50 protein-coding genes and 1 rRNA gene (1 of these 51 running past the window's edge) are annotated in these 57,671 nt (G+C 39.6%); 16 read left to right on the top strand and 35 right to left on the bottom strand.

The annotated features are described in order from the left end of the window. Together WNY98_RS16455 and WNY98_RS16460 are read right to left on the bottom strand one after the other, a co-directional pair. Positions 1 to 65 (bottom strand): 16S ribosomal RNA (locus WNY98_RS16455); the annotation flags it as partial. Positions 66 to 988: 923 nt separating this feature from the next. Beyond that, complete coding sequence (locus tag WNY98_RS16460) at positions 989 to 1,846, bottom strand: tetratricopeptide repeat protein (protein ID WP_182696307.1); 858 nt, start codon at positions 1,844 to 1,846, stop codon at positions 989 to 991. A gap of 111 nt (positions 1,847 to 1,957) precedes the next feature. Here WNY98_RS16460 and WNY98_RS16465 point away from each other — a divergent pair, with 111 nt between their 5' ends. After that, the gene (locus tag WNY98_RS16465) at positions 1,958 to 3,268 is read left to right on the top strand and encodes an amidohydrolase (protein WP_182696308.1); all 1,311 of its coding nucleotides are present in this window, start codon (positions 1,958 to 1,960) and stop codon (positions 3,266 to 3,268) included. Between the two features lie 76 nt (positions 3,269 to 3,344). On the opposite strand, the gene WNY98_RS16470 is transcribed toward WNY98_RS16465, so the two are convergent. The 4 genes from WNY98_RS16470 to pomA all read right to left on the bottom strand — a co-directional run bounded on the left by WNY98_RS16470 (position 3,345) and on the right by pomA (position 7,740). Next, on the bottom strand, positions 3,345 to 5,285 hold the full coding sequence (locus WNY98_RS16470) for a DNA topoisomerase III (RefSeq protein WP_342878426.1): 1,941 nt from the start codon (positions 5,283 to 5,285) through the stop codon (positions 3,345 to 3,347). Between the two features lie 45 nt (positions 5,286 to 5,330). After that, positions 5,331 to 5,837: a hypothetical protein gene (locus WNY98_RS16475; protein WP_024599855.1), complete on the bottom strand. Its 507-nt coding sequence runs from the start codon at positions 5,835 to 5,837 to the stop codon at positions 5,331 to 5,333. A gap of 212 nt (positions 5,838 to 6,049) precedes the next feature. Next, a complete protein-coding gene (locus WNY98_RS16480; RefSeq protein WP_024597196.1) occupies positions 6,050 to 6,970 on the bottom strand; it encodes a flagellar motor protein MotB in 921 nt (306 codons plus the stop codon). Positions 6,971 to 6,972: 2 nt separating this feature from the next. Beyond that, the gene (gene pomA, locus WNY98_RS16485; protein ID WP_024597197.1) at positions 6,973 to 7,740 is read right to left on the bottom strand and encodes a flagellar motor protein PomA; all 768 of its coding nucleotides are present in this window, start codon (positions 7,738 to 7,740) and stop codon (positions 6,973 to 6,975) included. 321 nt (positions 7,741 to 8,061) lie between these two features. Here pomA and WNY98_RS16490 point away from each other — a divergent pair, with 321 nt between their 5' ends. The 4 genes from WNY98_RS16490 to WNY98_RS16505 all read left to right on the top strand — a co-directional run bounded on the left by WNY98_RS16490 (position 8,062) and on the right by WNY98_RS16505 (position 13,474). After that, on the top strand, positions 8,062 to 8,304 hold the full coding sequence (locus WNY98_RS16490; RefSeq protein ID WP_002961738.1) for an exodeoxyribonuclease VII small subunit: 243 nt from the start codon (positions 8,062 to 8,064) through the stop codon (positions 8,302 to 8,304). A 2-nt stretch (positions 8,305 to 8,306) separates the two neighbouring features. After that, complete coding sequence (ispA, locus tag WNY98_RS16495) at positions 8,307 to 9,194, top strand: (2E,6E)-farnesyl diphosphate synthase (protein ID WP_024597198.1); 888 nt, start codon at positions 8,307 to 8,309, stop codon at positions 9,192 to 9,194. Positions 9,195 to 9,299: 105 nt separating this feature from the next. Then, entirely contained in the window at positions 9,300 to 11,162 is a 1,863-nt protein-coding gene (gene dxs, locus WNY98_RS16500; RefSeq protein WP_342878427.1) for a 1-deoxy-D-xylulose-5-phosphate synthase, read from the top strand. 200 nt (positions 11,163 to 11,362) lie between these two features. After that, entirely contained in the window at positions 11,363 to 13,474 is a 2,112-nt protein-coding gene (locus tag WNY98_RS16505) for a hypothetical protein (RefSeq protein WP_154903652.1), read from the top strand. A gap of 41 nt (positions 13,475 to 13,515) precedes the next feature. Here WNY98_RS16505 and WNY98_RS16510 read toward each other — a convergent pair whose 3' ends face one another. From WNY98_RS16510 to WNY98_RS16575, 14 genes are all read right to left on the bottom strand, one after another. Beyond that, positions 13,516 to 16,602 (bottom strand): ligand-binding sensor domain-containing diguanylate cyclase, encoded by a 3,087-nt coding sequence (locus WNY98_RS16510; protein WP_024599859.1) that lies wholly within the window; start codon positions 16,600 to 16,602, stop codon positions 13,516 to 13,518. 38 nt (positions 16,603 to 16,640) lie between these two features. After that, positions 16,641 to 17,126 carry a phosphatidylglycerophosphatase A gene (locus WNY98_RS16515; RefSeq protein WP_024599860.1) on the bottom strand — a complete coding sequence of 162 codons (486 nt, stop codon included), beginning with the start codon at positions 17,124 to 17,126 and terminating at the stop codon, positions 16,641 to 16,643. Further along, positions 17,123 to 18,097: a thiamine-phosphate kinase gene (gene thiL / locus WNY98_RS16520; protein WP_024599861.1), complete on the bottom strand. Its 975-nt coding sequence runs from the start codon at positions 18,095 to 18,097 to the stop codon at positions 17,123 to 17,125. Before thiL ends, WNY98_RS16515 begins: the two co-directional genes overlap by 4 nt. Positions 18,098 to 18,142: 45 nt before the next feature. Next, a complete protein-coding gene (nusB, locus tag WNY98_RS16525; RefSeq protein ID WP_024599862.1) occupies positions 18,143 to 18,553 on the bottom strand; it encodes a transcription antitermination factor NusB in 411 nt (136 codons plus the stop codon). A gap of 15 nt (positions 18,554 to 18,568) precedes the next feature. Further along, positions 18,569 to 19,033 (bottom strand): 6,7-dimethyl-8-ribityllumazine synthase, encoded by a 465-nt coding sequence (gene ribE, locus WNY98_RS16530; RefSeq protein WP_342878428.1) that lies wholly within the window; start codon positions 19,031 to 19,033, stop codon positions 18,569 to 18,571. 101 nt (positions 19,034 to 19,134) lie between these two features. Then, positions 19,135 to 20,247, bottom strand: a complete 1,113-nt coding sequence (ribBA, locus tag WNY98_RS16535) for a bifunctional 3,4-dihydroxy-2-butanone-4-phosphate synthase/GTP cyclohydrolase II (protein ID WP_076925320.1) — start codon at positions 20,245 to 20,247, stop codon at positions 19,135 to 19,137. Positions 20,248 to 20,276: 29 nt separating this feature from the next. Further along, complete coding sequence (locus WNY98_RS16540) at positions 20,277 to 20,930, bottom strand: riboflavin synthase (RefSeq protein WP_024599864.1); 654 nt, start codon at positions 20,928 to 20,930, stop codon at positions 20,277 to 20,279. Between the two features lie 27 nt (positions 20,931 to 20,957). Next, complete coding sequence (gene ribD, locus WNY98_RS16545) at positions 20,958 to 22,082, bottom strand: bifunctional diaminohydroxyphosphoribosylaminopyrimidine deaminase/5-amino-6-(5-phosphoribosylamino)uracil reductase RibD (protein ID WP_342878429.1); 1,125 nt, start codon at positions 22,080 to 22,082, stop codon at positions 20,958 to 20,960. 164 nt (positions 22,083 to 22,246) lie between these two features. Then, the gene (gene nrdR, locus WNY98_RS16550; RefSeq protein WP_002961761.1) at positions 22,247 to 22,696 is read right to left on the bottom strand and encodes a transcriptional regulator NrdR; all 450 of its coding nucleotides are present in this window, start codon (positions 22,694 to 22,696) and stop codon (positions 22,247 to 22,249) included. Between the two features lie 415 nt (positions 22,697 to 23,111). Continuing rightward, entirely contained in the window at positions 23,112 to 24,368 is a 1,257-nt protein-coding gene (gene glyA / locus WNY98_RS16555) for a serine hydroxymethyltransferase (RefSeq protein WP_024599866.1), read from the bottom strand. A gap of 269 nt (positions 24,369 to 24,637) precedes the next feature. Further along, positions 24,638 to 25,921: a threonine synthase gene (thrC, locus tag WNY98_RS16560; protein ID WP_342878430.1), complete on the bottom strand. Its 1,284-nt coding sequence runs from the start codon at positions 25,919 to 25,921 to the stop codon at positions 24,638 to 24,640. An 11-nt stretch (positions 25,922 to 25,932) separates the two neighbouring features. Next, the gene (thrB, locus tag WNY98_RS16565; RefSeq protein WP_342878431.1) at positions 25,933 to 26,868 is read right to left on the bottom strand and encodes a homoserine kinase; all 936 of its coding nucleotides are present in this window, start codon (positions 26,866 to 26,868) and stop codon (positions 25,933 to 25,935) included. Between the two features lie 9 nt (positions 26,869 to 26,877). Beyond that, positions 26,878 to 29,295 (bottom strand): bifunctional aspartate kinase/homoserine dehydrogenase I, encoded by a 2,418-nt coding sequence (gene thrA, locus WNY98_RS16570; protein ID WP_342878432.1) that lies wholly within the window; start codon positions 29,293 to 29,295, stop codon positions 26,878 to 26,880. A gap of 228 nt (positions 29,296 to 29,523) precedes the next feature. Then, positions 29,524 to 29,892, bottom strand: a complete 369-nt coding sequence (locus WNY98_RS16575; protein ID WP_342878433.1) for a response regulator — start codon at positions 29,890 to 29,892, stop codon at positions 29,524 to 29,526. A gap of 363 nt (positions 29,893 to 30,255) precedes the next feature. Between WNY98_RS16575 and WNY98_RS16580 the strand changes: the two genes are divergently transcribed. After that, a complete protein-coding gene (locus WNY98_RS16580) occupies positions 30,256 to 32,025 on the top strand; it encodes an ATP-binding protein (protein ID WP_024599871.1) in 1,770 nt (589 codons plus the stop codon). A 112-nt stretch (positions 32,026 to 32,137) separates the two neighbouring features. Beyond that, a complete protein-coding gene (rdgC, locus tag WNY98_RS16585) occupies positions 32,138 to 33,055 on the top strand; it encodes a recombination-associated protein RdgC (RefSeq protein WP_024599872.1) in 918 nt (305 codons plus the stop codon). Positions 33,056 to 33,428: 373 nt separating this feature from the next. Here rdgC and WNY98_RS16590 read toward each other — a convergent pair whose 3' ends face one another. Then, the gene (locus WNY98_RS16590; protein WP_342878434.1) at positions 33,429 to 33,665 is read right to left on the bottom strand and encodes a uroporphyrinogen decarboxylase; all 237 of its coding nucleotides are present in this window, start codon (positions 33,663 to 33,665) and stop codon (positions 33,429 to 33,431) included. A gap of 288 nt (positions 33,666 to 33,953) precedes the next feature. Here WNY98_RS16590 and WNY98_RS16595 point away from each other — a divergent pair, with 288 nt between their 5' ends. Continuing rightward, positions 33,954 to 34,610: a Crp/Fnr family transcriptional regulator gene (locus WNY98_RS16595; protein WP_002962665.1), complete on the top strand. Its 657-nt coding sequence runs from the start codon at positions 33,954 to 33,956 to the stop codon at positions 34,608 to 34,610. Between the two features lie 62 nt (positions 34,611 to 34,672). Here WNY98_RS16595 and WNY98_RS16600 read toward each other — a convergent pair whose 3' ends face one another. Continuing rightward, a complete protein-coding gene (locus tag WNY98_RS16600) occupies positions 34,673 to 35,239 on the bottom strand; it encodes a phosphoribosyltransferase family protein (protein WP_007377478.1) in 567 nt (188 codons plus the stop codon). Between the two features lie 183 nt (positions 35,240 to 35,422). Continuing rightward, complete coding sequence (gene pepB, locus WNY98_RS16605; protein ID WP_024589754.1) at positions 35,423 to 36,718, bottom strand: aminopeptidase PepB; 1,296 nt, start codon at positions 36,716 to 36,718, stop codon at positions 35,423 to 35,425. Positions 36,719 to 36,841: 123 nt separating this feature from the next. On the opposite strand from pepB, the gene sfsA reads away from it, so the two are divergent. The 8 genes from sfsA (at position 36,842) to WNY98_RS16645 (ending at position 43,265) form a co-directional block, all read left to right on the top strand. Continuing rightward, positions 36,842 to 37,561, top strand: a complete 720-nt coding sequence (gene sfsA / locus WNY98_RS16610; RefSeq protein ID WP_342878435.1) for a DNA/RNA nuclease SfsA — start codon at positions 36,842 to 36,844, stop codon at positions 37,559 to 37,561. Between the two features lie 302 nt (positions 37,562 to 37,863). Continuing rightward, on the top strand, positions 37,864 to 38,307 hold the full coding sequence (gene dksA, locus WNY98_RS16615) for an RNA polymerase-binding protein DksA (protein WP_002962671.1): 444 nt from the start codon (positions 37,864 to 37,866) through the stop codon (positions 38,305 to 38,307). 20 nt (positions 38,308 to 38,327) lie between these two features. After that, positions 38,328 to 39,272 carry a tRNA glutamyl-Q(34) synthetase GluQRS gene (gene gluQRS, locus WNY98_RS16620; RefSeq protein ID WP_342878436.1) on the top strand — a complete coding sequence of 315 codons (945 nt, stop codon included), beginning with the start codon at positions 38,328 to 38,330 and terminating at the stop codon, positions 39,270 to 39,272. A gap of 216 nt (positions 39,273 to 39,488) precedes the next feature. Continuing rightward, entirely contained in the window at positions 39,489 to 40,832 is a 1,344-nt protein-coding gene (pcnB, locus tag WNY98_RS16625; protein ID WP_253188823.1) for a polynucleotide adenylyltransferase PcnB, read from the top strand. A gap of 4 nt (positions 40,833 to 40,836) precedes the next feature. Beyond that, the gene (gene folK / locus WNY98_RS16630) at positions 40,837 to 41,322 is read left to right on the top strand and encodes a 2-amino-4-hydroxy-6-hydroxymethyldihydropteridine diphosphokinase (RefSeq protein WP_342878437.1); all 486 of its coding nucleotides are present in this window, start codon (positions 40,837 to 40,839) and stop codon (positions 41,320 to 41,322) included. A 30-nt stretch (positions 41,323 to 41,352) separates the two neighbouring features. Continuing rightward, on the top strand, positions 41,353 to 42,147 hold the full coding sequence (gene panB, locus WNY98_RS16635) for a 3-methyl-2-oxobutanoate hydroxymethyltransferase (protein WP_007587166.1): 795 nt from the start codon (positions 41,353 to 41,355) through the stop codon (positions 42,145 to 42,147). Further along, complete coding sequence (gene panC / locus WNY98_RS16640; protein WP_024603833.1) at positions 42,147 to 42,995, top strand: pantoate--beta-alanine ligase; 849 nt, start codon at positions 42,147 to 42,149, stop codon at positions 42,993 to 42,995. Before panB ends, panC begins: the two co-directional genes overlap by 1 nt. Before the next feature lie 33 nt (positions 42,996 to 43,028). Beyond that, positions 43,029 to 43,265, top strand: a complete 237-nt coding sequence (locus WNY98_RS16645; protein ID WP_024598974.1) for a hypothetical protein — start codon at positions 43,029 to 43,031, stop codon at positions 43,263 to 43,265. Between the two features lie 70 nt (positions 43,266 to 43,335). On the opposite strand, the gene WNY98_RS16650 is transcribed toward WNY98_RS16645, so the two are convergent. The 12 genes from WNY98_RS16650 to WNY98_RS16705 form a co-directional block, all read right to left on the bottom strand. After that, complete coding sequence (locus tag WNY98_RS16650; RefSeq protein WP_024598975.1) at positions 43,336 to 44,304, bottom strand: phosphate ABC transporter substrate-binding protein PstS family protein; 969 nt, start codon at positions 44,302 to 44,304, stop codon at positions 43,336 to 43,338. Between the two features lie 115 nt (positions 44,305 to 44,419). Next, a complete protein-coding gene (gene phoR / locus WNY98_RS16655; RefSeq protein WP_024598976.1) occupies positions 44,420 to 45,727 on the bottom strand; it encodes a phosphate regulon sensor histidine kinase PhoR in 1,308 nt (435 codons plus the stop codon). A gap of 65 nt (positions 45,728 to 45,792) precedes the next feature. Next, positions 45,793 to 46,482, bottom strand: a complete 690-nt coding sequence (gene phoB, locus WNY98_RS16660) for a phosphate regulon transcriptional regulator PhoB (protein WP_006791869.1) — start codon at positions 46,480 to 46,482, stop codon at positions 45,793 to 45,795. Positions 46,483 to 47,201: 719 nt separating this feature from the next. Further along, a complete protein-coding gene (gene fba, locus WNY98_RS16665; RefSeq protein ID WP_007587174.1) occupies positions 47,202 to 48,266 on the bottom strand; it encodes a class II fructose-bisphosphate aldolase in 1,065 nt (354 codons plus the stop codon). 200 nt (positions 48,267 to 48,466) lie between these two features. Then, complete coding sequence (locus tag WNY98_RS16670) at positions 48,467 to 49,642, bottom strand: phosphoglycerate kinase (RefSeq protein ID WP_024598977.1); 1,176 nt, start codon at positions 49,640 to 49,642, stop codon at positions 48,467 to 48,469. A 64-nt stretch (positions 49,643 to 49,706) separates the two neighbouring features. Next, positions 49,707 to 50,723: an erythrose-4-phosphate dehydrogenase gene (epd, locus tag WNY98_RS16675; RefSeq protein ID WP_024598978.1), complete on the bottom strand. Its 1,017-nt coding sequence runs from the start codon at positions 50,721 to 50,723 to the stop codon at positions 49,707 to 49,709. Between the two features lie 177 nt (positions 50,724 to 50,900). Continuing rightward, on the bottom strand, positions 50,901 to 51,563 hold the full coding sequence (locus WNY98_RS16680; RefSeq protein WP_342875833.1) for a peroxiredoxin-like family protein: 663 nt from the start codon (positions 51,561 to 51,563) through the stop codon (positions 50,901 to 50,903). Positions 51,564 to 51,907: 344 nt separating this feature from the next. Then, positions 51,908 to 52,636 (bottom strand): SIMPL domain-containing protein, encoded by a 729-nt coding sequence (locus tag WNY98_RS16685; RefSeq protein ID WP_342878438.1) that lies wholly within the window; start codon positions 52,634 to 52,636, stop codon positions 51,908 to 51,910. A gap of 29 nt (positions 52,637 to 52,665) precedes the next feature. Continuing rightward, a complete protein-coding gene (locus WNY98_RS16690; RefSeq protein ID WP_342878439.1) occupies positions 52,666 to 53,919 on the bottom strand; it encodes a DUF3644 domain-containing protein in 1,254 nt (417 codons plus the stop codon). Between the two features lie 175 nt (positions 53,920 to 54,094). Further along, positions 54,095 to 54,718, bottom strand: coding sequence for a 3'-5' exonuclease (locus WNY98_RS16695; RefSeq protein WP_342878440.1), 624 nt, complete (start codon positions 54,716 to 54,718; stop codon positions 54,095 to 54,097). Between the two features lie 15 nt (positions 54,719 to 54,733). Beyond that, positions 54,734 to 56,572, bottom strand: a complete 1,839-nt coding sequence (locus WNY98_RS16700; protein WP_342878441.1) for a DUF294 nucleotidyltransferase-like domain-containing protein — start codon at positions 56,570 to 56,572, stop codon at positions 54,734 to 54,736. 123 nt (positions 56,573 to 56,695) lie between these two features. Further along, positions 56,696 to 57,671, bottom strand: the 3' portion of a protein-coding gene (locus tag WNY98_RS16705; protein ID WP_076925307.1) for a sodium:solute symporter family protein. It continues 749 nt past the right edge of the window; only the last 976 of its 1,725 coding nucleotides appear in the window; the start codon falls outside the window, past its right edge — the gene reads right to left on this strand; its stop codon occupies positions 56,696 to 56,698.

Genomic DNA, 57,671 nt, shown 5'->3' on the forward strand with positions numbered 1-57,671 from the left:
TCGACTTGCATGTGTTAGGCCTGCCGCCAGCGTTCAATCTGAGCCATGATCAAACTCTTCAATTAAAAAGTTTTATGCCTTTCGACAGCTCAATGAATTCTGAATTTTTGTTTTTGTTGCCAAAAACGAATTGACTGTGCGTTATTATTTTCACTTTTAAAAAAAGTAAAATCAAAACAGCTCAAGGCTGAATCTTTTAATAACATATGGTCACTCAGTTTCAATTGAGACTCTAATTTGTTTGCCTCGCTACCTAAGTAGCTCGGCTGTTAGAACTCAATCTGTACGAGTGCCCACACAGATGATTGCTTTATATTGTTAAAGAACGTTTTGAGTCGCTTTAGCGTCTCAAGGGATGCGAATAATACACCCTTTATTTTTCGAGTCAACACTTTGTTTTAAACTTTCTTTTTAGAAGATTTAAAACCGAAGTTTTATTTAACTCCCTGAGTAGTTGCTGCCTTGCTATGCTTCGGCGTTTCCCGTCTCAGTGGGGTCGCATTATAGGGAGCGGCGGATTTTACGCAAGCGTTATTTGCATAAAATAGTAATTAAAATTAAGCCCCAAGCAAACACACACGATAAACACAAGTTACCCACTAAACCCTGTTGATAACTCTTGTTTTTACATAGCTAAACCATACTAAAGCTATTAATTAAAACCTTAAAAATGCAAAAAGCACCTTATTTAGGTGCTTCTCAAAAGTAATAGTTATTAGAATCTAGGGTCTGTTTATCTTTCAAGGTTAAATTTGCAGCAGCCTGTTTGGTATTCAGGCAAGGCAGAGCCTATGTAGTGTGGTTACTCCCCATAAATAGGCGATAACGTAGCATTAATGCCAAACAGGCGCTGCCCAAAGGGTTCTTCCTAGGGGCTATTTACTCTTTGTTACTCGGTTTTTACTTAGCCCACTAGGTTACAAATCTCGCGCCGCGATTAAACACCCCCTAGTTTGAACAAATTTTAATCCGCAAAGAGCAACAGACCCTAGTATAAAATACTATATAACTTGCGACGATACTTAGCTGCGAGTGCGTCGCCATCAGGTAAAGAGGCAATAATGGCTAAAAAGCTTGGTTTTGCTTCGTTGAAGTTCAGATCTTTTTGTAGAACTGTAAACAGTACATCCAATGCTTCTTCTTTTCTGCCTGCTTCATTAAGTAAAATACTGAGCTCTTCTTTTAATTCTAAGTCATTTGGATACTTTTCTACTTGTTGTTGCTTTTCTTTAATCTCTGGTGAATCTTTTGCTTCAAGCGCGGCTTCGCATTTTGCTTTTATATTATTAAAGTAAGCATCTTGCTCTTGTGCATCTATTGTATTTATAAGCGCTTGCGCTTCATCTACCTTGTGAATTTGAATACATATGTCTGCTAGCACTAACTTGATACGTGCATTACCGCTGTCTATTTCATAAGCTTGCTTTGCATAATTAAATGCAGCATTTAAATCTGACTTTAATAACGCTTGCTTTGCTTGCTCTAATAGTAAGTCTTGTTGCGCAGGTAAATGCTTTGCTAGGGATTCGCGTATTTGTGCTTCGCTTTGAACACCTGCAAGTAAATCTACTGGTGCGGAGTCTTTTAATAATACAAGCGTAGGCAGTGTTTGCAGACCAACTTGTTGCGCAAGTTGAGAAGCGAGTGCTTGTTCTGCATCGCAATCTAAGTTTGCTACTACTATATAGCTTGCATATTCTGCTGCTACTTTATCTAAAATTGCAGCCTGTCCAATGCAGTCAGGACTTTGAGGAGAGAAAAAGTTAAGCAACACCAATTTTTGTTGTGATGTTTCACCGAGTACTTGTTGAAGGTTTTGCGCATTAATACTAACTATGTTGCTCATTGAATTGATTGCCATATTCGTCTATTTAGGTTTTTATATGGTGGTGAACATAATAATTACAAGTCATATACCTAAATCACTCGGTATACATATTCAACAATAAGGGAAAATATGAAATTAACTTACCTAAGTGCAATACTTTTATTAGCAAGCCCATTAGTACAAGCAAATGGACTCGATTTGAATTTAAGCAAAGCCATGCCAGCTATTGAAAAGTTTTACCTCGACTTACACCAATCCCCAGAGCTTTCTTATCACGAACAAAAAACAGGTAAAAAGATAGCAGATAGATTAACTCAGCTGGGTTTTAAAGTAACAAGTAATGTAGGTGGCTTTGGTGTAGTTGGTATTTATAAAAATGGTGAGGGGCCGACAGTAATGATCCGCACTGATACTGATGGCTTACCTATTATTGAGCAAACAGGAAAATCCTATGCCTCAAAAGTCAAAGTAATAGATGAGCACGGTGCAAAAGTAGGTGTAATGCACGGCTGTGGCCACGATATCCACATGAGCTCTTTTATTGGAACTGCAGAGCAGTTAATTGCTCATAAAAAACAGTGGCAAGGTACATTAATGATGGTTGCACAGCCTGCAGAAGAAGTAGGTGGGGGTGCTAAAGCGATGTTAAGCGAAGGACTATTTAGTAAATTTGCAAAACCTGATCATATAATTGCTTTACATGTAAGCGCTAGCGTCCCCGCTGGTAAGGTATCAATGAAAAATGAATACACGATGGCAAGTGTAGATTCTGTCGATATTACAATTAAAGGTAAAGGTGGTCATGGTGCTTATCCGCATACAACTATAGACCCAGTGGTTATAGCTGCACGCACTGTACTTGCTTTGCAAACAATCACAAGCCGAGAGCTTTCACCGCTTGAGCCTTCTGTTATTACAGTGGGGTCTATTCATGGTGGTTCAAAACATAATGTGATTTCGGATGAAGTAAAACTACAACTCACTCTTAGAAGCTATAACCCCGATGTAAGAAGCGCTCAAATAGCTGCTATCAAACGTATTACAGCTGGGATAGCACAAAGCGCTGGATTGGATGAATCAAACTACCCTGTAGTATATGTACATGAAGATGAATCGATTCCATCTACTTATAATAACCCTGCACAAACAGACATTGTTAGAAATTCTATTGCCAGCGCAATTGGCGATACTAATGTACTTGAAACACAAGCTGTAATGGCGGGTGAAGATTTTGGCCTATACGGGCGCACCGATGAAAATATCCCTATCACCCTCTTTTGGCTAGGAGGCGTAAACCAAGCACAATATGCAGATTCAATAAAAACAGCTGAGGTACTCCCTTCTCTACACTCTAGTAAATTTGCACCAGATTATAAAGTTGCTATTCCTACTGGAATAAAAGCAATGAGTAACGCTGCTGTTGCTTTATTTAATAAATAACCTGAATTCTGGATAATAAATCTATCTCAAACAGAGTTCAGGTTAAGTAATATGGTTTAATAAAAAAGCTCTGTTGCTAACTAGCAACAGAGCTTTTTTTATAACTCGACTTTTTAAAGGTCGCTTTTCCACCTCGTTTAGCAAAACGTTTTTTAGGTGAGGTTTTTGGCAACCTTGCAAATGCATTGTTATCACAGTTTGCTGCTAATTGTACAAACCCATTTAGATCAGCCAGTAACGGTTGCAAAAATTGCTGATAACTCATTACTTGCTGCGCAATATCACCTAAACTCGATTCCCACTTTGCGGTTAAATCAGGACTCGCTAAACCTTGCGGTAATACGCTAATAAGTGCAAGCCCTGTTTCGGTCGCTCTAATTGACTTACCTTCACGCTTTAAAAAACGCCGTTTAAATAGCAACTCAATTATTCCCGCACGTGTTGCCTCCGTACCTAAACCATCTGTGTCTTTTAATACTTTTTTAATTTGTGGATCTTTAACGTAACGGCTAATGCCCGTCATCGCAGCCAATAATGTAGCATCGGTAAAATAAGCAGGGGGTGATGTATGCTTTTCGACTACTTCGCCTTGCTCACAAAAAAGAGACATACCTTTTGTTAAAGGAGGTAACGTAGCTTCATCTTTTAATTCAGACTTACCCATTAATACCTTAAAGCCTAAGCTTACATCTTGTTTTGCATTTGCTTTAAATAATCCGCCAGCAATTGTTATCTCTGCTTTAGTTTCGTTATATATATAGTCGGGATAAAACTGAATTAAGTAATGGCGGCTTATTAATTGATATACCTTCGCTTCGTCACCGCTCAAACTCACTGACTTTAACTGTTTAGTCGTTGGCACAATGGCATGATGCGCAGCCACTTTTGAATCGTTAAAACATTTACTACGCTTTTTTACATCAGCCCCATTTACTAATTCACTACTTTGCCCACCATTAGCAATTATTGCCTTAAAAATAGCAGAAGCTTCTTGATGGTGATCTTTGGGTAAATAACGATTATCTGAACGCGGGTAAGTTATTAATTTATGACGTTCGTAAAGTATTTGGCAAATATCCAACACTTTTTGAGCAGGCATACCAAATGCTTTAGCTGCATCTATTTGTAGAGCAGATAAGTTATATGCCAACGGTGCACTCTGCTTTTTTTGTTTTTGCTCAAGTGCCGTAAGCTCAGCATTTTGCTTTGTAATACGTGATGCAACATTTTCTGCAAGTGCTTTATTAAGTATTCGCCCTTCTTCATCTTGGTGTGGCTCACATGCTTTACTAGGGATCCACTTAGCAGCGAAAGGTTGTTTATCTGCAGTAAGCAAATGCGCTAATACATCGTAAAAAGGCTTAGACACAAAGTGTGCTATTTCGTTATCTCTATTAACAACAAGACCTAAAATAGGGGTTTGTACTCGCCCTACCGAAAGTACATTACCAAACCCTGCTTTTTGCCCTGCTAACGTATATGCACGCGTTAAATTCATACCAAATAGCCAATCAGCACGGGAGCGCGCTAAAGCAGATACACTTAACGGAATAAAATCTCGATTAGAACGCATAGTACCCAGTGATTTTTTTACTGCGGACAAATTTAAATCACTAATGAGTAAACGTTGCGTACTCTGCTTTTTAGCCTGACTTATTTTGGCTTCTTCTATTACTTGATCGACTAGTAGCTGGCCTTCACGGTCTGGATCGCCAGCGTGAATAAGTTGCGAGGCCTGTTTAATTAATTTTTTTAAAACAGTGAGCTGTTTGCGAGTTTTGGTTTTGGCTTTTAACTTCCACTGTTCAGGTATTATAGGTAAGTGTTCAAACTGCCATTTTTTAAAGCGCTCATCATAGTCATCGGGTTCTGCTTGTTCTAGCAAATGCCCAATACACCACGATACACAATCGCCATTAGCGACTTCTATATAACCATCATGTTTTTTATGTGGTTTTGGTAAGGCATCAGCAATTGCTCTGCCTAGTGATGGTTTTTCTGCAATGTAGAGTTTCATGGGAGTCGCTCACTCACTGTTTATATAAACAGTAGTTTAGCACAGCTATTTTGAAGGTGGGGAGTTTTCTATTTTTGACCTTACACTACCTTGCTTAGTGAAAAGGATAATTAAAGGTAAATAGCATACAACCACCGTGGCAATATTGATAAATGGCATTAGGGTCTGATAAATAACGGTACTGTAAGCTAAATCCCACAAATGGCGATCAACTAATCGGAATAGTTGTAATATAGGTGCGCCAATAACAACTAGTTGCCCAATAACACATTGCCATAAATAAACTTTATCCTTTATACCCCAGTAAGCTATAAGTGCCATCCAAATAATATCTGTGATCGCCCAAACTAAATAACGATAAATATAAATGTCATCAAACGCTCGTAGGCTTGAAGCAGTTAGGTTACCAAAGAGGAAAAAAGCTGCGGTAAGTAATACAAATCGAAAGGCTAGGCGATCTTTAAATACAAAAAATATAAAAATAGCCGGACTTAGCATTAAAACCCAGCTTTTGCTTAAAATACTAACAATATATAAAAACCATTCAGGCAAAATACTCTGCCCTATTTTGTTTTTTTATCGTCATCACTACCATCACCATTACCCGGCATGTCGCAATATTTATTGATTATTTTCACAGGCACTCCATTACATATGTTAAGGAAATGTACTGTAAGCTAAAATGATGAAATTGCCAAGATACTTAAGGCAATTAAGTACCTTAAATTAAAACAAACATAGTGAAATATAACACAAGCAATAACTTAGCGCACATCAATAGGAGCAGACTCTTTAGCCTTACCTTGCAGGATTGATATTTCTACTCGACGGTTTCTTCGGCGATCTTCATTTGAATCGTTTGGAACAAGTGGACGAGTATCAGCGCGCCCTACTACCATCATCCGATTTTTATCAAACCCTTGCACTGTTTGCAGTTCGCTTGCTACTGCTACAGCACGCTTTGACGATAAGTCCCAATTATTAATATATAACTCATTTGAAACCTGAAAATCGTCGGTATGTCCCGAAACAGTAATTTCACCAGGTACATCCTTTAACAGCACACCAATATCTTGAATAATAGGTTTAAACTTAGGTTGTAAAAACGCACTCCCTGAGGGAAATGAACCATTTTCACGAATACGAATAATAATTTGCTGCCCTAAAGATTCAAGCTCTATTGCACCATCTATAATTTGCTTTTCGAGTTGTTGCGCTATTTTTTTAACTAACTCATTTGTTTGCTCTTGATCGGCCGCTGAAGTTGCTTGCTCTGACGATTGTTCTTGCGATGTGCTACGAGATTCCCCCCCTCTTTTATCTCCTCGCTGCTCTTGCCTACCACCAGCGGAGCTTTCATCACCCGCTTGAAATTCAAGCATTTGCTGGGTCATTTCTACAGTTTGTTGCTGAATGGTTTCTATTGGGGTTGGTTCTGGTTTACCTGGGGTAAACTCCATGGCAATAACAGATGTGCCTTTGGGGATATCTTTTACTTCAATTTTATTCTGTACACCAAAAGCAAACTTCATTGAGCCTGCTATTTGTTTAAATTTAAGTACATCCATTTCTGAAAACGCAAGCAAGAGTACAAAGAAGCACATTAATAATGACATTAAATCGGCAAAAGTTCCCATCCATGCAGGTAAGCCTGGTGGTGGACATTTGCACTCTTGATCAGACATAGTTACTCCTCGGTATCTACTTTGCGCTTAGATTCAGCTAAGTAATTTTTCAAAATACCTTCGATTACTTTTGGATTTTGACCATCTTGAATACCTAAAATAGCATCTAAAATTAAACGTTGATTCATAGCTTCTTCGTCTTTACGCAGTTCAAGTTTTACCTGAATTGGGATTGCTACAACATTAGCTAAAAACGCGCCATATAAAGTTGTTAATAGTGCTACCGCCATTGCCGGGCCAATTGCTTTTGGGTCATCCATGTTAGATAACATTGCAACTAAGCCGATTAGGGTGCCAATCATTCCCATTGCTGGTGCTATATCGGCTAATGACTTAAATAAACCTGCGCCCATTTCATGGCGAGTCGTGGTTAGAGAAATATCTTTTTGAAGTGTAGCGCGAACTACATCTGCATCATGTCCATCAACAAGCATGTCGACGCCTTTGCGCATAAATGGATTTGGGATTTCAGCTTCTTCGAGTGCTAAAAAGCCTCCTTTACGAGCTGAATCAGCAAGCTCTACAGCTTTTTCAATAAGTTCTTCTGGCGTTTCAATTTTAAACATAAACGCTTTAGCAACAACTTTACCTATCCCCAAAAACTGCGACATGGTGAAATTTGATAAAACAATGAAAAGTGAACCACCAAATACAATTACACTAGAAGGAGCATCGGCAAACATAGCCATTTCACCGCTACTACTCATAAACATAGACATGACAATTAAGCCAATTGCGCCTAGGATCCCGATTATGGTTGCTAAATCCACATTTCCTCCAGAAGTTTCATGCTTAATGGCCTTATCATAAACTTTTATTATTAACTGCTTATCGGCAACATATTGAATTGCTTAAGCCATTTTTATAAATAAACATAAAAAGCAGCCTTTAGCACTATTTTAGATCAAGTTATAAGGGCTACCTAATTATCAATTGATTTATTAAACTAACAGACCGCTATTAAGGCTTTATTAATACACTTGAAATATAATTTAACGTTATAAAGGTAAAAAACCAATATCATCCTTTGACCTAGTTTAGCATTCCCCCTAAAATTGACCCCTAAATTTATTATGTAAGCTGAAATAAAGATGGCGACTAAAAAACCTGAAAACTTAAGTTTCGAACAAGCACTAGAAGAATTATCTACAATCGTTAGTGACATGGAACAAGGTGACTTATCGCTTGAGCAATCGTTAAAGCAATTTGAGCGTGGAATTGCATTAGCAAGTGCTTCATCAGGTAAATTACAGCAAGCAGAACAAAAAGTATCAATTTTGATGGGGAATGGCGAAAAGTCAGTTCTTACGAATTTTGATAATGATATGGAATAGCTGTGAGCATAAATAATTATATCGAACGTGCTCAAAAAGATGTAGTAGCGACCTTACAACAGCATTTTAAACAGCCTCTCGATACTGAAGAAACAGTCAAGAACGCCACCCAGTATGGATTATTTAATGGCGGTAAAAGATTACGTCCATTTTTAGTTTATGCCACAGGTAAAATGCTCGGTGCAAACCAGCAAGACTTACATGTACTTGCAGCTGCAATTGAGTGTATCCATAGCTATTCGCTAGTTCATGATGATTTGCCCGCTATGGACGATGACGACTTACGCCGTGGCCGCCCTACTTGCCACATAGAATTTGGCGAGGCAAATGCAATTTTAGCCGGTGATGCCCTACAAACACTCGCCTTTGAGCTTATTGCGAATCACAAATTTACATGCTCGTCGCAAACACAAGTAAAAATGATTGCTACGCTTGCCAACGCATCAGGCCTTGAGGGCATGGTAGGCGGACAAGGTCTTGACATAGCAGCAACAGATAAAGTAATTACCGTACAAGAGCTTGAGCGAATACATAAGCTAAAAACCGGAGCTTTAATTAATTGTGCAATTACACTTGGTGCACTGTGCAGTGAAAAGGCAGATCAACAAACCTTAGAAAATTTAAGCATTTTTGGGTATGCTATAGGGCTGGCGTTTCAAGTACACGACGACATTTTAGATGTTGAAGGCGATACGGTTACTTTAGGTAAACCACAAGGCTCCGATATTGCCGCGAATAAAGCGACATATCCGGCGTTATTAGGTATGCTAGGCGCTAAAGAAAAGGCGCAAAATTTAATACAACAAGCCCATGAAGCGTTGGCAAATATAGATGCTGACACAACACTTCTTGCGTCGCTAGCAAATTACCTAATTGAGCGTGACCACTAATTTTTGCTCATACGTATTGCAATTAGCACTGACATTATTACTCAACATTAATTATTCGTAAAAGCTTTGAATGAATTAATGTTAGCGAAGGATATATATAAAACCATGACACTTGATAGTAGCAAGTATCCATTACTTAATTTGGTTGACGAGCCAGCCCAATTGCGTGACTTAGCGCAAGACAAACTCCCTGCATTTAGCAATGAGCTGCGCGATTATTTACTCAACTCAGTATCGCAAAGTAGCGGTCATCTAGCGTCTGGTTTAGGGACGGTTGAACTAACCGTTGCGCTACATTATGTTTATAACACTCCAGACGATCGCCTAGTTTGGGATGTGGGTCACCAAGCTTATCCACATAAAATCCTTACAGGTCGTCGCGACCAAATGCACACTATTCGCCAAAAAGACGGTTTGCACCCTTTTCCTTTTCGCGATGAAAGCCAATACGATACGTTTAGCGTAGGTCATTCAAGCACCTCTATTTCAGCTGCCTTAGGTATGTCTATTGCCGCCCAAAAAGAAGGCAAAGGTCGAAAATCTGTAGCCATTATTGGTGACGGAGCTATCACCGCAGGCATGGCATTTGAAGCGATGAATCATTTAGGCGATGTAAAATCAGACATGCTTATTATTTTAAATGATAACGAAATGTCGATTTCAGAAAATGTTGGCGCATTAACAAATCACTTTGCCCGAATTTTATCAGGTAGCTTTTATACTAACATTCGTGAAGGCAGTAAAAAGTTACTCTCAGGTGTGCCTCCGGTAAAGCAACTTGCCAGTAAAATGGAAGAGCACATTAAGGGCATGATGATCCCGGGGACCTTCTTTGAAGAATTAGGCCTAAATTACATAGGCCCAATTGATGGTCACGATGTAAACATGCTTGTAGATACATTGCGTAATATGCGTAATTTAAAAGGCCCACAGCTTTTACATATAAAAACGCAAAAAGGTAAGGGCTACAAACCGGCTGAAGCCGATCCTATTGGCTACCATGGTGTACCAAAATTCGATCCGAGCACAACTAGCCTGCCTAAATCTAAACCTAGCGCTGCTACTTTTTCAAAAGTTTTCGGCGATTGGTTATGCGACATGGCAAAGCAAGACAGCAAGTTAATGGCTATTACGCCAGCAATGCGCGAAGGCTCTGGCATGGTACGTTTTTCTAAAGAGTTTCCAGATCAATACTTTGATGTGGCCATTGCAGAGCAGCATGCTGTTACTTTAGCAGCTGGTTTTGCTTGTGAAGGTTTAAAACCTGTTGTTGCTATTTACTCGAGCTTTTTACAACGTGCGTATGACCAATTAATACATGATGTTGCACTGCAAAACTTACCTGTATTATTTGCCATTGACCGCGCTGGTATTGTTGGAGCCGATGGTGAAACTCACCAAGGTGCGTACGATTTAAGCTTTATGCGCTGTATTCCAAATATGGTAATTATGGCACCAAGCGACACCAACGAATGCCGCCAAATGCTATACACCGGTTATAAAGAAAACTGCCCTGTTGCAGTTCGTTACCCTCGAGGTAGCGCAGGTACTGCAGACATTGACAGCACCATGCAACTGCTTGAAATAGGTAAGGCAGATACAATTAAGAAAGGCAGTAAAATTGCCATTTTATCGTTCGGTACATTACTTGAAAACGCCCAGCTTGCAGCTAACGAATTAGATGCAACGCTTGTTAATATGCGTTTTATTAAACCACTTGATACTGCACTTTTAAATGAGCTTGCTACTAGCCACGATACCTTTGTTACGCTTGAAGATAACGCGATTGCTGGCGGTGCCGGCTCTGCAGTTAATGAATACTTGGCAACGCAAAAAGCTGATATTAATATCCTTAACTTAGGTATTCCTGATGAGTTTATTAAACACGGCACGCAAGATGAAATGCACGATGAAATGGGATTAGGCGAGCAAGGAATATTAAACGCTATTAAGGCGTTTATCGCTTAAGCTATTTACTTAGTTTATTAAAAAGGAGCCTCAAGGCTCCCTTTTTTGTTTTTAATTTTAACTTTTTTGCATCCAGTTTCATTTTATAGCCGTTATTGATATGAGGTTAACATGTAAATAATCGGTGCCGCTTAGTCTATGCCTTATGAGCAAGCGCGTTATTTACCTACATTTGATGGAATATTTAAAAGGTAAAAATGATGAATAAAGCTAATTTAACAACTCATTCAACACAAAAAAACACACTTAAACACACGCTTAGTTTTTCAGCTTTAACACTTGCAGTATTAATCGGCATTACAGGCTGTAGCTCAGACGATGGTGAAAACGGCGTAGATGGTATTGCAGGCACCGATGGACAAAACGGTACCGACGGTACAAATGGCAACCCTGGTTTTGCATCAGCCACATTAATTTTGGCAAACAATGGCGAGAGCAATACAGGCACTATCGATTTAATTAACCAAAACGCCTCTAAACTAAAAACCTTTAATACAACAGCTAACGAAGGCGTTGCATTTGATAGCTTAGGTAATTTATTGCAAGCAAGCGACAGCGAAAATGGCAGTATTAAAACTATTTGCCAGCTTGCAAATCGTAGTGACGGCGCAACCTATACAGCTAATACAGATCGCGAAATAACAGGTACTAACACAACACTGGTAAACCCTAAAGGAATAGCTGTAGCACAAAAGAGTGGCCTTGTTTTTATTGCTGACTTTGGCGCTATGCAAGTAACGACTTTTGGCGCTACAGCCGCGGGCGATGCAGCGCCTTTAGGCACAACTATTACAGAAGCGGCGCCGTGGGATGTTGATTATGATGAATCTAACGACCGCCTTTATGTAGCACTAACAAATGGTGATGTAGCCGTTTATGATAATTTTGTTGGTGGTGAATTTGCCGCAATGCCAAGCCGCACAATTACTCCAAGTAATAATGATGGCACGCAAATATCTGTAAATATTCACGGCATTGTTTATGACTCAAATACTAATAAACTTGTTTTGTCTGATGTAGGGAGTGCCTCAGACGCAACCGATGGTTCGTTATTTGTAATTAATAATGCTTCAACTGCAGAGGGCTTAGTAAGCGTTGCACGAAGTATTGCCGGTCCAGCAACAATGCTTGGTAACCCAGTTGATATTAGCCTTGAAGGTAGTGACTTACGTGTAGCTGAAAAATCAAATGATGCTGTTCTTGTGTTCAGCAATATATTTTCAGGTGAGAGCGGCGATATCACTCCTGATTTAGTTACCTCAACAATTAAACCTGAGTCAATTACTAAACTGGGTATACAAAATGAGATGGCTGATATTTCAGATAGTGATACCGCTAATATGGCGCTGCTAGGTGTTGCTGTAAGTAGTAATCCGGGCACTGCAGGTGAAACAACTGGGCAAATTAGTCGATTAAGTTCACAACTTAACACAGAAATTGGCAACTATAATGCAAGTCAAACTATCGAAAGTGTAACTTTTGATAAAGCGGGTAATAGTTATACAACGTTCGATAACAGTACAACCTCAATTGGCGGTATTGTTATTTCAAATAAAGTGGCAATAAACAGAGATGGGCAAACTTATAATACGAACCAAGACAGCATTATTACTGGTTCGAATACAGGCCTTATATCTCCTAAAGGTCTTGATGTGGCTTCTGATAGCGGTATGATTTTAGTTGCAGAAAATAATGCAGATACTCCAAGCATTTCAATATTTTCAACTTGCACCACAGGGGATGCAAGCCCATTAATGACGCTTACGTTTGCAAACGATGCTCGCCCTTGGGATGTTGATTACGATGCAAACACTGATCGAGCTTTTGTAGCACTAACAAATGGAACCGTTGCTGTATTTGACGAAGTTAAAAGCAAACTAATGGCTGGTAGTACTAATATTGCAGTTGAGGATAGGCTTATAACGCCAGCAAATGCAGGTACAGCAGTAGCAGCACCAAGCAACATGCACGGCATCGACTACGACTCGCTAAGTGGCTCGCTAATACTCTCTGATGTTGGTAGCGCAGCAGTTGCTGATGATGGCAAAATATACGTATTGAATAACGTAGCAACTGCATCGGGCTTGGTAAACATAAGTACCACTATTAGCGGTCCAAATACCCTACTGGGTAACCCAGTTGATATTATGTATACCGGAACAGATTTATACGTAGCTGAGAAGTCAAATAATGTGGTTATGCGATTTAATAATATTTTAAGCAGTGCAGGCGGTGATATAAGCGCCGATACCAGTACGGCATTTACAGCCCCTGAGTCGATTGCAATATTACCAGCTTGGCTTAACAAATAGAGTTAACCTCACCATGCCTGACCAATAACCTTGGTCGGGCATTATCGCATCCACACTTTTATATCTGCCAAGCCATTACTTTGTAAAATACCTAATTGCTGATCAACATTAGAGTTTTGTTCAAACTCAAATGCATCGAGCTGATCATCAAACGTAATGTTTGCAACACCATCACCACCGCGTTTTTTTACTTGGTGCAGTGAAATATCCGCTAGGTTAATAGATGTCTCCCAACTAATTACCTGCCCACCTAGAAGTGGTAACGGATAGAATGACCATCCAATTGAAGCTGTAATATTAGTTGTTTTTCCATTTGGTAATTGGAATGAATTAGCCGCGATTACTTTACAAAGATCCGCTGCATAGCTGTCTATTTTATTGCATTTGAAGTCACGTAATAATAGTAAAAACTCATCACCACTCCAACGCGCCACATAGTCAGAGCCCTGCGTACGTGAATTTAATAATGCAGCCATTTGTTGTAAGCAGCTATCACCAGCAATTGGGCCGTAGGCATCGTTAATACGACTGAAGTTATCAAAGTTAATAATTACCAACACGAGTGACTTGCCTTGTGCCTGCAGCGATTGTGAATTACGTTGAAAGTGTTCAATATCTTTAGGGAGTTGATCAAACAAAAAGCGGCGGCTACGTAGCCCTGTTAGCTCATCTGAGTGACTAACTAATTTAAGCTGTGAATTCACTTGGCCTAATTTATCATTAGCTTGACGAAGCTCTAGGGTACGCTCGGTGATCAAGCCCTCTAATGCTTCTTGTTTTCTGCGCTCTTGCGCTCTAAACACCCAAAAAATGAGATAAAAAAGTAAAATAAAGCCACTAGTAATTAAAAGCCTAAAGTAAATGGTTTCATCAAAGCGCTCAGGCACTACAAAACCGTACTCTACCTCTTGTGCTTTAGCCCAGTCTTCACCCTGGCGTTTTGCTTCTAATTGAAACAAAAACGAACCTGGAGGTAAATTAGTATAAATAGCTTCACGTCGAGTATTAGCATAGCGCCAGTCACTATCTAAGCCACTTAGTTTATATCTAAATTCAATACTGTTTGGTGCATAGTAATCAATAGCAGTGTAAGTAAGCGTTATATCACGTTCGTCTGTCTCTAATGAAGGTTTTTTACCAAGTGCAGCGGTGGTTAAATGACGAAGTGGTGTTGTTATTGTTTCTATTGTTGGCTTTAATGCCAGCACGCCAAATAGCTCTACATTTTTAGGGATTTCAACAACACCTTGTAAGCTTGGATACCAAATAGAATTGCCAGTGTCAGCTACTGCATCATGCCCTAGTCCACTACAACATTGATTCGCTTTACCATCGAGTTGGCGGTCAAAAGATGAAATTACTTCTTCAACTTTTAAGCTTTTTATCTCTGTTTTAAATTGCGCTACAGGCATTCTGTAAACACCTTTCATGGTGCTTACCCAAACATGTTTTAACTTTTCATCATATTCTAGGCTGAATATAGAACCATACGGTAAACCATTAGCTGCATCGAGTTGGCGCCACTGCCCTTGTGTACTTCTGTAAAAAAGCCCATCGTTAAGAGAGCCAATTAAAATACCCACGCCATCTATATGTAGCACGCTAGTTACGTATGCACTTTCAAGTGTTGTTTGGTCACCAATTTTTTCAATGCCACGGTCTGTAAAGTAATATGCGCCTTTACTAGTACCAATCACACCAAAATTTGTTTTATCCAATACGTAGGTAATAAACTTACTACCTAAAAAAGCGTTATATGCAAAAGGCGTTAAACCAGCATAATTTAATCGGTATAAACCACGTCCTGTACCAATCCAAAAACCGCCTTTACTAGAGCGACTTATTGCAAATACCGGGTTATCGCGAAGCGCTCGACCAGGGACGGTATAGAGAGTCTTGTTTTCAAAAACAAATAAGCCGCGCCCCGTGGCTATATATAATCGCTCACCGTCAAATTGGAGATCGTGTACTGACGCGTATCCATATTTACTACTTGGAACTAAATTAATAAAACTTTTATCTAAATCGAAATAACCAATGCCACTTTTGTTAGCAACCCACAGTTTTCCATCGGGAGCTTGGCTAATAGCCATAACAGATTCGGTCATATTTGAAACTGCTGAATGCCTTTCTACTCGCCCTTCGTGGGCAAGCCATAAGCCTTCACTAAAACTTGCTAACCAAACGTTATTTTTATCATCTCTAAAAATATCAGCAAACCATATGCTTTGATCAAGTTGGCTTGGCTCTACCCATTGCCACTCACCAGTTTTATCTCTGAACAATAACCGCCCGTAAGTTGAGACCCACAACCCACCATCGGTATCACTCATAAACTTATAAACGGCTGAGTTATTTGCATTAGGTAAAGGAAAAGGTCTTAGTTCGTCATCTAAATCTAAAAAGTATGCACCTAGCTCAGAGGCTATATACAAATTACCATTTAAGAATGATAAATCGTGCACTATGGTTTGCGCTAAGCGCTCTGGTAACGATATTTTAGCGGTAAGTTCTAAACGTAGTTTAGAAAAATCAGATGAATTTTTTGTAAGGCGTAATAAATGACGATCGTTAACCAGCCAAATACCTTCAGGAGAGAGTGCCATTTGGCTAACAGAGCCAACAATTTGGGTAATTACGGTAGCATTTACAATAGGTAGGGGTCCATTTACTTGAGTGCGTAAATCAACTTGCCCTCTATCTACATAGTACAAACCATTGGCTGCAATCCATATGCTGCCTTTAGAGTCCTCAAGAATATCTCTTACTGGACCTTTAATATTAAACTCTTGCGCTGCAAATGTGGCTGGATTAATAACTACTAAACCACTTTTGGTACCCACCCACAACAAACCACTTGAATCGACTAAAAGTTTATTAATACCATTACTAGGCAAGAATGGGCTATTCTGCGTATTGTAGTTTGTAAATGTTGTACCATCAAAACGACTTAAGCCAAACTGAGTACCAAGCCACATATATCCTTGCTGGTCTTGTACTACGCTTTTAAGCGATTGCGAAGGTAAACCATCTTTTATATTCCATTGCTTAACTACGTAATCAGTAATTGAAGCCCAACTTGGTGTCGCGCACAACATCAGTACACAAACCAGTAAAAATCGCATCATATTGCTGCCACCTAGTTAAACAAATCAAATATAAAAAATTAAAAGGGTAGTAAACCCACTTTTATTAACGCCTGTAAGCATATAAGCGAAAAAATGCCCGCTAGTATATCGTCGGCCATAATACCTAAACCACCATGTACTCGCTTGTCTAGCATACGGATTGGGCCCGGTTTAGCTATATCAAAAAAGCGAAATAACAAAAAACCGACGAGTAATGTTTGCCAGCTAAGTGCTGCGCCAATCATTGTAATGTAATAACCCGCCACTTCATCCCATACAATAGCAGGATGGTCATGTACGCCTAAATCATCAGCTGTTTTACCACACGCCCATATACCAAATATACTGATCACTACAGCAAACACAATTTGCAGCCATAGTGGATAATACATAGTCATAAAAATAAATGGTAGTGCAGCAAATGTACCAAATGTACCAGGTGCTTTAGGGGCTAACCCAGTACCAAAGCCCAGACCAAAAAACTGATGTGGACGCTTTAAATTAAACTTTCGGTTTTTGTTCAAACCAGCTCCTTTGCAAAATGCTCAAAACCTTGCTGCTTAAAATCAAACTTTTCACCGTTGTGTAAAAGCTCAATTTGGCCATCGCCACTTTTAATTTGGCCTATGCATGTTGCATCTACGCCATACTGACGCAGTTTTATATCTAACATACTTTTATTACTATCAGGTACAGTAAAAATTAATTCGTAATCATCACCGTAACTGAGAATAAATGGAAGCTGCTGATTAAAATCAAGGCTTGCTTGCATTGCATCTGAGGTCGGAATACTTTCAATGTTCACCACAGCGTTTACTTGCGACATATCTAGTATATGACTTAGATCTGCGATTAAACCGTCCGATACATCAATAGCGGATGATGCAAGGCCTCGTAACACCTGCCCTGCAGCAACTCGTGGTGTTGGAAAGTCAAAGCGTTTATTTAAGTACTTTAAATGCTCTGGTTCAATATTTATACCTTGCTTGCGAGATTCAATTGCAAGTCCAGCATCACCTAGCGGACCCGTAACATAAATCCAATCACCGACTTTTGCACCACTACGGCGAAGTGCTGTCCCTTCTGGAACAGTCCCTTTAGCACAAATAGTAATAGTTAATGGACCTTGTGTGGTATCGCCGCCTATAATTTGCACATTAAAGTACTCAGCAATTTCATGCATGCCTTCAGTAAACTCTTCAATCCACTGTGGGTCAATACTTGGCAAAGTTAACGCAACTGAAACCCATGTTGGCTCAGCGCCCATTGCCGCTAAGTCACTTAAGTTAACAGCAAGCGCTCTGTGACCTAATGCTCGAGGGGAAATATCATCGAAAAAGTGTACGCCAGCAACAAGAGTGTCTGTTGTAACGGCAAGTTGGCAGTTTTGTGGAACGGTTACTAAAGCGCAATCATCCCCTATACCTAGGTTTACATCACGACGGGTGATCCCGCGACCTTTAAAGTAGCGGTTAATTAATTCAAATTCCTTCATACACAAAAAAGCCGGCCTATGCCGGCTCCCCTCTTTAACGGTTACTTACTTGCGTAAATGCTTAACAGCTTTATCAAGTACACCGTTTACAAATTTATGGCTATCTTCAGCGCCAAATATTTTGGCCAGCTCAATACCTTCGTTGATAGCAACCTTGTAAGGTACATCGTCACGGAACTTAAGTTCATAGCTGCTTAAACGTAAAATTGCGCGCTCAACCATATCTAAGTCATTAAACGGACGTGTTAAATGTGGCGATACAGCTTCGTCTAGTTGCTTGTAATTTACAGCAACCCCTGTCGCTAAATCTTTAAAGTATTCAACATCTATTTTAGTAACGTCTGTTTCGATCAACATTTGTTGTTCGATATCGGCAATTAGATTGCCACTTATTTGCCAAGAATAAACGGCTTGGAGTGCTAAGATACGTGCTTTACGTCTTGCTGCTGGTTTCACAAAAATTCCTTAAACTTAAATTTTATCTAACACATTAACCATTTCAAGCGCGCCTAAAGCAGCTTCGCCGCCTTTGTTGCCCATTTTGGTGCCAGCACGCTCAATTGCTTGTTCAATGCTTTCTGTGGTTAATACGCCAAATGCAACCGGGATATCATACTCAAGTGATACTTGCGCAAGACCTTTGTTTGATTCGCCAGCAACTAGGTCAAAGTGTGGTGTCCCACCTCTGATCACTACGCCTAATGCGATGATTGCATCATACTCTTTTTTTGCCGCAACGCGTTTAGCCGCTAAAGGTAATTCTACCGCGCCTGGTACATAAATAACGGTAATGTCGTCATCAGATACGCCACCAGTGCGTTTTAGCTCATCAACAGCACCTGCAAGGAGACTGCCACCAATAAAGTCATTAAAACGAGAAATGACAATGGCAAACTTCTTGCCTGGAGCGTACTTATTACCTTCAATAATTTTCATTTGATAACCCTAAAAATAAGTTCAAGCGGTTGCGATTGCGCAAAAATTGCTGCGCATCATACCATAAAAATAAAATAATAGACTAGTTAAAAGCAGAGCGCTTATTGCGGCTCAACGTAATCAACAACTTCTAAATGAAAGCCCGAAAGTGCATGGTACTTTTTAGGCCGACTCATTAATCGCATTTGTTTAATTCCAAGATCTGCAAGTATTTGCGAGCCTACGCCAACAGTACGCGATGTACCTTTAAATTTACGTGGCGTAACGCTTTCGCCAGCATCAGCTGCTGCGAATGCTTTTACAGTCGCCTCTAATTCTTCAGTGCTTTCTTGTTTACCTAAAATAACTAAAGCACCTTTGTTTTTAGCAATATAAGCCATTGCTTCTGAAAGGCCCCAACTACGGTCAGCACTTCTATCTGAAAGTAGAATATCGTTAAAGGTACTTTGCAAATGTACACGTACATTTGTCGGCTCTTGCTCTTTTATATCGCCTTTAAGCAAAACGTAATGTAATTGGCCGTCAATTGTGTCTTTGTAAGTAACTAAATCAAATTCACCATGAATAGTTGGTAACTTACATTTTGCAACTTGCTCAATTGTTGTTTCGTTTAAGTTACGGTATTCGATTAAATCAGCAATAGTACCAATTTTAATACCGTGCTCTTTCGCAAAAACTTCTAAATCAGGGCGTCGTGCCATGGTGCCATCGGCATTAAGTATTTCAACAATAACAGATGATGCTTCAAGCCCAGCTAAGCGAGCCAAATCACAGCCGGCTTCAGTATGCCCAGCGCGAGTTAACACACCGCCTGGCTGCGCCATAATAGGAAAAATATGACCAGGCTGAACAATATCACTTGGGACTGCGCCTTTAGCTATAGCCGCTTGTACTGTACGCGCTCTATCTGCAGCTGAAATACCGGTTGTAACACCTTTTGATGCTTCTATCGACATTGTAAAGTTAGTCGAAAATGCAGCACCATTGTTTTTAACCATTAACGGTAAATCAAGTTGCTCGCAACGCTCTTGCGTCATGGTTAAACATATTAAACCACGGCCATGAGTGGCCATAAAGTTAATCGCTTCTGCGCTAATATGCTCAGCAGCTATTATTAAATCGCCTTCATTTTCTCTATCTTCATCATCCATTAAAATAACCATTTTACCGGCTTTAATATCATCGATGATTTCTTGCGCGCTGTGTAAATTCATAAATTTGCTCGTGTAAGTTGTCAGTTTCGTTATTTAATAAAACCCGCTTTAGCGAGTAAGCTCATCGAAATATCAGAGCCCGTTGGTTGCTCTGCACCCTTTATAAGGCGCTCTAAATAACGTGCAATTTGATCGACTTCTAAATTAACTTGGGTACCTACTTTAAAATGAGCAATTGTGGTTTGCTCACTCGTGTGTGGGACAATTGTTAATTTGAATTTATTGCCCTCTACAGCGTTTACTGTCAGGCTTATACCATCAATACATACCGAACCTTTGTACGGAATGTATTTCATTAAACTTTCTTCAGTTGTAAGCCAATATTCTGTTGCTCGAGCGTTTGCTGTAATGCTTGTAATAGTTGCTATGCCATCAACATGGCCAGACACTAAATGACCGCCCAAACGCGATACAGGTTGCATGGCTTTTTCAAGATTCACCGTTTGCCCTAAAGCATAGTGAGCAAAACCGGTTAAACCAATCGTCTCGTTAGATAAATCAGCACTAAAACCGTCAATATGTTTATCAACTACGGTTAAGCAAACGCCATTGGTTGCAATGCTGTCGCCTAGCTTTACGTCTTTCATATCAAGATCAGCACTTTGGATACGAATGGCTAAGTCGCCTTGTTTTTTTTGTAATAAAGCAATTTTGCCTGTGGCTTCTATTATCCCAGTAAACATAGCGCTACTCTTTTTTATTAAGTGATTTTAATGAGTTTTTAACGCGGTGATACGTAAATCGTCACCAATGCGCGCACATTCATTAAATGTTAAATCAACGGTGTTTTGCATACTCGTCAATTCAGGAAAATTAACTAAACTTTTTGCATCATGACCCATGAGTTTAGGCGCTAAATAAAAAACAAACTCATCTATTAAATCAAGCTCTGTCATTTTACCAGCAAGTGTTGCCCCAGCTTCAAGCCAAACATTATTAAACTCTAGTTGCCCAAGCTTTTCTAAAACAGCCTGCAAATCAACTTTGCCATTGCTTTCACATACTTCAATATGTTTTACAAAATGCGGCCATTGCAATGATTTATCAACCTTAGTCGTAAATATTATTACATCACTTTGGATTTTAAATAAAGCAAGGTTGGGCGTTAAACGGTTTTGAGAGTCAATTATAACACGCACGGGCTGGCGAAGCGGTAAATTGGTAGGTAGCGTGCAAGGCAACTCGCTTAGTCGCACATTAAGTTTAGCATCGTCTACTAACACGGTATCGGCACCAGTTAAAATAGCGCAACTTTTCGCTCGGTATAATTGTACGTCTTGGCGAGCCGCTGGACTTGTGATCCACTTACTTTGTCCATTTTTAAGCGCTGTTTTACCATCTATACTTGCTGCCATTTTACAGGTCACATAAGGTAAGCCTTGCTCCATTCGCTTAAAAAAGCCAACGTTAAGTGCGCGTGCTTGTGATTCAAGTAATCCATAAGCAACTTCAATACCGGCATCGCTCAGTATTTTAAGGCCTTTGCCCGCAACCTGTGGGTTTGTATCAACCATAGCGGCAATTACTTTTACAACGCCCGCCTTTTTTAAGCCTTCAGCACACGGTGGCGTACGCCCATAATGACTACAAGGTTCAAGCGTTACATAAGCCGTTGCACCTTGTGCATTATTACCCGCTATTGCCAGTGCATTTACTTCTGCATGGCCTTGACCTGCTAATTGATGAAAACCCTCGCCAATTATTTGATTATTCTTAACTAATACACAGCCAACATTAGGGTTAGGCGTGGTAGTAAACTCGCCTTTTTTGGCAAGCTCTATGGCGCGTGCCATATACATTTCGTCATGTTCGGTAAAAGTAGTTTGGCTTTGCATTGTTATACCAATTGCGTTAAATAAGTGTTCTATTATAGCGCTAAGAAAATAGCGTAATAACAAGGCGAAAATTATGACATATAGTTATTCTATATAAATAATTTTTAACGCAGTGAGTGCGCTATTTAATGCGATAGAATTATCATGTTTCAATAAAATTAGTATTACTCCCCTAAGCGGGCAATCTCTTCGCCAAATTCGCGTATATCTTCAAACGAGCGATAAACAGAGGCAAATCTTACGTACGCTACTTTATCGAGCTTTTTGAGGGCTTCCATAATACATTCACCCACCAAATGGCTTGAAATTTCTCGCTCGCCCGTTGCGCGTAGTTGCGATTTTATTATATTCACTACTTCATCTACTTGCTCTGTGCTCACTGGGCGCTTTTCGAGTGCGCGATTTAAGCCATTTAATAATTTATCTTCGTTAAATGGTTCACGGCTGCCGTCTTGTTTAATAACACGAGGCATGACCAGTTCAGCGCCTTCAAATGTAGTAAAGCGCTCGTGGCAGTCGTTACACTCACGACGCCTGCGAACTTGATGGCCTCCGCCAACAAGGCGTGAATCAATAACTTTAGTATCTTTTGCGGTACAAAATGGACAATGCATAGCTCGGTACTTCCGTTTTAAAACAAAAAAGACCGCTAAATAGCGGTCTTTTATCTTAGCAAAAAAATAGGGCCTGTTGACCTTTCAGGATTAAATTTGTTCTATCTAGGGGCGATTTAACCGCGGCGCGAGGTTTGTAACCTAGTGGGCTAAGTAAAAACCGAGCAAAGCTTCCGCGTCCTGCTCACGCCCCTTACCTACATCCATGTAGGCAACAAAGAGTAAATCGCCCCTAGAACGAACCCGAGGGCAGTGCATGTTTGGCATTTATGCTGCGTTATCGCCTATTTGTGTGGAGTAACCACACTACATAGACTCTGCCTTGCCTAAAAACCAAACATACTACTGCAAATTAAACCTCGAAAGATAAACAGGCCCTTAGCCTATGTGATCTAAATTACTACTGCTTATGCAATTAAGCGTAAACAGGTAATTTTGCACAAATTGCTTTAACTTTTTCTTTAACTTGCGCCTGTACAGATTCATCAGTGATGTTATCTAGTACGTCACAAATCCAGCCAGCAAGCTCTTTTGATTCTGCTTCTTTAAAACCACGGCGAGTAATTGCAGGAGAACCAATACGCAAACCAGATGTTACAAACGGTGAACGTGGATCGTTTGGCACTGAGTTTTTATTAACTGTGATGTTAGCGTTACCAAGGGCTGCGTCTGCATCTTTACCAGTAATATCTTTGTCGATTAAATCGAGTAAGAATAAGTGGTTTTCAGTTTTGTCAGATACGATTTTGTAGCCACGTTCTTGCATAACTGCGACCATTGCTTTTGCGTTTTTAACAACTTGTGTTTGGTATACTTTAAACTCTGGTTGAAGTGCTTCTTTAAATGCCACTGCTTTTGCTGCAATAACATGACATAAAGGACCGCCTTGGCCACCAGGGAAAACAGCGCTGTTAAGCTTTTTGTAGATTGCTTCGTCGCCGCATGCAGAAATAATCAAACCACCACGAGGGCCTGCAAGTGTTTTATGCGTAGTTGTAGTTACAACGTGTGCATGAGGAACTGGGCTTGGGTAAACGCCTGCCGCAATTAAACCCGCAACGTGAGCCATATCAACAAACAGATAAGCACCGATTTTGTCAGCAATTTCACGGAACTTAGCCCAATCAACAATACCTGAGTACGCTGAGAAACCACCAATGATCATTTTTGGTTTGTGCTCAAGTGCTAGTGCTTCAACTTGTGCATAATCAATTTCGCCCGTAGCTTCATCTAGTCCGTATTGGATTGCGTTGTAAAGCTTACCAGAAAAACTTACGTGAGAACCGTGAGTTAAGTGACCACCATGAGCTAAGCTCATACCTAGTACAGTATCGCCAGCATCTAATAATGCTAGAAAAACAGCTGCATTTGCTTGCGAACCAGCATGTGGCTGTACGTTAGCGTAGTCAGAACCAAATAATTCGTTAGCACGGTCAATTGCTAATTGCTCAACAACATCTACATGCTCACAACCGCCATAATAACGTTTGCCAGGGTAACCTTCTGCGTATTTGTTTGTAAGCTGTGAACCCTGCGCTTCTAGTACGCGTGGGCTACAGTAGTTTTCTGAAGCGATTAGTTCGATATGCTCTTCTTGGCGAGCAGTTTCTTTGGTTATCGCGTCAAATAACTCTGGATCAAAATCCGAAATATTCATGCTACGTTCTAACATTGGGGTCTCCTAGGGCAACGTGTATGGTGTTTTTTAGAGGCTTTATTGTACGCTTTAAACGACTCTTTGCCTACGCTCTTAAGTTGAGGATATTTAAACAGGGATTGAAACTATTTCACAGCCCTTTTAAGATGATATTTTTTTATAAAGCCATAATAATTTTAAATGAATTATATTTACTACATTTAATTAGTAAATATAACTAAATGTATTCATCCGTTTAAAGTTATAAAAAAAGCGGCTCAAGCCGCTTTTTCTTGTAATTTAACTTAGCCTAGTTTATCAAGTATTTCGGTACGTAACGCGTCGTAATCGGCGTTCATATCGCTTGCTAGGCATGGTTTTGCTAGTGCGTCGCTAAGTGGTTTTGGCATACCTAATTCAATATTTAGAATACCCTCTACGCTTTCTTTAAACTTAGCAGGATGAGCGGTCGCTAAAAAGATACCCGCGGCACTAGGTGCACGATTTTCAACAAGACCTTGGTAAGCAATAGCAGTATGAGGCTCTGCAACATAGCCAGTTTGTTGAATTTTTTTCATCACGGCTTGCGTGTCTTGCTCGTTTACGCTTGTTGAATAAAAATTATCGTAGCTAAACCAGTTATTATCTAACATTGTTTGTACACGCGGCCAATTGTTTGGCTTACTTACATCCATCGCATTTGAAAGCGACTCAAGTGTTGCATTTGGCGTCCAGTTTTTATCAAGCATAAAGCGCGGCACAGTATCGTTTTGGTTTGTTGTTGCGCTTAATTTACCTACAGGTAAACCAATAACCGCACCAATCATTGCGGCGCACACATTACCAAAGTTACCACTAGGCACTGATATATGCGCTGTTGCGCGTTTTTCTTTCGGTAACTGTGCAATGGCTTCAAAGTAGTAACAAACCTGAGCAACTAAGCGGCTAATATTAATTGAGTTAGCTGAGTTAAGCCCAAGTGTTGATTTAACTTCTTCATCTAAAAAGGCATTTTTAACTAGCTCTTGGCAATCATCAAAGCTGCCCTCAACTGCATAACAATGAATATTGTTACCTAGCGTAGTAAATAGCTTTTGCTGAGCAAGTGAAATTTTGCCTTTAGGATATAAAATTACTACGTCGATATTTGGTTTATTGTAAAAAGCATGCGCTACAGCTGCACCGGTATCGCCCGATGTTGCTGTTAAAATAGTTACTTTTTCATCTTTATTAAACTGCGTTAAACACTCTGCCATAAAGCGACCACCAAAGTCTTTAAACGCAAGTGTAGGACCATGAAACAGCTCTAAACAGTATGTGTTCTCTTGTACTTCCACCAGCTTAACGGGAAAGTTAAATGCATTTTTAACCATTTGTGCCACAGTATCGCTTGGTAGCTCATCTCCAATTAGGTGAGATAATATTTTGCCGCTGCGCGTAACAAAGTCCATATCAAGCAATGCATCAACATCGGACAGTGGGGCTAGTGATTCTGGAAAAAATACACCTTGGTTACGACCCAAACCTGTTTTTACGGCTTCAACGAACGACACTTTTTGTGAGCTATCTTTTAAATTATGTAATTGCATGACTACCTATCCTATAAAACTGTTAATTGACGCGTGCCGTCGTTATCTAATTTACAAATGTGGCAAAAGCCTTGCTCGTTAATGTAATTGGTTTCTAACCACTGCGCGCATTGCTGTGCAGCTTCAAGTGTTTTACATACGCTAAACAAGGTGGGTCCTGCGCCCGAAATACTGACTATTTCAGCGCCCAGCGCTGGCAGGCTTGCTTTGGCTTCACTAAAACCTTTAATAAGCGGTGCCCGGTAAGGTTCTGCTATTTCATCTTTCATTATGCTTAGCGCATCGTCAAAACGATTAGTTAACAATAAGCTACTAAACGCCGATAAACGCTGAGCAAACTCAACACTTGCATGCATGCTCAACTCTTTTGGTAAAACAGAGCGCGCTTTTGCGGTATTAAGCGAAAAACCAGGAAACGCAGCAACGTAGTACCAGTTTTCATCAACAGGCAGTGCAATTGATTTATCAGGAATTAAATCACCAGTTAACTGCAAACCACCTAAATAACATGGCGTGATGTTGTCGTAATGACGACCGCCGCTTACTACAGCTTCAAAGTCAGCCATCAGTTCAATAAGCTCAACCTGACTTAAATTTGTTTTTGCAAACTTATCAAGGGCAGCAAAAGTAGCCACAACCGAACACGCACTAGAGCCAAGTCCAGATCCAATTGGTAAGTTCTTTTTAAGCTCGAGCTTTACGCTTGGCATATTAGGCGCAACATGCGCTCTAAAATGCACTAAGCACTGGTACGCTAAATTTTCATTAGCATCACTTGGTAACTTGTGAGCGTACTCGCCTGTGCAAATAAATTCGTCGTTTGGTGCTGCGCTTACAACGGCTACATCGCCTAATAAACTGCCATCAATTGGCGCAAGCGCTGCGCCAAGTGCATCAAAACCTACAGCAAAATTACCAATAGACGCCGGAGCATATACTTCAATCATAACGATCTCCTAGCGCGATAACGTTTTTAAAATATCAGCAAATACACCTGCGGCTGTTACTTCTGAGCCAGCGCCATAACCACGAATTACAAACGGACGTGGCTGGTAATATTGGCTTAAAATAGCCAGCGCGTTTTCACCATCACGAATGACACTAAGTGCATGTTTGGAATCTACAGCTTCAATACCTACTTTACAGTGGCCTTCTTTAATTGTGCCTACATAGCGAAGTACTTTGCCTTCACTAGCAGCACTTTGAATAAGCTTGTTAAAATCAGTATCTAAGCTTGGTAGTTTTGCCATAAACTCATCAACGCTATCGCCCTGTGCAAAACCTGGTGGTAATACAGACTCAACTTCAATATCGCTTAACTCTAACTTCATACCGGCTTCGCGAGCAATGATCAATAACTTACGTGCTACATCGGTACCCGATAAATCATCACGAGGATCGGGCTCAGTAAAACCGCTTTCTTTGGCTTTAATAGTTGCCTCAGAAAGTGATAAACCATCTTGAAGTGCGCCAAACATATACGAAAGTGAGCCTGATAAAATACCACTAAACTCTAATAACTCATCACCCGCACCAAATAATGACTGTAAGTTGTCGATTACTGGTAAGCCTGCACCTACGTTTGTTTCGTATAAAAATTTACGATTATTCTTTTGCGTTGCTGCAATTAAATCTTGGTAATACGTGTATGAGCTTGTTGTTGCTTTTTTATTGGCAGCAACCACATGAAAACCTGCATTTAAAAAGTCTACATACTGCGCAGCAAGTGCATCCGACGACGTACAATCTACAAGTACAGGATTTACTAAATGATTTTGCTTAACAAACTGCTCTACTAGTTTTAAATCAAATGCTTGCTCAGATAAGGCCAATTTTTGCTGCCAATCGCCAAAAGCAATACCTTCACTATCTAGGTGTAATTGACGAGAGTTAGCAACACCATACAAGTTAAGTTTAATATTACGTTTTTCAAGCCACGCTTGCTGACGCTCAAGCTGATTAATAAGCTCTTGCCCTACTAAGCCACAACCTAGTAAAAACACATCAATTGACGGCACATGAGTGAAAAAGTTTTCATGGCATATTTTTACGGCGTCGTTACATAACTCACCATCAATTACCGCAGAGATAGCGCTTTCAGTAGAATCCTGTGCAATTGCCACAATATTTACTTGAGCTTGTGCAAGAGATGCAAAAAACTTAGCCGCTAAGCCACGGTGCGCGCGCATGTTATCGCCCACTAAAGTAACAATGGCTAGATTGCGCTGCACTTGTACAGGCTCAATAAGCCCTGCTTGTAACTCAAGCTCAAATGCAGTTTGTAGCGCGTCAAGTGCAAGTGCTAGGTCTGTTTCGTGCACACAAAAGCTAATGCTAAACTCGCATGATGACTGAGTGATTAATACAATTGATACGTTATCGTGAGCAAGCGCGTTAAATACCTTAGACGCCATACCTACTTTGCCCTTCATGCCTGGCCCTGAAACGGTCAACATTGCAAGTTCTTGTAAGCTCGAAAGTGCTTTTACTGGCTCATCTGATGAATAATCGTTACCAATTAATGAGCCTTGTGCATCTGGGTTATGCGTATTTTTTATTTCGCATGGCACGCCTGCTTTAGCACATGGTAAAATTGTTTTTGGGTGAAGTACTTTTGCACCAAAGTAAGAAAGCTCCATCGCTTCTTTATAAGATAAAAAATCTACTTTAGTCGCTTTTTTAATATAACGGGGATCAGCGCTATATACGCCATCAACGTCAGTCCAAATTTGGCAAATTTCAGCCTCTAAACATGCTGCTGCAATTGCTGCTGAGTAGTCTGAGCCATTACGACCAAGCGTTGTAAGCTCACCTTTATCATTACTAGCTGTAAAACCAGGCATGATATAAATAATTGCAGGGCTTTCTTTAAGCACATCTTGAAAGCGCGCTTTACTTGTTACTAAATCAGCCTCGGCGTCGATATAACCACCCGTTGAAGCTATACAGCTGGTTGCTTCTAAGTATCTTGCATCGTGCGAGTTCAATAAAGCCTGCATTAAAGAAACACTAACGCGCTCTCCAAAGCTAATCACAAATGCGCGAACCTGATCAGGGCAACACTGTATAAGTGACACGCCATCTAGTTTATTTTTAAGCTCGCCTAAGTTTGGCCAACTTGTAACTACTACACCACTTTTTTCAACGTCAGCTTTTAAACCTTCACAGCGGCTAACCAATGCTTGCCATTGCTGCGAAAAGTCTGAGCCTTGCTCTGCGGCACTTGCAAGTGCAACTAGCGAATCGGTCATTCCACCGGGAGCAGAAAGTACCAATAACATTTCATCTTTTAATTGTGCTTTAACTAGCTGAGCTACCTGTTGTAAGCATGCATAGTCGGCAAGCGAAGACCCACCAAATTTTAAAACTCGCATTGTTTATGTTCCTCATCCCATAAAACGAAAAAAGGCCTGTGTTCTAAGTGAACACAGGCCTTTAAATTTGTTGCACCGACCTATGCCACTATCCAGTAAGAATGATGGTTGTAATAATTATGGTCAGTACGCGATTAATTGTTTTCATATGTTAAGACTGCCTTAACAAAGGCTATGCTGTCAACCCTAAATCAAAAGATAAAACATCCTTTTTTAACATGAAAAAACCTAATGAATGCCAAATTTATGCAATATTTCGTTTAAGTTAGATTTATTGATAGGTTTATCGATAAAGTCTATTGCGCCAAGTTGAGCGACTCGTTGCTTCATTTTCTCTTGTATATCGGCGGAAATAACTAAAACAAAACACTCTATTTTTTCTGTTTTTATAGACTCGAGTACTTGTATACCATCAACTTCGGGCATCGTGAGGTCTAAGCATAGCAAATCAAAGCTTTGTGCCCGTAAAAGCTCTAGAGCATGCGCTCCATTTGTAGCTTGTTGTATTTGAGCGTCTATACATTCGTTTAAACACCGTACGACTTGTTTACGGGCGACTGCAGAATCGTCACAGACTAATATCGAAAATTTCATCATGTTTACTACTACACAACCATCAAATTTATTAAAAGGTTACTAAAATACCTTCCTTCGCATTTTAGACACTTTAACACGCCTCCAAGCACTCAGCGCATTAATAATTTAATACAATGATAAATATAGAATAAATCCGTTTAAGATATAATTAACCAAGGCAAATACCAATAAAACCTTAAATACTTAATAGATAACAAACTTACTAACTCATAGCTTGTTTTAATTGCTTTGATGCTACACGCCTGCTTTTTGGGCTTATCTTGTTAAATTTTAACTTTTTTATTTATTTTTAGAGGTTTATTGACTAACTTTTAAATTACTATCGTAACGTTACAAAAATAATAAAGGATGAACAAGTCACTCATGTTACAAAAAAGTCTTTCTAAGAAGCTGCTGACTAGCGTTTTATCCGTCTATTTTTTGCTTACCTTTGTAGTGACTTGCGGACAAGTGCTTGCTGAATACGTTAATACTAAAGACTATATCCGTGATGAATTGAGTACATTACAAAAAACCTTTAGTCGCAGCTTAACACGCGCTATTTGGGAACTTAATACCAAGCAAACAATTACAACTGCTGAAGGTCTACTCGCCATACCCATGATTGAAGGGATTATAGTTCGAGATGACAGCGGTGAAATTATTTCACAGCTAGGACGTTCGCTCGATATACATAAACTATATAACCAACAATTAGTACAAGAAGAAGTAATTTTAGAAGATAGTAAATCGGGTTTATTTGGTTATACCTTTCCACTTATTTTCGAATTTTCAGGCCGTGCAACCCAAGTTGGCGACGTTACCTTATTCTCAAGTCGAGAAGTTGTTTTTAGCCGCATTATGGTATCAATCTACTTTTTGATTGGTAACGCAATGATTAAAACCACTTTTTTGATCATTTTATTTTTAATGGCATTTAGAAAACTTCTTACAGACCCTTTAGCTGAGCTCACTGAGCAGCTAGAAAATTTAGAACTGGATGAGCTAGAAGGTCAACACATAGAAATAGAAACAGAGGAGCATAACGAACTAAAAGTGATGGAGCAGTCGTTTAACAAACTAATTGATAAAGTAGTTCAGTATAGAAAAGAGCTGGAGCACACCCAAAAAGAACTCATTATAAGTAACGAAAAGCTCGATCAGCACAACATACAACTTGAACAAGATGTAGCCCGTAAAACATCAAATTTAAGCCAAGCAATGATGGATTTACAGCAGCAAAAGTACGAACTCGAAAAACAAAAAATTGTACTCACAGAAGAAGTTGATTTACGCCGAAGTACAGAACAAGAACTAATTACAAAGCAAACTGAATCTCAACGTTATATAGAAGAGTTGAGCCTTGCACAGGAACGTTTATTAGGCACAGAAAAAATGGCCGCGCTAGGTGGACTTGTCGCAGGTATTACACACGATATAAACACCCCTATTGGTATAGGTGTAACGGCAATATCATTTTTACAAGAACGCTTAAATAAACTCGAAAACGCTTATACCGAAAAAACGCTTTCGCCAAAAGCACTAGAAGAATTCATTAACGAAGCGAAGCAAAGCGCTAGCTTACTAACAACTAATTTAGATAGAGCCTCTGAACTTATTGCTAGCTTTAAACAAATAGCGGTCGATCAGGCCAGTGAGGCAGTGAGAACAATTAACTTCAAAGATTACACTAACGAAGTCATACGCTCACTGCACCCAAAATTAAAAAAGACATCTCATACTATAAAATTAGAATGCCCAGATGATTTAGTTTTAAATTTACCCGCAGGGGCTATAAGCCAAATTTTTACCAACCTAATTATGAACTCACTTATTCATGGCTTTGAAGGTAAAAGTAACGGTGTAATGGATATTAAAATCAGCGCAGATGACACCAATTTAACTATTGATTACAAAGATGATGGGAATGGTGTTACCAACGAGCAATTGAAAAAATTATTCGACCCATTTTTTACTACCAAGCGCGATGAAGGCGGTAGCGGATTAGGTACCCATATAATGCTTAATTTAGTTAAACAAACCCTAAGTGGATCGATTGATGCAACGAGTGAACCAGGCAGAGGTCTGCGTTACTATATTCAATTTCCGAAGAACATGGCTAAGCCACTGCCTATTTTTGATAAATATGAATAAATAAAAGTACATGCGTTAAATTTGTTCATATTCAACAGTAACAAATCAGTCATTTCGAGATACTGTTTTTATTGCTATGATTGTACAAATTTTTAAATGGATCAATTCCCCTATGTGGTTTAGTAACCTTATTTGTTACCGCTTTAAGCAAGACGTTTCATACACTCAAGAAGATTTTGATAAAGCATTAGAGCAAGATTTATTTCGCCCATGTACTGGTCAAGAGCTTGCAACATTTGGTTGGACAAAAGCATTTGGAAAACACGGCGAAACGCTAGCTCATTTTTCTCAAAAAAGTATTTTAGTTTGCGCTAAACGTGAAGAAAAAGTACTCCCTGCTTCTGTTATCAACGAACTAGTCGCTGAGAAAGTTGATCTGATAGAAGCTGAAGAAAACCGCCCAGTTAAAAAGAAAGAAAAAGACGAATTAAAAGAAAACATTCTTCATACTCTTCTACCTCAAGCATTTAAAAAGTCGAGCTTACAATTTGCCTTTATTGACCAAGAAAACGGTTGGGTTGTTGTAAATAGTGGCAGCTTTAATAAAGCAGAAGAGCTACTAGCACTACTTCGTAAATCGCTAGGAACACTTCCGGTTGTACCTGCGTTTGCTAACTACGATTTAGATGTGTTTTTAACTGATTGGTTAACTAACTTTAGTACACCAGAAGGCTTTGCTATTGGCTCAGACGCTGAGCTTGAAGAAGCAGACGACAGCGGCGCACAAGTAAAGCTTAAAGGTCATGACCTATCGTGTGATGAAGTTAAATCGCATTTAGAAAGTGGTAAACGCGTAACTAAACTTGCACTTGATTGGCAAGAGCGTCTTAAGTTTATGCTGCAAAACGATGGCTCTATCAAACGTTTAAGCTACTCTGAAACTCTAAAAGAAGAAAACGCTGATATTCCTAAAGAAGATATGGCTTTAAAACTTGATGCTGACTTTATTTTAGCTTCTGAAGAGATAAAGCAATTACTTGAAGAACTAACTGCTGGCTTAGGTGACGTTGAAGATTTAGAAAAAGCGTAAATACCTAAATACCATAGTACCAACCTGCGTAAATATTTAGCAATTTAACGTTGAGTAAATTACGCTAGAACTAGGCAAAAATTTTTGTATCTAGTTGTTCTAAATAAAAATTTTTAACGACGTTATAGTGCAATTTAATTCGTTAAATTGATCAAAGATTTATGCAGGTTGGTATTAGCTAACGTTCGACGTATTAAAACCTATGGTAATCACCTTTCAAATAGGAGGTTACAGAATGGCTCAAAGGATCATCAAGGTAAGTTATATAAAGTGGTGTGAAGTTATCTATATACGCTTCAAGCTGGACTGCACAAAAACTAAAGTTTTTGATTTTAATTAAAACCATTAACTTACTTTGTGCAGATAACTTATTTTAGCTTTTAGCGTCTTCAGCTTTAGGTTGGCGATATATTTTTATAATGTGGTATAAATTTACAAGCGACAATAAGCCATTGGTAAAAATAACAGGCACTGCGCCAATGGCAACACCGTATGCAGTAAATACAATACAACCAAACATGTTGTACCAACGTAGTTTTACTACATCTGTCATTGTTAACGATGCAACCAATAAAGCTGATGCAATATAACCTAAATATTCCCAACTCAATTGTTCTCTCCTAGCCTTTAGGTTAGCATTACATGTACTGCTAGCTTATGGCACTTATAAGTATTGCAAAGTTACAACAAAATAAAAAAGCTAACCTGCTTAAAAAACCTGAAAAAGTTTGCCGGAAAATACCAGCAAATTCTTAAATCATTACACGGGAAATGAAGGTAAAATAATACTCTTAGCAAAGCTAATTATATTAATAGCAAGTTAGCGTAAATTCTTAGTGTCTTAATGCTATCGTCATTAAGATGTAATAAATAGGACAAATGTCCGAAGAGCACATTGATGTTTCAATACCATTTTTCTAGTTACCTGGTTGATCAGCTTTTAACCTTTGCCGGTAGTAGCTATCAACAATCAAAAAAAGAAGTCCTGATCCATCAAGATCAGCCTTTAAGCAAGCTTGTACTTGTACGTAGTGGCACTGTGTCGTTTAGTTACGATGTAGGTAATGGACGACGCCTGCTGTTAGGTCAATTGGATTGTAACAATACCCTTATTGGTGAAATAGAAGCGCTAAATAATAATCCATGTATTTATACAGTTACGTGCTTTAGCGATGTAACCTATAACCTTATTGAATTAAGACATTGGCGTGCTCTGCTACTTGAAAAACCAGAACTGAGCTTATACACCGCACAAACCATTGCGGCTAAGTTTCAGGAAAACCAAAAAATCAATCTAGATAAGTTATTACTACCACTTAGCTATAACATAGCTAAAGATTGCTTGCTAAGAGCCGAGAATAACAACCCTACGCTACTTAGGGCCTACCCTACCGTGAATGCTGAAGCAGAACGCTTTGCTACCACTGAGCGAGCTTACAGACGCGTTGTTACTGAACTCGTAGAAAAAGGCTTGGTACTTAGAAGTAACGATGGCTTGCAAGCAGTCGATATACCAAAGCTAAGTGAATACGTAGATAGCTTTGCTCAGCTTTAAGCTAAATTCCACTCATAAAAAAAAGGCCTTAACGGCCTTTTTTTATTTATGCAAATTACTAATTACTTCTCTAGCAAAATGTCATGAATTTTCGCAAGATCAGATTTACCAGCAATAATTTCATCCGGTGTTAAACCCGATAGTTCATGCGGGAACACTAACCACTCTTCAGACTCATGAATATAATAATCTGGAACAGTGTCTACTTTTGAGTTTTTTGGCTTGTAGTACGGACATGCAATACGAATATCACGTGGCAAGTTTAAGCGCATAAGCTCTGAAAGCTTTTCTTTTAATGCAACAATACTACGACCTGAGTCAAACACATCATCAACAATTAGTAATGAATCACCTGCATTTGCGTTCTCTACAATGTAATGTAAGCCGTGTACTTTAATTTCTTTCGACTGCTTACCAATACCGTAATAAGACGATGTACGTACTGCAATGTGGTCAGTCTCAATGCCTTTGTAATCGTAATACTCTTGAACAGCAATACCGATCGGTGCACCACCTCGCCAAATACCAATAATAAAATCAGGACGAAAGCCATCTTGGTATACTTGTGCCGCTACGCGGAACGAATCTTCAAGCAGCTGTTGAGCTGTGATGTAGCACTTATCTGACATAATTAGAAACCCCAGTGGTGGATATAATATTTGAGCGCAGCTTAGAGTTAAGCAAAAATTAAACTCAAACAGGTATTGGCGACGGATTTTACCGTAAATGAAATAAAATTGCTTGCCTGTAAATTAAAAAATAGGCACCCAAGGGTGCCTATTTTTAGCGTAAAAAGCGTAATTTAGTAAATATTATGCTTTTTCTTGTAAAGTACGAGCAACCGTACGCATACCTTGCGTTGTTGCGCCCGCTGCCCATTGGCTTGTACTGCCCATGTTAAATGCAGCCGCTAAATCGATGTGTACCCAGCCTTTGCCATCATTTGGCACAAAGCGCGATAAAAAGCCTGCCGCATTCGATGCGCCGCCGTAACCGCCACCCTTTTGTGCACGGCTATTTGCCGTATCAGCATAAGGAGATGGGCAGTTTTGTTGATGCCATTTTTCAAGAGGCAGTGGCCAAGCAGCTTCCATTTCTTGAGATGCAAAACTCTCAACTTCACGTACAAGCTCTTTATCAAGTGCAAATAATGCATTGTACTCTTGGCCAACTGCAACAAGCGCTGCACCGGTTAGTGTTGCTGCATCAATAATAAGTGGAGCGCCAGTCTCCCCAGCTGCCATTAAACCATCAGCAAGTACTAAACGACCTTCAGCATCCGTGTTTACAATTTCAACTGTTGTGCCATTTTTATAAGTAAGAATGTCACCTAATTTGTATGCATGACCTGAAATTAAGTTCTCAGCACAACATAAAAACAGCTTAATACGTTTTTCAATACCACGGTTAATAGCCAATGCTAAACCTGCAGTTACTGTTGCAGCGCCGCCCATGTCGCACTTCATACCAAGCATACCTTCGCTTGATTTAATTGAGTAACCACCTGAGTCAAACGTAATACCTTTACCTACAAGCGCTGCACTTACTGGTGCATTTTCGTCGCCTGTTGGATTGTAATCAAGCTCAAGCAATACTGGCGGGCGAACACTACCGCGACCAACAGCATGAATACCAATCCACTGTTGTTCTAGTAACGCATCACCTTTAATGATTTGGTAACTTACGTGTTCAGGCGCTAATGATTGAATAAACTCAGCTGCTTTTTCGGCTAGGCTCTCTGGGTAAATGTCATCGGCAGTACCGTTAACCATTTCACGTGCCCAAATTGCTGACGTTTTTAAGTGAGCAAGTTCTTTAATATCTGATTGTGCGTTATCAACAAACTCAACACCGTTTAACGATTTTGGTGTTACAAAGCCTTGATAAAAAGCCCACTGGCTTTCTGTACACCAAGCATCGCCAGCTAATTCAACGTTTTTAATACCTTGGATTGCAATAGTACGACCAGCTTTTTGAACATTTTTCAATGTTTCTTGCTCAGACAAATGAACAGTTGCACCGCGCTCATTAAAAGACAATGACGCATTATCGCCCCAATGACTCGCTGCTGCTTGTTCGCTTAGTTGAACAACAAATTTTTCACTCATGTTAGAATACCCTTGCACTTAAATGTGCCACCGAGTTTACTATAGAGCGCTTAAGTTCCCAACAGCTTGAGATAAATAACATAAATCACACTGCTGTGCAGTATTTACACTTTGGAAGTTATTATGAAGTACACGCCAACGCTGCAACCAGCCACCTTACTAAAGCGCTACAAACGCTTTTTAGCTGATTTACAACTAAGTGATGGCAGCGAATTTACCGCCCACTGTGCTAATACAGGTAAAATGACGGGATGCGCTGAGCCGGGTTTTGCTGCTTTTTATTCAACAAGTGATAACGCAAAACGAAAATACCCGCATTCATTAGAGCTTACGCAAAATAACTTATCGCAGCTTATTTGTGTAAATACAGCGGTGGCTAATAAAGTAGTAGAAGAAGCAATAAACAATAATGTGATAAGCGAGCTACTCGACTACAGTCAATTGCAAAGCGAAGTAAAGTACGGCAGCGAAAACAGCAGAATCGACTTTTTACTCAAAGACAAAAATAAGCCTGATTGCTACGTAGAAGTTAAATCAGTCACATTATTAAGCGAAGATGCACCACAAAGCGGGCAAGGCTACTTTCCTGATGCGCAAACACTGCGTGGACAAAAACATATCCGCGAACTAATAGAAATGATCGAACAAGGCCACCGAGCAGTATTACTGTTCGCTGTTTTACATGAAGGAATAAATACCGTAAGTGCAGCTGCGCATATTGATAAAAAATACGCCACGCTATTAAGCCAAGCAATAATAGCCGGCGTTGAAGTATTAGCATACAAGGCCACTATTTCTGCTAATGAAGTTTTACTTCATAAAAAAATAGTATTTGCACAATAATGTATTAAACCAAGGGATTGAACTAAGCGTAATCTGCAAAATAAGCAAAGTACTCAAATTAAAGAAAGTTATAAAAATTAACTTGTTTTTAAAGCTTTTGCCCACATAACAAGGCAAGTTTTAGAAAGCGAATATGTGAATTAATTAAAAGTGTAAATAAACTATTAATACACTTTTTACTCAGTAAGCATGGTTGAAGCTAATTCGATTAATTAAAAATAAATTTGCCTAGGGTATAAGATTCTGTTATTTATACCGCCGGCTAATGCTGAGGCATTAAATTAAGGATTTAGGAGAGAGTTATGCCAGACCAAAAGAAACATGGTTTATTGGCTCAAGCCGGTTTAGAACCATACCAAGAAAAACCAGGCGAAGAGTACATGAATGATGCACAACGTGCTCATTTTAGAGCGATTTTAGAAACTTGGCGTAATGATTTACGTAACGAAGTTGATCGTACTAAATCACACATGCAAGACGAAGCTGCTAACTTTCCTGACCCAGTTGACCGCGCTGCACAAGAAGAAGAGTTCTCGTTAGAACTTCGTACTCGTGACCGCGAACGTAAATTAATCAAAAAAATTGAAAAAACAATTAATTTGATTAAAGAAGATGATTTTGGCTTTTGTGAGTCTTGTGGCATCGAAATTGGCATACGTCGCTTAGAAGCACGTCCTACTGCCGATTTATGCGTAGACTGCAAAACACTTGCAGAAATCAAAGAAAAGCAATCTGGACGCGGCTAATTAATACTTATTAATTAGTTATGTCTCCTACAGCCGTTACTGCGCCTATGCGTAAATATCGCGGTCGTTTTGCACCGTCTCCTTCTGGGCCATTACATTTTGGCTCACTTGTAGCGGCTGTGGGTAGTTATCTAGATGCAAAAGCTAACCAAGGAGATTGGTTAGTTCGTATAGAAGACATTGACACTACGCGCGTGGTTAAAAACGCCGACTCCGATATTCTGAATACCTTACATGCCTACGCCCTTCACTGGGACGAAACTGTTGTGTATCAAACGCAGCGTCTGCCTTTATACCAAGATATTACCCGCTCACTTTTAAAACAAAAGCTTGTTTATGGTTGCACTTGTACTCGCAAACAAATAAAAGCCATTGGCGGTATTTATCAAGGGTATTGCCAAGCACTTAGCCATAATACGGAGTCCGGTGCGCTTCGCTTAGTTCAGCAACATCCAACTACTCAATTTAATGATTTAATTCAAGGTGATATAACAGTAAATAGCGCCCTTTCCCATGAAGATTACTTAATTAAGCGCAGCGATGATTTATTTGCATATCAACTTGTTGTGGTCGTCGATGATATTGATCAAGGGATTAATCGAATTGTAAGAGGCGCTGATTTAATTGAGCCAACCGCAAGGCAAATTAGTTTGTTTAAACAACTAAATAGCCCTGTGCCTGAATTTGCTCATTTACCTTTAGCGGTTGCCAAGCCTGGTTTCAAATTGTCTAAACAAAACTATGCTCCCGCCATTAGCAAACAAAATCCAAAGCCTGCTTTAATTAGTGCATTTGAGTTTTTAGGGTTGCCTGTTATAGCTGATTTAATCGATTTAAATATTGAACAATTAATCGCTTGGGGAATTAAAAACTTTAGCTTAAAACAGGTACCACAAGTATCCGAAATACAAATTTCTCAGCATCCACGTAGTCAGAAAGTCCAATTTACACATTTAAGTAAATAAAATAGCTAAAAACGGCTTAATTTCAACACATCAACTTAATTTTTAAACCCTGCTGGTATATGATAGCCGCCTAAATATATGCTAATTACGTCAAACAGCTAGTACTGGGCTATAACCGCCTTATTTGCTGTAACTTTTGATTGCGATGCAGAGTCAATCACACCTTCTAGGAGACAGACTATTATTTCCAAGCTTTTTCAATTTTGCCGACAAATAATCGGCCCGAATACCAGTGCCGAAAGCGCTTCTGTAAGCAGTGAACCTATTGTTGTCACTCGTGGTGAGCATGGTATTTCTCGCAAACAATTTAGCCCAAATGCAATCAAAGTATTATACCGCTTAAAAGACGGTGGCTACGATGCCTACCTTGTTGGTGGTTGTATTCGCGATATATTGTTAGGCCAACAGCCAAAAGATTTTGACGTAGTTACTAACGCAACGCCAGATCAAGTAAAAAAACTATTTAGAAACTGTCGCCTTATTGGCCGTCGCTTTCGCTTAGCACATATTGTATTTGGCCGTGAAATTATTGAAGTGGCGACTATGCGTGGCCATCACGAAGCGCAAGAAGACAAAAACCAAATAAGCCAATCAAGCGATGAAGGCCAATTACTACGTGACAACGTATTTGGCAGTATTGAAGAAGATGCAGAACGCCGCGACTTTTCAATCAATGCACTTTATTACTCAATCAAAGATTTTAGTATTCACGATTACGCCAACGGCTTAGCGGCAATTAAAGCTAAACAAATTGAGCTAATCGGCGACCCTGAAACGCGTTACCGCGAAGACCCTGTTCGTATGTTACGTGCAGTTCGCTTTGCTACTAAACTTGATATGAGCATTGCGCCTAAAAGTGAAAAGCCAATTAGCGAGCTTGCAAGTTTGCTTGATAACATTCCGCCAGCACGTTTATTTGAAGAAATTCTTAAGCTGTTTTTAAACGGCAAGGCCGAAGCTAACTTTTTAATGCTGCGTAAATACGGCTTATTCCGCTCACTGTTTCCTGAGCTTGATAAAATCTTAGATAAAAACCCAAGTGGCCTAGAACACACGCTTATTCAGCAAATGTTTCAAAATACTGACAAGCGCATTAATGCTGATAAAAAAGTAACACCCGCGTTTATTTTTGCCGCACTACTTTGGTTTCCGCTGCTTGAACGTACTAAAAAGATTCAAAGCCAAGAGCAACTTGCAGAATACGACGCTTTCGCACAAGCAATGAATAAAGTACTCAGCGATAACTCACAACACATTGCGGTTCCTAAACGCTTTACTCTAGGCGCCCGCGATATTTGGCATATTCAGCACCGCTTAGATAAACGCGCAGGCCAACGTGCTTACAGACTAACGCAGCAACCTCGCTTCAAAGCCGCCTACGACTTTTTACTCTTACGCGTAGACGCAGGCGAAACACAGCATACTGAGCTTGCCCAGTGGTGGACACAATACTTAGGCCAAGATATAAACGGCCAAAAAGAGATGGTTAAAAACTTAGGTCATCAAGGTGGTCCTAAGCCGCGAAGACGCCGTCGACCTACTAAAAAGCCAGCTGAGTAATAACATGCATTGTGTTTATTTGGGTTTAGGTGCCAACCTAAACTCACCAAAAGAGCAGCTTGATAACGCGGTAATCGCGCTTAAAAAGCTGCCCAATTGTGAATTTATAAGCGTATCGCATTACTATGCTAGTAAGCCTATGGGCCCACAAGATCAACCTGACTATATCAATGCAGTAGCGTGTATTAAAACGACCCTTAAGCCAGAGCAATTGCTTGATTTAACACAAAGCATTGAGCTTGAGCATGGTCGAGTAAGAAAAGCTGAGCGTTGGGGTCCACGCACTCTTGATATAGATACTCTATTATTTGGTGATAAAATTATAAATACGGCGCGCTTAACCGTGCCTCATTATGGTTTAAGTGATCGCGAGTTTGTGGTTTATCCGCTATTAGAGCTTGCACCTGAACTTATTTTACCTAGCGGCGTTGCATTAAAAACCATTGCAAGTAATTTACCGCTCAACGACTTACAACAATTACCTCTGTAATTAACCTAGGCTTTTGCCTGCGAGGATATTATGTCTAAAATAACCGTTTCTACTTTAAATAAAATGAAAGCAGAAAATAACAAAATTACTGCATTAACAGCCTACGACGCTAGTTTTGCAAAGTTATTTCATGATAACGGCGTTGAAGTTATTTTAGTGGGTGACTCTTTGGGTATGGTACTACAAGGCGGCGATGACACCCTTGGCGTAACCAATCAAGATATTGCATATCATACCCGCTGTGTACGCGCCGGTAGTCGCGAATTATTTGTAATTGCTGACTTACCGTTTATGACCTACTCAAGCGTAAGTGATACTTGTAAAAATGCAGCTGAACTTATGCGCGCTGGCGCAAACATGATTAAGCTTGAAGGCGGAGAATGGCTTTACGAGAGCATTAAAACGCTTACTCAACAAGGTATTCCAGTTTGTGGGCATTTAGGCCTTACACCACAGTCAGTACATGTATTTGGTGGCTTTAAAATACAAGGTCGCGAAGAAGACAAAGCACAAAAAATGATTGATGATGCAAAAGCCCTAGAAGCCGCTGGCGCACAATTATTAGTACTTGAATGTATTCCAAGTGCATTGGCTAAACGCATTACAGACGCTCTAAGTATCCCAACTATTGGTATTGGTGCTGGTAGCCTAACTGATGGCCAAATACTGGTAATGCATGACCTTGTTGGTATTTCCGCAGGTTACATTCCTAAATTTTCTAAAAACTTTTTGCTCGAAACAGGCAATATGCCTGCAGCCGTTCAAAAGTATTGTACAGACGTTAAAAATGGCGCATTTCCAAGCGCTGAACACGAGTTTAAATAATGCAGTCAATTACTGAAATTAGATCGTTACGTAGTCAAATTAAAGCATGGCGCCAAGCTGGTCTTAGCGTGGCACTTGTGCCAACGATGGGCAACTTGCACCGTGGGCATTTTTCGCTAGTAGAAAAAGCAAAAAACTTAGCCGATAAAGTCGTTGTGAGTATTTTTGTTAACCCAATGCAATTTGGTGCTAACGAAGATTTAGATAACTATCCTCGTACGCTAAATGAAGACAAGCAAGGCCTTGCTGAACTAGGCACTGATATTGTGTTTACTCCAAGTGTAGATACAATCTATCCAAATGGACTTGGTGCACAAAGCTTTGTAGATGTGCCTGATATTTCATTAGGCTATTGCGGTGGCTCACGTCCTGGCCACTTCAGAGGCGTTGCTACAATAGTGACTAAGTTATTCAACCTTGTACAACCAGACTACGCCTGCTTTGGTGAAAAAGATTTTCAGCAACTGCAAGTAATTAAAACCATGGCACGCGACTTATCAATTCCGGTTGAAGTTATTGGTGTACCTACAATGCGAGAAGTTTCTGGCCTTGCTATGAGCTCCCGTAATGGTTACTTATCGAACGAGCAAAAAGCGACAGCAACCGTATTATTCAAAGCACTTAATACATGCGCTGAGCAACTTAAAAGTGGCGAAAAAGACTTCGTAAAACTTGAAAGCTTAGCTAAACAAAGTTTAGAGCAAGCAGGCCTAAAGCCAGACTATTTTGAGATTGCTCAACGAGATACATTAAAAACTGCTACAATCGAAGATACTCAATTTGTTATTTTAGCCGCAGCCTATTTTGGTGGTGTTAGATTGATCGACAATATTCAAGTCGAAATTTAATATTATTGCGACTCCATTTTAAGGATAAGAAGCATGCACACTTTAATAAAAACAAGCGTAGTCGCCCTTACTTTTGCACTATTAGTAGGTTGCCAAAACCAAGTTGAAAACCCTGAAATGAACCAGTGTGCTCAACAAAATTACCAATGTGAAAGTACATGTGAACAGCAAACAACAGCTGATAGCTTAAAGCAACAAGTATGCTCTGGTAAATGTGTTGAGAGCTACAATCAGTGTAAAGTACAAGCCGAAAAATTAGGTAATATTTAATTCCTTAAAGTTTTTAGTTTTAGACACAAAAAAACCGCTCAATGAGCGGTTTTTTATTGCTTATAGTTTATTAATTTAAACCAAGCTTTTTAAGTTCTGTTTTTACTAGCTTTGCAGAAAGAGGTACATAACCATCTTTTTCTACAATTTGCTGACCATCTTTTGAAAGTACCATTCTTAAAAATTGTTCTTCCATAGGTGATAGCGGCTTATTCGGGTGTTTATTCACATAAACATATAAAAAGCGCGATAGCGGATATTTACCTTGTGCAACGTTATCAAGTGTTGCATCAACAAAGTTATCGCCTTTTTTAGCAAGCGGTACTGTACGTACGCCCGATGTTTTATAACCGATACCAGAGTAACCAATTGCATTTAATGAAGATGAAATTGACTGTACTACCGATGCAGAGCCTGGTTGCTCATTTACGTTATTACGGAAATCACCTTTACACAGTGCTTTCTTTTTAAAGTAACCGTAAGTACCTGATACTGAGTTACGTCCGTAAAGTTGAACATCTTTAGCTGCCCAGTCACCTGTTAAACCAACATCGCTCCAACGGTTAACTTGCTCTGATGCGCCACATTTACGAGTAGATGAAAAAATCGCATCTACTTGGTCAATACGAAGACCTTCAATTGGATTATCTTTATGTACAAATACTGCAAGTGCATCAATAGCTACACGTACTTCTGTTGGTTTGTAACCGTAACGTTTTTCGAACGCTTCGATTTCTTTAGATTTCATTTTACGGCTCATTGGACCTAGGTTAGCTGTACCTTCGGTAAGTGCCGGTGGCGCAGTAGAAGAACCTGCCGCTTGAATTTGAATATTTACATTTGGGTAAATACGTTTGTACTCTTCAGCCCAGAACGTCATCATGTTGGCTAAAGTGTCAGAACCTACTGATGAGAAGTTACCTGAAACACCACTAATTTTTTGATACTCAGGAATATCTTGGTCTAAAGCAACTGCTTGTGCAGATACGAAAGTTGTAACAGCCACACCCATTGCGGCAACTAAGTTTTTAAATTTCATGTAGGGTTCTCCGGTTTGTTCGTCCCATTTTCTAACTGCTGCCCACTCTAAAGTGAGTACATGACAGTTACATTACTCTTAAATGACACTTTTATGACTTTGCTTTTCAGCCTAATTACTTAGCTAGCGAAACTATCTTATCTATTGAAAATTCAAAAGAAAAACACGAACCTTTGTTAACTTCACTACTAATATTTAATTTACTATCGTGGCGCGTTAGTACATGTTTTGTAATCGCAAGCCCTAAACCTGAGCCACCTGTTGTTCTGCTGCGGGCTTTATCAACACGATAAAAACGCTCAGTTAAACGGTTAATATGCTCAGGCGCAATACCATCACCATTATCGGTAACACTAAAACATGCTTTATTGTTTTTTCGCTGCCAACATACTTCCACTTTGCCACCGGGTTTTGTGTAATGAATCGCGTTAAATACTAAATTAGAAAACGCACTACGCAGTTCATCCTCAGAGCCTTTAATATCAAGGGTTTTATCAATATTAAAAATAAGCTCATGGCCTTTGTCTTGGTTAATTGAATTTGCTTCAGTGTGAATATAACCAAGTAATTGCGGTACGTTTATAGCTTTATCGTTGTCTTGACGCCGTGCACCCTCAATACGTGAAAGCGATAGTAACTGGCTGACTAAGCTATCCATGCGCTTACATTGTTCAAGCATGGTATTTTGCGCTTTGTTCCACATTGCTGGCGGCGGCATCATGTCACCTTCCATCATCTCAAGATACCCTGTAACCACTGTAAGCGGCGTACGTAGTTCATGTGACACATTGGCTACAAAGTCTTTACGCATCTGTTCTAGCTGTTTTAAGCGCGTTACATCACGCACAACAACCATAAGTTGCGTGCTTGCATAAGGCATTACCCTAAATTCTAGTACTTGCTCAACGCTATGACCATTATCCAGCTCAAGCGCATCATCAAATTCGCCTTTGTGCATGTATTTAGCAAACTTAGGTTCGCGAATTAAATTATCAAGACGCTGACCATGATCGGTTGGCCACTGCAGGCCAAGCACTTTAAGCGCTAATTGATTACACCACACAATACTTAAATCGTTTTGTAATACCACAACCGCATCAGGTACTGCTTCAGCTCCATCGCGAAAGCGACGAATTAAATCAGCAAGCTCATTACGTTTTTTACGATTACGGTGCTGCAGATGATAAATACCTTCAAACACTTGCTCCCATGCACCCTCGCCCTCTGGTGGATTAAAGCTACGTTGATTAAGTAGCCAATCGCTCAAACGATAAAGTTGATGGTAGTGCCAAATAAGGAGGGAAAAAGATCCTAAAAATAAAAGCAAAAATGGCGCGCCAACCAGCACACCAATTAATAGTAAGGGTAAAAAATAGATAAACAGGCGCTTTACTAACGCCTGCTTATTAACAACTCGATACATACACTCACTTTACCTTAGAGTAGTAATACATGCATATTTCACACATTAGCTAAGCTTTAAGCTGATCACAGCTTACTTGAAAAACGATACCCAGCACCACGTACAGTTTGCACTAAACGGTCGTGTCCAAGTGGGCCAATTGCTTTACGTAGGCGACGAATGTGCACATCAACCGTGCGATCTTCTACGTAAACGTTAGTTCCCCATACATGATCAAGCAGTTGTTCACGACTATAAACACGCTCTGGGTGGGTCATAAAAAAGTGCAGTAATCTAAATTCGGTTGGCCCCATATCAAGCTCGTTACCTTCTGAGGTAACACGATGCGAAATAGGATCTAAACGCAGGCCATGTACTTCAATAGCCTCTTCTAATGAGGTTGGCGATACACGGCGAATAACCGCTTTAATACGTGCCATAAGCTCTTTAGGAGAAAATGGCTTAGTGACGTAATCGTCAGCACCTACTTCAAGGCCGCGTACTTTGTCTTCTTCTTCGCCACGGGCTGTAAGCATAATAATTGGGATTTGGCGGGTGTGTTCGTTTTGCTTAAACTTTTTAGCAATTTGAATACCGCTTCCACCTGGTAACATCCAATCAAGTAAAACCATATCTGGGTAAGGTTCAACCATAGCTGCAATAGCAGAGTCGTAATCTTCTGCTTCAATTGCTTGAAATCCATTTTGCTCTAAAACAAAAACCAACATCTCCCTGATAGGAGCTTCGTCATCTACGACTAGTACTTTACGTGACATTCCAATTTATCTCTTACGCTATCGAATTAGTTTTCATTATTATGACTAAGTATGACATTTTTATGAAAGTGTAACGTGTAAATTAAAATGGTGGTAAAAAAAACACAAATTAGTGACAAAAAACCTCATTAACGTCATATTTTTAAAACTTTTTTAATATTTAACGTAATAATTAGAGATTTACGATAAATTTATAAAATAGCTAATTTTTGAAATTATCTACTTTTTGTCGCTAGTTAAATCATTAAATAATACAAAATTAGCTGGGATCATTGTTTTACTAACCAATACTTTTTTACAGATCGATCGTTTAAAAGTAACTTTAAAGCTATTTTAAAATTAACAAACCCGCCTGTGTAACAATCAATACGTTTAAAAATAGATCTAAATTTTACTAAGCCCCAAATAAAGGATCAGATTTTTACCAAGCCGATCTACTCTCAGATCAGAGTTGTACCTAGTCAAAGCCATAAGCTGTTGATTGTTTGTACAAATAAATAACGATCAAATTATCTCAGAGCCTAAAATAGCGCAAAAGTGTATTTGGCTTAGTAAAGTAATGATCCGAAAAGGCTGTGTTAGTAAATGCGTGATCCCAAAGTAAGGTGTTGGTAATACAGTGATCTGATCAATAGAAGCCGTAATATAAAAGGACTGGCATTAAAAAAGCCAGCAACTGGGTTACTGGCTTTTAAACTATTTATTTTAAAATAGATTTATTATCTAATTTTAGGATCAAGTTCGCCGCTTAAGTATTTAAGGTGCATTTCATCAAGTGAAATTGGCTTAATTTTACTAGCCTGACCAGAAGTACCAAACGAGTTATAGCGTGCAACACAAATCTCTGTCATTGCTTTAGTTGCTTCAGCTAGGTATTTACGTGGATCGAAATTAGATGGGTTTAGCGCCATATGACGGCGAATTGCACCGGTAGATGCTAAACGTAAATCGGTATCAATATTTACCTTACGAACACCAAACTTAATGCCTTCAACAATCTGTTCAACCGGCACACCATAAGTTTCTGGAATTTCGCCACCATACTGATTAATAATTTCTAACCATTCTTGTGGAACAGAAGACGAACCATGCATCACTAAATGCGTGTTAGGAATACGCGCATGAATCGCTTTAATACGATCAATCGCTAAAATGTCATCGGTTGGTGGGCGAGTAAATTTATAAGCACCGTGTGAAGTACCACAGGCAATTGCAAGTGCATCAACGTGTGTTTTATTTACAAAGTCAGCCGCTTCTTCAGGATCTGTTAGCATTTGCTCAGTGGTTAGTAACCCTTCTGCGCCAACACCATCTTCTTCGCCAGCTTCACCTGTTTCTAGTGAACCAAGCACACCTAGCTCGCCTTCAACCGATACGCCACAGGCATGCGCCATAGCAACAGTTTCGCGCGTTACTTCTACATTGTATTCGTAGCTTGAAGGGGTTTTACCGTCGCTCATTAACGAGCCATCCATCATTACTGATGAAAAACCAAGCTGAATTGAACGCTGACATACACCTGGCGATGTGCCGTGATCTTGGTGCATAACAACGGGGATATGTGGCCATTCTTCAACGGCTGCTAAAATCATATGACGAATAAATGGAGCACCAGCATAAGCACGTGCACCAGCTGATCCCTGAACGATTACTGGGCTGTTTGTTTTGTCAGCCGCTTCCATTATTGCGCGCATTTGCTCTTGATTGTTAACGTTAAAAGCAGGTACGCCGTAACCATGCTCTGCTGCATGATCTAAAAGTTGTCGCATACTGATTAAAGCCATTGGGTATTCTCCAATTTATCGACAGTAGTTCCCTACCATCTAGTTTGAACGGATGTGTTAGTTTGGCGTTATAACAACGCCACGAAAAACCACTGCTTTGCAGTAATATTCCGTCTAAATTAACTATTAAATTAGGGTGAGAGGTATTTAATAATTAATTGTCGGTGAGGGCTATTAACCCTCACCTTACGCTACTAAAATTACTTAGCGCGCGACTCTAGCATTTCAACTGCTGGAAGTTTTTTGCCTTCTAAAAACTCTAAGAACGCACCACCACCAGTAGAAATATAAGAAACTTTATCGGCAATGCCGTATTTATCAATTGCGGCTAGGGTATCACCACCACCCGCAATCGAAAATGCATTTGAGTTAGCAATTGCTTGTGCAATAGCACGTGTGCCATTACCAAATTGGTCAAACTCAAACACGCCAACAGGGCCATTCCATACAACAGTGCCCGCATTTGCAATAATTTTTGCAAGCTTGCTCGCTGTATCAGGACCAATATCAAAAATCATATCGTCGCTTGTCACTTCGCTTACATCTTTAAGCGTAGCTACAGCAGATTCAGAAAACTCATTACCAACAACTACGTCAGTCGGTACCGGAATTTCACCATTATTAGCAATCGCTGCTGCACATAAACGGTTCGCTTCATCCATTAAATCAGGTTCGTAAAGCGATTTACCAACTGGGCTACCTGATGCAGCAATAAAGGTATTTGCAATACCGCCGCCAGTAACTAATTGGTCAACAATTTTAGAAAGTGAATCTAAAACGGTTAGCTTAGTAGATACTTTAGAACCACCAACAATCGCTACTAATGGACGCGCTGGGTTATCAAGTGCTTTGCCTAACGCTTCTAGCTCAGCTGATAACAATGGACCTGCACATGCCACATCAGCAAATAAGCCAACGCCATGGGTAGATGCTTGTGCACGATGAGCCGTACCAAATGCATCCATTACATATACATCACACAGTGCTGCAAGTTGCTTAGATAAGGCTTCGTCGTTTTTCTTCTCGCCTTTGTTAAAGCGCACATTTTCAAAAACAACAACTTCGTTATCAGCAATATCAACACCGTTTAGGTAATCTTTTTCTAAACGTACAGTTTGCTCAAGGGCATCGTTTAAGTAATCAGCGACAGGTGCTAGCGAAAACTCTTCATCATATTCCCCTTCCGTAGGACGGCCAAGGTGTGACATAACCATTACTTTAGCACCCATCTCAAGCGCTAATTTAATAGTAGGTAGTGCTGCACGAATACGCGCATCTGACGTCACTTTACCTGCTTTAACTGGTACATTTAAATCTTCACGAATTAATACGCGTTTGCCGTTTAAATCTAAATCTGCCATTTTTATGACCGACATGAACATCTCCTTAGTTAACGATACTGAACCTGAAAAATACGTTTAAAATTATTATATTAATAAATTACTTATTCACTGCCATCATAGCACGCGCTGTGTCGAGCATGCGATTAGCAAAACCCCATTCGTTATCACACCATACCAATAGCTTTATCAGTCGTTTGTGACTAACACGTGTTTGTGTGCCATCAATAATACAAGAATGTGGGTCGTGATTAAAATCAACCGATACAAGCGGCTCTTCGGTATAACTTAAAATACCTTCTAAGCGGTCTTTTGCTTGTGCTTTAAGTGCGTTATTTACTGCGTTTAAATCTACATCGGTATTAACCGTTACACTTAAATCCATTGCCGTTACATTTATAGTAGGAACACGTACGGCGATGGCTTCAAAACGGCCTTTAAATTTAGGTAAAATACGGTCTATACCACGGGCGAGCTTTGTATCAACTGGAATAATTGATTGGCTTGCAGCGCGAGTACGGCGTAAATCATGATGATAACCATCAATCACTTGTTGATCGTTCATCGACGCATGAATCGTTGTAATAGCGCCCGACTCAATACCAAATGCATCATCTAATACTTTAATAACCGGCACAACACAGTTAGTTGTACACGAGCCGTTAGACACAATTGTGTGCTCGCGTTTAAGCTCGTCGTCGTTAATGCCATACACAATCGTAGCATCAACATCGTTATCAGCCGGGTGTGAAAACAACACCTTTTTAGCGCCTGCAGTAATATGTAACTGCGCATGTTCACGCGAGTGATAAACACCCGTACATTCAAGTACAACGTCTACATCGAGCGTTTGCCAAGGTAATTCAATTGGGTTTTCTTCACAAAAAAGTGCAATGGTATCGCCTGCAACACTAATGGTGTCTTCACCAAGTTTTACAGGAAAAGAAAAACGACCGTGGGATGTGTCGTATTTTAATAAATGAGCAATAGCTTCAGGATCAGCAAGTTCGTTAATCGCAACAATTTTTATATCGTCGCTCAAACCAGACTCGTATAACGCGCGGACAATATTTCGACCAATACGACCAAAACCATTAATTGCAAGTTTGATTGCCATGAAATATAAAATCCACTCTTTTAGCGTGCAGATAAAGGCAATACGCCTTTTAGATGGCTGTATTGTAATCGACCTTGAGCATTATTATAAGAGGGTAGCATTAGAAACTTTAAATTAAGGTTAAAGAGCTTACGCATTGCAAGCTCTTTGATGGTTCTGACTTTTTAAATTAAGTTTTTATACTAAATTTTTTAATGCGTTAATTATATCTTCTGGCTCAGAACGAGTACGGTAATCAACATCAACATAACGCCAAGTCACTTTACCTTGTTCATCTAAAACAAAGGTGGCAGGGATCGGTAAAACACGACTATTGCCATTATTAACCGACTCTAAATCTAGGCCTCGGTCTACTCGCATATGCTCTAGTAAAAATGTAGGTACTTGCCATGCTACGCCGTAGCTTGCTGCTACATCGGCATTTTGATCACTCAGTACTAAAAAATCCATGTTACTTATTTCATCATCACTAAGTGAGCCATCGGGTACTTGCGGGCTAATAGCCACCAATTGTGCGCCTAACGCATGAATTTCAGGCAAGCGTGCTTGAAGCGCTTTGAGCTGTAAATTGCAGTACGGACACCAACTACCACGATAAAAAGTAACAACTACAGGCCCTTTAGCAAGTAACTCGGTTAACTGCACCGATTGACCATGTTGATTTGGTAACTCAAAACTTGGTGCGCTTTGGTTTAAATCAAGTGCATTAGCACCTTGTTGAAACGCTTTTGCCTGTGCAATCGTTTCATCAACACCTTTCATAAAATCAGGATTACCTTTACGCCCTGCTGCTATTTTTGCCTCAGTTTGTGCTTTTAACGTGTTATTTTCATCGCTCATAATATGGCTACCTTTAAATTAATCAAAAACTTAAAGCCAGCTTACATTATGAAAATGTATTTGAAATGAAAATTTTGGGGCGTGTTGACCATTCGGGGTTAAATTTGTTCTATCTAGGGGCTATTTAATCGCGGCGCGAGGTTTGAAACCTAATGGGCTAAGTAAAAACCGAGCAACAAAGAGTGAATTGTCCCTAGGACGAACCCAAAGGGCAGCGCATGTTTGGTATTTATGCTGTGTTATCGCCTACTTATGTGGAATAACCACACAGCATAGGCTCTGCCTTGCTTTAATACCAAACATACCGCTGCAAATTCAACATCGAAAGAAAAACACGCCCTAACTTAATCATTTACCTCTAAATCAAACACCACGTTTATTGATGATTTAAAGCTTATCGTTTGCTGTAAATAATTTTTGCGAGCTTTAGGAAATGAATCGCTCATTGGATTTACTCTATCTATTTTTTTAACCGCTGCACCAAAGCCACTGTAAACGCTTTTTTGAGTTGAGCTAATAGTGCGTACTTCACCCACTTTTGTACCAAAGGACTTAGCAAGTACATTTGCTTTTTCTTTTGCGTTATTAAGTGCTTGTTGTGTGGCTTGTGCTTGTAACAGCTCAGCTTTTGAAGATAAAAACTCAGTATTTTGAATCGCATTTACTTTTAAATTCAATAAAAAATCACTTAAATCATTCACTCTTTCAATGTTTTTTAGTGTTACTTCAAAGGTCCTTATAGCTGCGTATTCAGCGGGAGCTTGATGCCCTGTTTCAATGTAATCCATACCCGTTTTTTCAACTTTAACACTTGAGGCAACTACATCATCGGCAGTTATTTCAAATTGATTTAGTCCGTCAATTAGTAAATTAACTTTATTATCAAGATCGTTCTTAGCTGCTAAAGGTTCGTTTTTAATACTTATAATTTGAAATAGTATTTTAGCGATATCAGGATTGGCAATCACCTCTGCAGTCCCTTGAACCGAAATTTGACGGCTTGTAGGTAAGCTTGAATTAGCAAAAGTGATAAGTGGGAATAAGGTTAAGAAAATGGCAGTGATGAGTTTCATGATCGTCCTTGAATAGCAATAATTTATTATCAAATCGCTTGTTGTTTAACGAGTGATAGGACTTCTGGTTTTTTTAATTCTTCTATTAAAAATTTACTCCAATACAATGAATACAAATAACCTTCAAAACCTTCTACAAAACCTGAAAATTCACCTTTAAAATCTCTTTGCTCACCACGTGGTCTTGCATCATAAAATTTCCAACATTTAGTATGTAAAGCTATATTAAAGAAAGGGATTTTTTTAGAAACAAGATCTACAACTTTACTTGGTCTTAACTTAAAAGGATTTTCGACCCCTTTAATAAATGCAACACCTTGTTCGTAGTTTTCTAACTCTTGCTCACTTAACTTATTTACGTTAATAAACTCTATAGCCATATCTGCTGACTTTGCATGATTTCCTAGTTTAGGAACCAAAAAGGCTCGAACCCTATATTTTTGACTTTGAACTACATCATCGTTTAGATCATTTCGATATGTTTCCATATATCGGCGAACAACTTTGTAATTATCTTTTTGAAGCTGTTTCAAAGCATCTATCTGAGCTTGTTCGGAAATTCTTGTTAATTGCATTGCAATCGCAAGACTTGCAGTTAAAGCATGCTCATCTCCAAACTCTTCAACTAGTATTGTTTCGAAATTACTTAATGCTGACTGACATTCACCACTCACGGCTAAATCAATAGCAGGTAAGCTTCGATGTTCTATTTTATTTCTTAACCCGATCAGAAATTTTATATTCGCTTTTTCTGGAGCTTCAAATCCCTGCCAATACCCATCGATGCACTCTCTCAATTCCCATGACTTTTCTTCACCATCGATAAAAATCGTTCTTCCATTTGCATCTTTATGGAAATAATCAATTCCTTTCTTCTCAAATATGGCATGCATAAGCGATGTGTAAGCAATTACTATATTTACTATAAACCCATAAGTTTTAAATTCAGTATAGGGATTGTTATAAGTTGATACGGCAAGCAACGCGAACTCTTTAGCCTTGTGAAGTAATATTCCTTTTACTGAATGATCAATTACTTGTTGTAACTTTTGGCTATGAACCGCTCTAAATTCATTTTTACTTAAAAAAGCTATTCCGGAACTTGAATACTGCTCTCCATCTTTTTCTAGATATTGATACCAGCGTTTAGATAAATATGTTCTACATGTGTCAGCCTTCCACTCCGTTGCTTCCATTAATTGAAGTACAGTAAAAGCTTCACTCTCTTTTTCTTTTTCAATAAGAAAATTATAAGCTAAATCAACTTTTTCGTATTTATTCATCTTCGCTATTCCATCTGCGTTTTCTATTTATGAAATTTATATTTTTAATATTAAATAATAAACGTACAAGTACCTATAATCATACGAATTACAATAAAAGTAAACTGCCTATCATTAACCTCGGTGTTAACCGATAAGGCATTTTATCGTTGGGTTTCGCTGTCCTCTATCCAACCTACGTCAACTCGGCTACTTTTAGCTCTTTGCCACGGCTTATTTGATGGCACTGGGCTAGCAGTAACTCGGCGGTGGCTTGTGCATCGGTCAGTGCATGGTGGCAATGATAGCTTGGTAACTCATAACGTGTGCGGCAGGCATTAAGGGTTAAATCATCTTGTTTTATTTCAGTTGAATGATGAAGTAAGCGCTTTTGTTCAATATGGAGTGTGTCGATTATGAGTTTGGGACGTATCGTTATATTGGCATTTTTAAGCGCTATTTTTAAAAATCCCCAGTCGAGCATGGCATTATGAAACACTAAAATACAGTCGCTAAAATGGCTGCTTAACTGCGTTAATATACTATTTAGGCTTTGCCCTTTTGCTATAGCATCATCACTAATTCCATGAAAAACAGGACTTTGCTCAAGGCTTTTTACGTCTTTATTTATAAGGTGCTGCGACTCGCTCATTTTTATACATTGGTTATCTATTATCACCCACGCTAGTGATACAATTTCGTGCTGTTTTGCATCAAGGCCAGTGAGCTCTAAATCAATCACCAAATAACGTTGTTGTAAGGCATTTTTGCCTAGTAATTTACGGCGCTTTAAATACCGAGTGAGCAGCTTTTTTACCATGTTAGTAATCCATCATTATAAACTGCCGCGAGCAAACTTAAACGCGGCGGCTTGCTGCGCTTGTTTAACAAGGTAAAACGCTTCTTTTAGTTGATGGCGCTCTAGTGAGTTTAATTTATTAGGATTAATACAGTTACTCGGTAAGCCCTCTTCGTTTATTTGTGTACTCAAGCGAAGCTGCGTTAAGAACCGCCAGCAGTCTTTTAGGTTGTATATATCTTCTTTGCTGATCAGTTTATGTTTTAGTAGTGCGTCTAATCGCTCTTGTGTGTTGGCGCGCCTAATACCCGCTTTTAAAGCGTATAACCGCACTATGTCATTTATAATTACGACACCGCGTTTTTTTAAATCTATATATTTGTTATTTTGATCTGTTTTTTCGGTTTTAAATTTATTAAATAAACCAATTGGCACGCTGTTACTGCTTATGTCGGTTGCCATTGCGGCATAGAATAAGTCGTTACGCGATATACGAATTAATTGCTCGCAAAAAGCGGTATATAAAGCATTTGAACCTTCAATAAATCGCAGGTCAAAAAATATTTTACAGTTAAGCATTGCATCAGGTGTGGGGCTTTTTATCCATTTAAAAAAGCGCTCACTCCAGTCGTTTACGCTCATTCGGCACTCATCGCTGCTTGCCATAATATTACCTGGGCAACGCCTAATACCGCATTCAACTAAGTTTTCACATACAAACTCTCCCATACTTTTAAAGTAAGCGTGTTGCTCGGGAGTTAAGTCGTTAGGGAGTAATAAGCCGTTATCTTGATCTGAATGCAAAGTTTGCTCTTCGCGTGCTTGCGAGCCAAAGCAAATAAAACTAAAGCTGGTCGGTGCTGCGCCATGATCTTCTTGAAATAAATGAATAAGGCGCGATGTAAGCGCATCAGTTAAACCACTCAGTAATTTACCAATTAGCGATATGTCGTCAATGTTGTACGAAAAACCACGCAAAAGTTCGGGGATTTCTTTTGCGTAGCGTTTTAAATCAGTAACAGTATGCGCTTTGTATATGCGCCCAATAAGCTGTACGGGGTCACTTTTTTGTTGGCGCAGTAAATCGGTGCTGGTTATCATTCCTATCGGGTTATGGTTTTCGTCGAGCACGGGCAAATGGTGAATATTGTATTTAAGCATTAAGTGCAGCGCCGAAAATACCCGGTTATTTTCAAATATAAACTTGGGCTTAGCGGTCATAATACTGCTGACTGCATCTTGTGGGTCTACCTCGTCAGCAAGTACGCGGTTACGTAAATCGCGGTCAGTCACAACTCCCACTAAGTGCGCGTGCTGCGTTATCATTATTGACGAGACACCATGCTCTTTCATTTTTTTAGCGCTTTGCCTAATACTTGCATCGGGCGAAAGTGTAATTGCTGTGCGGGTCATCAGTTCTGATATTTTACGTTCTGACCAACTATCGTTTTTACTTTTATAATGCGATGACAACAACCGGTTAGCATGAGCGCGTACAAAGTATTGCTCAAACGATTTGTATTCTCGGCGTAAATAATCAAAATGCGTTTGAGAGAGCATATACACTATGCCTTCTTTTTGTACTTCTAACCTATTTTGAATTGCTTCGCCGGTTAACAGCGACGGAAAACCAAAATAATCACCTTGCGCTAAGCGTGTAACAACATCCCCCTTGCCATCAACTAGGTCGTACAAACCAGAGCGAATTAAAAATAGTTTAGGGCTTTCACTTTGTAACCACTGAGTTTGGTTTTCGCGGGTGAGGTAAATAATATCAAGATGATTTACAAAATATTCGTATGCGCTGCTATCAAGCAGTGTAAAAGGCGCTTGCAAACAAACGTATTGGGCTATTTCTTGTTGCTCTACACTCATTGTTGTACTCATTAAAAAGTATATACAACACCAATGTACTTATTTATTAAACAAATAAAAAGCCCGACTAAAGTCGGGCTTTTGGTGCTTTATGTTTTCTAAACTGTAACTTATAAATTGTGGCTAATGGTCATGCGCTTCAGCCGATCCTTTAGGGTTACGAATACCTTCAACCATTAGTTGAATTTCAACTGGTGTAGGTTTAGTAAACTTAAGAACAATTGCAGCTACTGCAAAGTTAATAATCATACCAATTAAGCCAATACCTTCAGGTGAAATACCTAAGAACCAGTTTTCAGGGCTGTTTAGCTCTGGGCTAACAAACTTGAAGAAAATGATATACGCAGCGGTAAAACCAATACCCGTTACCATGCCTGCAATTGCGCCTTCGCGGTTCATTGTTTTAGAGAATATACCCATAATAATTGCTGGGAAGAAACTCGCTGCCGCCAAGCCGAATGCAAATGCCACTACCGATGCCACAAATCCAGGCGGGTTAATACCAAAGTACGCGGAGATAACAATAGCGACCATGGCTGCCAACCTCGCTGCAAGTAACTCTTGCTTGTCGGTAATATCGGGCTTAAGAGTTCGCTTGAGTAAATCGTGCGAAACAGAGGTCGAAATAACCAGTAGTAAACCTGCTGTTGTAGACAGTGCAGCGGCAATACCACCCGCAGCTACAAGTGCGATTACCCATGCTGGTAAGTTAGCAATTTCTGGATTAGCTAATACCATAATGTCGCGGTCTACGTTTACTTCATTAGCACTGTTCGGATCGGTGATTTTACCCGCCGTGTAGAACATTTTGCCATCGCCGTTTTTATCATCAAATGTAATTAAACCTGTGCGTTCCCAGTTTTTAATCCACCCTGGTGCTTCTGCATACTCTGTCCCACTGCCATCTTTACCGTTTATGGTATCAATCATGTTTACACGAGCAAACGAGGCAACCGCTGGTGCTGTGGTATAAACAATCGCGATGAACACAAGTGTCCATGCAGCAGAAATACGTGTGTCTTTTACGCGAGGTACAGTGAAAAAGCGAACAATTACATGTGGTAAACCCGCAGTACCTACCATTAACGCACCTGTGATA

The organism is Pseudoalteromonas sp. AS71, from assembly GCF_038900275.1.
Taxonomy (GTDB): Bacteria; Pseudomonadota; Gammaproteobacteria; order Enterobacterales; family Alteromonadaceae; genus Pseudoalteromonas.

Bases quoted from the DNA above. Each gene is read 5' to 3' on its own strand.
- WNY98_RS16460 (WP_182696307.1), bottom strand. From the start codon at position 1,846: ATGAGCAACATAGTTAGTATTAATGCGCAAAACCTTCAACAAGTACTC.
- WNY98_RS16465 (WP_182696308.1), top strand. From the start codon at position 1,958: ATGAAATTAACTTACCTAAGTGCAATACTTTTATTAGCAAGCCCATTA.
- WNY98_RS16470 (WP_342878426.1), bottom strand. From the start codon at position 5,285: ATGAAACTCTACATTGCAGAAAAACCATCACTAGGCAGAGCAATTGCT.
- WNY98_RS16480 (WP_024597196.1), bottom strand. From the start codon at position 6,970: ATGTCTGATCAAGAGTGCAAATGTCCACCACCAGGCTTACCTGCATGG.
- WNY98_RS16490 (WP_002961738.1), top strand. From the start codon at position 8,062: ATGGCGACTAAAAAACCTGAAAACTTAAGTTTCGAACAAGCACTAGAA.
- dxs (WP_342878427.1), top strand. From the start codon at position 9,300: ATGACACTTGATAGTAGCAAGTATCCATTACTTAATTTGGTTGACGAG.
- WNY98_RS16505 (WP_154903652.1), top strand. From the start codon at position 11,363: ATGAATAAAGCTAATTTAACAACTCATTCAACACAAAAAAACACACTT.
- WNY98_RS16510 (WP_024599859.1), bottom strand. From the start codon at position 16,602: ATGATGCGATTTTTACTGGTTTGTGTACTGATGTTGTGCGCGACACCA.
- thiL (WP_024599861.1), bottom strand. From the start codon at position 18,097: ATGAAGGAATTTGAATTAATTAACCGCTACTTTAAAGGTCGCGGGATC.
- ribE (WP_342878428.1), bottom strand. From the start codon at position 19,033: ATGAAAATTATTGAAGGTAATAAGTACGCTCCAGGCAAGAAGTTTGCC.
- ribBA (WP_076925320.1), bottom strand. From the start codon at position 20,247: ATGAATTTACACAGCGCGCAAGAAATCATCGATGATATTAAAGCCGGT.
- WNY98_RS16540 (WP_024599864.1), bottom strand. From the start codon at position 20,930: ATGTTTACTGGGATAATAGAAGCCACAGGCAAAATTGCTTTATTACAA.
- ribD (WP_342878429.1), bottom strand. From the start codon at position 22,082: ATGCAAAGCCAAACTACTTTTACCGAACATGACGAAATGTATATGGCA.
- nrdR (WP_002961761.1), bottom strand. From the start codon at position 22,696: ATGCATTGTCCATTTTGTACCGCAAAAGATACTAAAGTTATTGATTCA.
- glyA (WP_024599866.1), bottom strand. From the start codon at position 24,368: ATGTTAGAACGTAGCATGAATATTTCGGATTTTGATCCAGAGTTATTT.
- thrC (WP_342878430.1), bottom strand. From the start codon at position 25,921: ATGCAATTACATAATTTAAAAGATAGCTCACAAAAAGTGTCGTTCGTT.
- thrB (WP_342878431.1), bottom strand. From the start codon at position 26,868: ATGATTGAAGTATATGCTCCGGCGTCTATTGGTAATTTTGCTGTAGGT.
- thrA (WP_342878432.1), bottom strand. From the start codon at position 29,295: ATGCGAGTTTTAAAATTTGGTGGGTCTTCGCTTGCCGACTATGCATGC.
- WNY98_RS16575 (WP_342878433.1), bottom strand. From the start codon at position 29,892: ATGATGAAATTTTCGATATTAGTCTGTGACGATTCTGCAGTCGCCCGT.
- WNY98_RS16580 (WP_024599871.1), top strand. From the start codon at position 30,256: ATGTTACAAAAAAGTCTTTCTAAGAAGCTGCTGACTAGCGTTTTATCC.
- rdgC (WP_024599872.1), top strand. From the start codon at position 32,138: ATGTGGTTTAGTAACCTTATTTGTTACCGCTTTAAGCAAGACGTTTCA.
- WNY98_RS16595 (WP_002962665.1), top strand. From the start codon at position 33,954: ATGTTTCAATACCATTTTTCTAGTTACCTGGTTGATCAGCTTTTAACC.
- WNY98_RS16600 (WP_007377478.1), bottom strand. From the start codon at position 35,239: ATGTCAGATAAGTGCTACATCACAGCTCAACAGCTGCTTGAAGATTCG.
- pepB (WP_024589754.1), bottom strand. From the start codon at position 36,718: ATGAGTGAAAAATTTGTTGTTCAACTAAGCGAACAAGCAGCAGCGAGT.
- sfsA (WP_342878435.1), top strand. From the start codon at position 36,842: ATGAAGTACACGCCAACGCTGCAACCAGCCACCTTACTAAAGCGCTAC.
- dksA (WP_002962671.1), top strand. From the start codon at position 37,864: ATGCCAGACCAAAAGAAACATGGTTTATTGGCTCAAGCCGGTTTAGAA.
- gluQRS (WP_342878436.1), top strand. From the start codon at position 38,328: ATGTCTCCTACAGCCGTTACTGCGCCTATGCGTAAATATCGCGGTCGT.
- folK (WP_342878437.1), top strand. From the start codon at position 40,837: ATGCATTGTGTTTATTTGGGTTTAGGTGCCAACCTAAACTCACCAAAA.
- panB (WP_007587166.1), top strand. From the start codon at position 41,353: ATGTCTAAAATAACCGTTTCTACTTTAAATAAAATGAAAGCAGAAAAT.
- panC (WP_024603833.1), top strand. From the start codon at position 42,147: ATGCAGTCAATTACTGAAATTAGATCGTTACGTAGTCAAATTAAAGCA.
- WNY98_RS16645 (WP_024598974.1), top strand. From the start codon at position 43,029: ATGCACACTTTAATAAAAACAAGCGTAGTCGCCCTTACTTTTGCACTA.
- WNY98_RS16650 (WP_024598975.1), bottom strand. From the start codon at position 44,304: ATGAAATTTAAAAACTTAGTTGCCGCAATGGGTGTGGCTGTTACAACT.
- phoR (WP_024598976.1), bottom strand. From the start codon at position 45,727: ATGTATCGAGTTGTTAATAAGCAGGCGTTAGTAAAGCGCCTGTTTATC.
- phoB (WP_006791869.1), bottom strand. From the start codon at position 46,482: ATGTCACGTAAAGTACTAGTCGTAGATGACGAAGCTCCTATCAGGGAG.
- fba (WP_007587174.1), bottom strand. From the start codon at position 48,266: ATGGCTTTAATCAGTATGCGACAACTTTTAGATCATGCAGCAGAGCAT.
- WNY98_RS16670 (WP_024598977.1), bottom strand. From the start codon at position 49,642: ATGTCGGTCATAAAAATGGCAGATTTAGATTTAAACGGCAAACGCGTA.
- epd (WP_024598978.1), bottom strand. From the start codon at position 50,723: ATGGCAATCAAACTTGCAATTAATGGTTTTGGTCGTATTGGTCGAAAT.
- WNY98_RS16680 (WP_342875833.1), bottom strand. From the start codon at position 51,563: ATGAGCGATGAAAATAACACGTTAAAAGCACAAACTGAGGCAAAAATA.
- WNY98_RS16685 (WP_342878438.1), bottom strand. From the start codon at position 52,636: ATGAAACTCATCACTGCCATTTTCTTAACCTTATTCCCACTTATCACT.
- WNY98_RS16690 (WP_342878439.1), bottom strand. From the start codon at position 53,919: ATGAATAAATACGAAAAAGTTGATTTAGCTTATAATTTTCTTATTGAA.
- WNY98_RS16695 (WP_342878440.1), bottom strand. From the start codon at position 54,718: ATGGTAAAAAAGCTGCTCACTCGGTATTTAAAGCGCCGTAAATTACTA.
- WNY98_RS16700 (WP_342878441.1), bottom strand. From the start codon at position 56,572: ATGAGTGTAGAGCAACAAGAAATAGCCCAATACGTTTGTTTGCAAGCG.